The following is a 50,304-nucleotide window of genomic DNA, read 5'->3' on the forward strand; positions in this document are numbered from 1 at the left end:
CCCGTCGGGCACGATCTACAAATCGCGGACCGAAGCTGAGAGCGGCAAATGCCGGTATTGATCTTGTGGGCTGTGCCGGCCGTGCTGGTGATCGGCGGCGGCATCTATCTGATCGGGCATACACACTAGGCCTGCAGCAGCGGGCGAGCGGGTCCGTGCGTGCCGCACATTAGGTCCGCTCGTGGCCGGCCTCCTCCGGGAGTGCGACCGTGCCCATGGCCTGCCCGCGCCGTCAGGGGCGCGAGTTGCAGTGCAACAGGTGTGCCGGGCGTAGCCCTGCGACGAAGAGTACCTCCAGCGCACGCGAAATGACTTCCGTCCGGCCAACGTTTTTCATACGCTTCCCCTTCGCCAGCCGCATACCGGCTGCGCTCACGGCCCGGCTACAGGGCCGGAGCATCAAAGGGAGGGGAGACGATGAAGCGAAGGTCATTTCTCGCTGGTATCGGTGCGACCACTGCGGCGGCCACGATTGGGATGCCGTCGATCCTCAGGGCGCAAGCGCCGATCTCGCTGAACGGCGCGGTCCAGTTCAACGACGACCACGCCTTCAACCGGGCACTGCTCCGGTTCGAGGAGCTGGTGAAGAAGTATTACGGCAAGCCCGTCAACTTCACCCTGCACAGGAACTCCTCGCTCGGCCTCGAGAAGCAGTATTTCGAGTACATGTCGCAGGGCAAGGCGGTCGATTACGGCATCGTCTCGCCGGCTCACATGTCGACCTTCGCCAAGGCGGCCCCCTTCATCGATGCGCCCTTCGTGTTCAAGGGCATCGAGCACATGAACAAGGTCGTCGAGGCCAATATCCTGGCGCCGATCGCCGACGAGGTCGCGGCGAAGGCCGAGGTCGTCCTGATCGGCTATTCCGGCGGCGGCATCCGCAACATCTTCGCCAACAAGCCACTTAAGAATCTCGCCGATCTCAAGGGACTCAAGGTTCGCGTGCAGGGCGCGCCGATCTGGTCGAAGACCTTTGCGGCGGTCGGCATGAGCCCGACGGTGATCGCCTATAACGAGATCTACAACGCGATCCAGAACGGCGTGATATCGGCCGGCGAAAACGAGGCGGCCGGCGTCGAGGCGATGAAGTTCTACGAAGTCGCTCCGCATCTCAACCTGACCCAGCACGCCGTGTCGATCCGGCCGATCTGCTTCTCGGTGAAGACGCTGAAGACCCTGCCGAAGGAGTTGCAGGACGCGATCATGAAGGCCGGCAAGGAGGCCGGCGACTACGGCCGTCAGCTCGAGTCGAGCGAAGAGGTCGTCAAGCTCGACACGCTCGAGAAGGCCGGCAAGCTCAAGCGCGTTCCCTTCGAGGAGCGGGACGCCATGAAGAAGCTCGCCGACCCCGTGATGGCCACCTACGCCAAGGAAATCGGTGCGGAGGGCATTTTCGAGAAGATCAACGTCGTCTGAGGTCTTTGCGTCCGCCGACAGCATCTCCGGGCAAGCCCCGCTTCTTGCCCGGAGCTGGCGGATGAGTTGCTGCACGGAGCCCCAATGTCTGAAATGCCCGTCCCGTCCACACCGTCGCTGTGGCGTCGCGTCTCGGCGGCCTATGCGAAGCTGCTGGAATTCCTGCTGGCCGTCTGCGTCGGCGTCCTGGTCGTTCCGGTCACGCTGCAAATCATCTCACGCTACACGCCCTTCATTCCGTCCTACATCTGGACGGAGGAGATGGCGCGCTTCCTGTTCGTCTGGACGATCATGATCGGCGCCATGGTCGGCGTGCGCGAAGCGCAGCATTTCGAGGTCGATGTCTGGCCCGATTTGTCGCGGCGGTCGGAGGCCGCGGTGCGAATCCTTGCGCGGCTCGGCATACTGGCGCTGGCGCTGGTGTTCGTATCGGCCGGCCTCGAGTTCACCCGCTTCGCCTGGAACAGGACTTCGGAACTGGCCGATCTGCCGCTTTGGCTGATTCACGTCGCCTGGCCCGTTGCCGGAGTCACGTGGATCGTCTTCGCGGGTGAACAGATCGTCGATGAAATGCGCATTCTGGTTGGGGCAGGGCGATGAGCGGCAATGTACTCTCTGCCGGACAGGCCGCGATGGTGCTGTTCGGGGTTTTCATCGGCCTGCTCATCGCGCGGGTGCCGGTGGCCTTCGCGCTCGGCCTTGCCTGCGTGCCGATCCTGCTGATCGAGCCGCATCTGTCGCTGATGACGCTCGCGCAGGAGACCTTCAATGCGTACAATTCTTTCATCCTGCTGGCGGTGCCGTTCTTCCTGCTGACGGCGAACCTGATGAGCATCGGCGGCATCACCGACCGCCTGGTGGCGCTGTCGCGCTCGATGGTCGGTCACTGGCCGGGGTCGCTGGCGCAAATCAACGTCGTGCTGTCGGTGTTTTTTGCCGGCATCTCCGGCTCCTCGACCGCCGATGCGGCGAGCCAGTCAAAGATCTTCATCGATGCACAGACCAAGGAGGGCTACGATCTCTCGTTCTCGATCGCCATCACGGCGGTGTCGGCGGTCCTGGCGGTGATTATCCCGCCGTCGATCCTCATGATCGTGTGGGGCGGGCTGATCTCGACCTCGATTGCGGCGATGTATCTGGCCGGCATCGTGCCGGGCCTGCTGATCGCGGGCGCGCAGATGGCGACGGTGCATGTCTATGCCGTGCGCCGCGGCTACCCGACCTATCCGAAGGCAAGCTGGGTCGAGATGCGATGCGCCATCTGGCGGTCGATACCGGCCATGATGACGCCGTTCATCATCGTTGGCGGCATCCTGCTCGGCTGGTTCACCGCGACCGAGTCCGCCTGTGTTGCGGTGCTCTATTCTGTCGTGCTCTCAGCATTCTTCTATCGCGAGACGGGTCTACGCGAATTGTACAAGGCGTTGCTCGATACCGGGCGCCTCGCCGGCGTGGCACTGTTCTGCGTCGGCACCGCAAGTGCGTTTGGCTGGCTGCTCGCCTACTACAAGATCCCTCACGAACTGCTGGCCAATGTCTCGACATGGGGCATGGGCGCTGTTGCGGCCGGCTTCTTCATCTCCTTCTGCTTTCTGGTGGTCGGCTGCTTTCTCGACGCCATCCCGGCCATTATCATCGTCGGCACCGTGCTGGAGCCGCTCGCCAAGTCGGTCGATCTCCATCCGGTCCAGTTCGCGATCATCTCCATCGTATCGCTGGCCTTCGGACTGGTGACGCCGCCCTACGGTCTGTGTCTGATGATCGCCTGCTCGATCGCGGGCGTGCGGCTGCGCTATGCGCTGAAGGACACGGTCATCATGCTGATTCCGATGCTGCTCGTGCTCGCGGCAGTCATCGTCTGGCCCAGCGTGTCGCTGTTCCTGCCGCGTCTGATCGTGCCGGAGATGCTTAAATGAGCGTCTGATGGCGCGATCCCGCGGCGGTGGGCCGCGGGATCGGTTGGATTGGTTACAGATTGCTCTCGGTGATCGCGGCGTAGACCATGCTGCGCAGCTCGCGCCGGATCGGGTAGGCGCTCGACGGCAGCACCTGCGTCATGAAGATCGCGATCAGCTCTTCGGCCGGATCGATCCAGAACGAGGTCGTGGCTGCGCCGCCCCAATTGTATTCGCCGGGGCTGCCGGCGATCAGCGTTTCGGACGGGCGCATGGTCACCGCGAAGCCGAGGCCGAAGCCGATGCCGTTATAGGTGGCCTCGGAGAAGAGCGAGCGCGACACTTCGGGCAGGGCACCGCCGCCCGGAATGTGGTTGCTGGTCATCAGCGCCAGCGTCTTCGGCCCGATCAGCCTGACGCCGCCGAGCTCGCCGCCATTGAGCAAGGCACGGCAGAACGTGAGATAGTCTGCCACTGTCGAGCAGAGGCCGCCGCCCCCGGAGATGAACGAGGGCGGGGTGAGGAATGAGCTCGTTGCGGGGTCGTCCTGAAGCGTCAGGCCCTCGCGCCGCTGGCCGGCATGGAAGGTCATGCCGCCACCGGGGTCGGCCGAGTAGCAGGCGGCGAACCGGTGGGCCTTGGAAGCAGGCACGTGGAAATCGGTGTCGGTCATGCCGAGCGGGTCGAGAACGCGTTGCTTCAGGAATTGCTCGAAGGGGATTCCCGAGATCTTGCCGATGAGATAGCCGAGCACGTCGGTCGAGACCGAATAGTTCCAGGCCTCGCCCGGCGAGAACTCCAGCGGGATTTTTGCGAGGCTTTCGATCATGGTCTGGAGCGTGCCTGACTTCTCAACCTCGCCGATTTTCTCGGCGCGGTAGGCGGCATCGACATTGGAGCGTTGCTGGAAGCCGTAGGTGAGGCCGGAGGTGTGGCGCAGGAGGTCGACGATCAGCATCGGCCGGGACGGCGGACGGGTCAGGAAGGCCGGCGAAGTGCCGGCGATGAACACGCCGAGATCCTTCCATTCCGGAATGAATTTGGCGACGGGTTCGTCGATCGCGACCAGGCCTTCCTCGACCAGCATCATGAAGGCGACGCTGGTGAGCGGCTTGGTCATGGAATAGATGCGGTAGATGGTGTCGTCCTTGACCGCCAGCTTGCGCTCGACGTCGGCAAAGCCTTGAACCGAGCTGTGCGCGACCTTGCCGCGGCGGTAGACCAGAAGATGCGTGCCCGGGAAGCGGCCGGCATCGATGTACCGGTTCTTCAGATGCGCATCGATGCGGTCGAGCGCGGCCTTGGACATGCCGACGGATTCGGGCGAGGCGGGGGTGGGGGCGAGCATCAGTTCCTCCGGGCAGTTTTGTCGGTCCGTTGATAGCCAAATGACGGCCCCATTCCAAGCCGCTCGCGCTTAACGCGAGCGGGCCGGCTGGTGTAGGCTGGCCCCTGGAACGCCTCCAGGCCCCCCCGGGCCAATGAGAAAACGCAGGGCAAACCATCATGACCCAGTTCAACGAGACTGATCTCACCCAGGCCGTCGTCAAAAGCTTCGACAGCACGCCCGATCCGCGCGCGAAATTCCTGCTCCAGGAATTGGTGAAGTCGCTGCACGATTACGTGAGCAAGACGGGTCTCACCTTCGAGGAATGGGACTACGCCATCGATTTCCTGACCCGCACCGGGCAGAAATGCACCGACACCCGCCAGGAGTTCATCCTGCTGTCCGACGTGCTCGGTGTCTCCATGCTGGTCGACGCGGTCAACCATCGCGACCGCGAGGGCGCCACCCAGACAACCGTGCTCGGCCCGTTCTATGTCGGCGAGCACAAGGTGACCGCGCACGGCACCGACATCTCGCCGAACAATCAAACCGGCGAGCGGATGTTCGTGCAGAGCCGCGTTACCGATCTCAAGGGCAAGCCGCTGGCCAATGTCCCCGTCGACGTCTGGCATGCCGATGACGACGGCTTCTACGATTCCCAGAAGCCGAACTATGACGAGGTCGGCGCTTCGGCGCGGGCGCGCTTCATCACCGATGACGACGGCCGCTTCTTCTTCCGTACCATCTTGCCATGCAGCTATCCGATCCCGACCGATGGCCCGGTCGGCGAGATGATCATGCAGACCAAGCGTCATCCGATGCGCCCGGCGCATGTGCACTTCCTGGTCAACGCGAAGGGATACGAGCCGCTGATCACGCACGTCTTCATGGACGGCGACAAATATCTGGATTCCGACGTGGTGTTCGGGGTCAAGGATGATCTCGTCGCCAAGGTCGAGCCGCGCAACGATCCCGCGATGCCTGACGGCTCCAAGGCGGACGGTCAGTGGCATTTGATGAGCTATGAATTCCACCTCAAGCCCGGTGGCGGCATGGCGCCGACGCCGCTTGGTGTGAAGGCTGTGGAGCGGGCCTGATGGCCCGCCGGGATGCTGCGGCACTCCGGGCGCGTACGACGTCCGCTGTGTTTCCGATAGCGGCACAATAACGGACCTCAGCGTTCGGAGTTGGGCCATCCACGGAAGTCGTCAACCTACCAGCGATTAAGCCGGCACTTGGTCGACTGATCCCGAGTCACCACCCAAGTCTACCTAGGTATGGTCACTTCATACCTGCGCGCGATGGCGCCGACCAGGTGCTTGGTGGTACCGATGCATCCAGAGTGAAAAGCAACGGAACCGGCCCTGCGAGCCGGCAGTTGCGGGACAAGGCCGGCGGCGTAGCGCCCGCCGGCCCTTCTTCCGAACTAGCCGGCGCTATGCCGCTCAATTGATGCTGATTGCCATGGTTGGTGCAGAGAGTACGCCATGAGAAACATCGCCGATCTCCTGATGCGGTTCTGGCAGGGAAGCCGACCCGCGTCCAATACTCAGATTGTGGCTATCGCTGAAAACCAGGATCGATCCAGCATGGCTGATTTTGTCAGGATCCTGCAGGCCTACGATCAAGCCCCGTAGGGCCGACTGCGTCTGTCCGTGATACGGATGTCAGGCAAACAAAACTCAAGACGCGACCTCACCGCTAGATGGGCCCGTCAGCGACGGGGATCTTGAAGTCTCGGAATTCGGCCGGTGCGCGCACGATGCGTTGCACGATCACCGATCAGGGTTTGGGACCCATTCCTCCGCGGTTGAGTCCCAATGATGGGTGTCGTCGAACTGTTTCCAGAGTGGCCGCCTTGACTTACTTTCACCGCTCTGTCGGTTTGCATTCGGTGCGCGGAGTTGGACGACGAGCGCCCCGGCCTTCATCACCCATTCGCGAGCGTTATATCGGGAGTTCCATTTGATTGCCGCGAGCATTGGATGCCTCCTTCAAAGTAAGAAGCTTTCGTCACTTTAGCCCGAGCCAAGACCCAAGGATGTAAACCACTTCACAGTTGGTCAACATCTTCGACATAGGGGCCGGCGACCTCACCACGCGGCGACCTCAACTAGGTCCGCTCGACGTTCCGGCCTCCGGCATGGCGTCACGTTGCCGCGCGATCAAAAGGCACGCGACGAAACGCAGCATTGTACTTGCGCGCGAAGGCGCGTCCTTTTGAGAAAGTGTATTCTATCGCTGATGGGCGGCGCTCGATAGAGGCCAGCGCATGCTTGAGCTTTGGAACAGCTGGTACGACACCCTGGCGTCGGTGGAGGCGCTTGCCACGGTCATCATCATTGTCCTAGTGGCTGCAGGCGCTATCACGCTGGCGGATAGTCGGCGCCGATGGACGCGTCCGACAAAAGATTGATTTAGGGAGATAAAGTTCCCGCATGACCGTCAAGAGTCGACGCTTCGGCCCTAGCGGGCGTGCAGCAGCGCCAGCAGCACGACGACGGCGCAGGCGAGCGCGGCCGAGGTCAGCTTCCAGAACATCAGCGGGCTGCGCTCCAATAGCGGCGTGATCCGCGTGTCGAGATAGGCCGGATTGGGCGTGCGAAGCTCGAAGACGAATTCGGACAGGTCCTCGTGCCGCTTGTAGGGATCGGGATGCAGCGCGCGGCGGAGCGCGCCGTCGATCCAGGCCGGCACGCTGCGGTCGTCGTCCGCGGAGCGATATTTGAGCTTCCGCACGTCCGCCTTACGCCGGATCCTGGCAATTTGGGCGCCGTAGGGAAGCTTTCCCGTCAGCATCTGGTAGCAGATCACCGCCAGCGAAAACATGTCGGAGCGCGGCGAGCCGCCTTGCCCGAGAAAATACTCCGGCGCCGTATACTGGACCGTGCCCAGGATTTCGTCGGCCTCGTCCCGTGGCGCGGCCTCCGCGACGCCCGCGACCCTGACCGATCCGAAGTCGATGATCTTCGCGGTGCCGGTCTTGTCGATCAGGATGTTGTCGGGCCTGAGATCCTGATGCAGCATCTCCATGCGGTGGAAGGCGCGCAGGCCCGCGGCGATCTGCTCAATGATGCCACGCACCGTCTCGAGATCGGGGCGCGGATTGTCGGTCATCCACTGTTTCAGGGTCTGCCCCTCGACGAACTCGGTCGCGACATAGAGATAATTGCGGCGCCGCGACTGTGACAGCGGCTTCAGCACGTGCGGGCTGTCGATCCGGCGCGCGATCCACTCCTCCATCAGGAAGCGCTTGAGATAGGCGGCATTGTCGCGCAAATCGACCGACGGCAGCTTGAGCGCGACCGGCTCCTCGGTCTCGACATCGACGGCGAGATAGATGTGGCTGCGGCTGCTGCCGTGGATCTCGCGGACGATGCGGTAGCCGTCGAACATCGCGCGCGGCTCTGGCAGCGGGGGCAGCGGCAATTGTGAGGTCTGATTGAAGATGCCGGCCGGCTCGCGCTGCGGCACCGCGTCGATGCGGATAATCTGGACGGTGATGTTGTCGTCGCTGCCGCGCCGGTAGGCCTCCTCGACGATCGCCTTGGCCGCTCCGTCTAGCTCGCCTGCGTGCTCGTTCAGCGCGCTCGTGATGAAGCGCGCGTCGACGAATTCGTAGGCGCCGTCGGTCGCCAGCAGGAACGTGTCGCCGGCCTCGACCTCGAACGCCAGGTAGTCGATCTCGAGCTGCGGATTGATGCCGAGCGCGCGGCCGAGATAGGTCTGCTCCGACGACACGATGATCCGGTGGTCGTCGGTCAGTTGCTCGAGCGCCTTGCCGGCGACGCGGTAGATGCGGCAGTCGCCGACATGGAAGATGTGCGCGGTGGTCGCCTTGATGACCATGGCGCTCAGCGTGCAGACATAGCCCTTGTCGCGGTCATAGGCGTATTGGCTCTTGCGCGTCTGCGCGTGCAGCCAGGAATTGGTCGCATCCAGCACGCGGCGGGCGGACGTCTTCACCGTCCAGGATTCCGACGTGCAGTAATAGTCCATCAGGAAGCTCTTGACCGCCGACTCGCTGGCGATCTGGCTCACCGTGCTAGAGGAGATGCCGTCGGCGAGGACCGCCGCGATGCCCTTCAGGCCGAGCAGCGGCTCCTCCGGAATCAGGACGCCGTGGAAATCCTGATTGACCGGCTTGCGGCCCTTGTCGGAGTGCTGGCCGACCGAGATCAGGAGTCCGCGGGTCATCGTCATCACCAGGAGAGAGGAGCCTCACCCTGGCTGGGCGAGGCTCCCCTGTCGAGACGTGTTTGATCAGGCCGCAACGCGGGGCTTCGCGGCCTTGTCGGCCTGCCGCTTCGGCAGGGTCATGACGTGCGTGGCGTAAAGGGTCATGCCGGTGAAGGCGAGGCCGCCGACGAGGTTGCCGAGCACAGTCGGGATCTCGTTCCAGATCAGATAGTCCAGGATCGAGAACTTTGCGCCGAGCAGCAGGCCGGACGGGAACAGGAACATGTTCACGACGGAATGCTCGAACACCATGTAGAAGAACACCAGGATCGGCATCCACATCGCGATAACCTTGCCGGGGACCGAGGTCGAGATCATGGCGCCGACGACGCCGGTCGAGACCATCCAGTTGCAGAGCATGCCGCGCATGAACAGCGTCGCCATGCCGGCCGCACCGTGCGCGGCGTAGCCGAGCGTCCGGCTCTCGCCGATGATTCCGATGGCGGTGCCGACCTTGTCCGGCGGCTGCGTGAAGCCGAAGGTGGTGACGAAGGCCATCATGAAGGCGACCGTGAACGCGCCGGCGAAATTACCGATGAAGACAAGGCCCCAGTTGCGCAGCACGCCGCCGATCGTGACGCCAGGACGCTTGTCGATCAGGGCAAGCGGCGAGAGCACGAACACGCCGGTCAGGAGGTCGAAGCCGAGGAGGTACAACATGACGAAGCCGACCGGAAACAAGAGCGCGCCGACCAGCGGCTGACCCGTGTTGACGTTGATCGTGACGGCGAACCATGCGGCGAGCGTGAGGATGGCGCCGGCCATGTAGGCGCGGATGATGGTATCCCGGGTGGACATGAAGATCTTGGACTCGCCCGCATCCACCATCTTGGTGACGAATTCCGAAGGCGCGAGATACGACATCAATGGTTCCTTTTGCTTCGTAAGAGAGATCGACGCGCCCGGGAGCGCGGCTGCAACGTCATGGGCCGTGCCGGCTGGCCTGCCGCGCACGAGGGCTATGGAAGGTCTGGAAGCCTTGGGAATCGCGTCACGAGGACTAAAGCAGGGAAGGGCCGCGAGGCAGTTGAGCTTCCGGATGCAGCCGCCAGAGGCTGCACAATGCGGCGAGCCGCAGTCTTCGTTGACGTCCATAGAGAAGCAAGTTGCGTGCCGCGCCGTCCGGCAAGAAAAATCTAGTCACATCAATAACATGGATCTCGGCCCGATCCGGCGTCACAGCACTTGGCGGCCTGTTGCTTGATCGGTTGCACAAGGTTTGTGCGTCGCACAAGAATTAAGCAGGCCGCAACTTTCGCATGCGGGCTGGACCTGCGACAGTCGCGCGCAGTCTCTTTAATGTGCTGATCTATAATAAGTTTTCGCTGTGACGGGCTTGGCATGAAGCTTGAATAGTTCCATGCCGACGCCATTGAAGCCGTCCCGCGAGACTTCTCATCCGACTTGCCGACGCCACCAGACGGGGGTCTCCCCGTCGTGCGTTCGCATGCGCCAAAGACGGCGCCGCCGGACGGACGGGCTGCTCGTGTGCACTGACGCCATCAATTCTGCAACGACGCAAAGGACGATACAGCCTATGACCAAGCGCACCCGCCGGCCCTCGGAGAGTGGCCTCAGCCGCCGTCAATTGTTGAAGGCCACCGGCTCGACCGCCGCACTTCTCGCCGCCGCAAAACTGAATTTCCCCGCCGGCGCTTTCGCGCAGGATTCAGGCCCCGAGGTAAAGGGTGCCAAGCTCGGCTTCATCGCGCTGAGCGATGCCGGCCCGCTCTTCGTCGCCAAGGACAAGGGCCTGTTCGCCAAATACGCCATGCCCGACACCGACGTGCAGAAGCAGGCCTCCTGGGGCACCACGCGCGACAATCTCGTGCTCGGCTCCGAAGGCAACGGCATCGACGGCGCGCACATCCTGACCCCGATGCCTTACCTGATCTCGGCCGGCAAGGTGACGCAGAACAACCAGCCGACGCCGATGTACATCCTGGCGCGGCTCAATCTCGACAGTCAGTGCATCTCGGTCGCCAACGAATATGCCGACCTCAAGCTCGGCGTCGACGCATCGCCGTTCAAGGCGGCGCTGGAGAAGAAGAAAGCCTCCGGCAAGGCCGTGAAGGCCGCGATGACCTTCCCCGGCGGCACGCATGATCTCTGGATCCGCTATTGGCTCGCCGCCGGTGGCATCGATCCCGACAAGGACATCGAGACCATCGTGGTGCCGCCGCCGCAGATGGTGGCCAACATGAAGGTCGGCACCATGGACTGCTTCTGCGTTGGCGAGCCCTGGAATCTGCAGCTGATCAATCAGAAGATCGGCTACACCGCGGTCAACACCGGCGAGCTCTGGAACAAGCATCCGGAAAAGTCCTTCGGCATGCGCGCCGCCTTCGTCGACAAATATCCGAAGGCCGCCAAGGCGCTGCTGATGGCCGTGATGGAAGCCCAGCAATGGGCCGACAAGGCCGAGAACAAGGCCGAGCTCGCCGCCATCATGGGCAAACGGCAGTGGATGAACTGCCCGGTCGAGGACGTGCTCGATCGCAGCGCCGGCAAGTTCGACTACGGCATCCCCGGCAAGGTGGTCGAAAACTCGCCGCACATCATGAAGTACTGGCGCGACTTCGCTTCTTACCCGTTCCAGAGCCACGACCTCTGGTTCCTCACCGAGGACATCCGCTGGGGCAAGTACGAGCCTGGCTTCGACACCAAGGCGCTGATCGCCAAGGTCAATCGCGAGGACATGTGGCGCGATGCGGCCAAGACTCTGGGCGTCGCCGCCGCGGAAATTCCAACCTCCACCTCGCGTGGCAAGGAGACCTTCTTCGACGGCAAGGTGTTCGATCCCGAAAATCCGGCAGCCTATCTGAAGTCGCTCGCGATCAAGCGCGTCGAAGTCTGATGGAGCCTGCGGCCGCCGTCAGGCGGCCGCTTCGTCCTTTGAAGCCGGAGAGGGATTTTCGATGAACATGCCTGCCACCAAGATTGAGCTTGAGATCGCGTCGCCTGCGGCCGCTGCCGCGCCGGTCGTCGCGCTGACGCCGAAGCGCCCGCCGCGCACGGATGCCTATGCACGGATGGCGCGGGAAACTGCCGTGCGCGTGATCCCACCGCTGGTCGTGATTGCGCTTTTGACGCTGGTGTGGGAGTTGGTCTGCCGCCGCGCCGGCTCGGCGCTGCCGCCGCCGTCGAAAGTATTCAAGGACACCAAGGAGCTGATCCTCGATCCGTTCTTCGACCATGGCGGCATCGACAAGGGCCTGTTCTGGCATCTGTCCGCCAGTCTGCAGCGCGTTGCCCTGGGCTATTCGCTCTCGGCGATCGCCGGCATCGCGCTCGGCGTCCTGGTCGGACAGTCGGTCTGGGCCATGCGCGGGCTCGATCCGCTATTCCAGGTCCTGCGCACGATTCCGCCGCTGGCCTGGCTGCCGCTGTCGCTCGCGGCCTTCCGCGACGGTCAGCCCTCGGCGATCTTCGTCATCTTCATCACCTCGATCTGGCCGATCATCATCAACACTGCGGTCGGCATCCGCAACATCCCGCAGGACTATCGCAACGTCGCCGCGGTGGTGCAGCTCAATCCGCTGGAATTCTTCGCCAAGATCATGATCCCGGCGGCCGCGCCCTACATCTTCACCGGCCTTCGCATCGGCATCGGCCTGTCGTGGCTGGCGATCGTCGCGGCGGAAATGCTGATCGGCGGTGTTGGCATCGGTTTCTTCATCTGGGACGCCTGGAACTCCTCGCATATCAGCGAGATCATCCTGGCGCTGTTCTATGTCGGCATCGTCGGCTTCGTGCTGGACCGCGTGATCGCGGGCCTCGGCAAGGTCGTCACCCGCGGCACCGCGCTGAACTGAGAGGAGAGGGTACATGACCGCCTATCTGAAGCTCGACCACATCGACAAGGTCTTCACCCGCGGTGCCGCCACCACGGAGGTGCTGAAGGAGATCAATCTCACGATCGAGAAGGGCGAATACGTCTCGATCATCGGCCATTCCGGCTGCGGCAAGTCGACCCTGCTCAACATCATCGCGGGGCTGACCAACGCCACCACCGGCGGCGTGCTGCTGGAAAACCGCGAGGTCAACTCGCCGGGACCCGACCGCGCCGTGGTGTTCCAGAACCACAGCCTGTTGCCGTGGCTCACCGTGTACGAGAACGTCAGGCTCGGCGTCGACAAGGTCTTTGCCAGGACCAAGTCCCGTGCCGAGCGCGACGCCTGGGTCATGCACAATCTCAATCTGGTGCAGATGGCCCACGCCAAGGACAAGCGTCCTTCCGAAATCTCCGGCGGCATGAAACAGCGCGTCGGCATTGCGCGGGCGCTGGCGATGGAGCCGAAGGTGCTGCTGCTGGATGAGCCGTTCGGCGCGCTCGACGCACTGACCCGTGCTCACTTGCAGGACTCGGTGATGGCGCTGCATCAGAAGCTCGGCAACACCATTTTGATGATCACTCACGACGTCGACGAGGCCGTGCTGCTGTCCGACCGCATCGTGATGATGACCAATGGGCCGAGCGCGCGCATCGGCGAGGTGCTGGAGGTACCGCTGGTGCGCCCGCGCAAGCGGCTCGAGCTCGCCACCAACACCACCTATCTGAAGTGCCGCCAGCGCGTGCTCGAATTCCTCTATGAGCGTCATCGCTTCGTCGAAGCCGCGTAACGAAGAGTTAACGCAAGCGGATGCCTGCGCACAAATAATCGACATCCCGCTCAATCCTTGTGCGTCGCACAAGGATTGAGCGAATCGCAAATTTTGCGTGCGAAAAAGCTCTGCAGAAATTTCTGGCAATACGAATAACGTCCTGAAATCCCTGTATTTCCAGCGTGCGCGCAACTGGCACGGAAATTGAAATGTCTTTGCGCGACGCCAACGACGACGTCCCTCAACATCATCAATCAGCATCGTGAACTCGCCACCGGGGTGAAGCCTCGGAGCGCGCCTCCATGTGAGGCAGAGCCTGCAACGACGCAGCGGTGAGCCTGGAAGGGATACTCAATGACGAAGAATCCTACTTGGATTTCAGACTGGCGCCCCGAAGATGAGGCGTTCTGGAATGCGACTGGCAAGACTATCGCGCGACGCAACCTGATCTGGTCGATCGTGGCCGAGCATATCGGCTTCTCGGTCTGGCTGATCTGGAGCATCGTCACCACCAAGCTGCCGCAGGCGGGCTTTCACTACTCGACCGACCAGCTGTTCCAGCTGATCGCGGTGCCGGGGCTGATCGGTGCCCTGATGCGCTTTCCCTACACTTTCGCGGTGACCACGTTCGGCGGTCGCAACTGGACCATCTTCAGCGCGGCGATCCTGTTCATTCCGACCTTGTCGCTTGCCTATTTCGTGAGCCAGCCCGATACGCCGTTCTGGCTGATGCTGCTGATCGCCTCGACCGCGGGTCTCGGCGGCGGCAACTTCGCCTCCAGCATGACCAACATCTCCTTCTTCTTCCCTGACCGGATGAAGGGCTGGGCGCTCGGCCTGAACGCGGCCGGCGGCAATATCGGCGTCTCCAGCGTGCAGCTCCTGACCCCGATCCTGATGACGCTCGCCGTCTTCAACCTGTTCCAGGCGACGCCGGTCGACGGCATCTTCCTGCAGAACGCCGGCCTGATGTGGGTGCTGCCGATCGCGATCGCGGTGTTCGGTGCCGTGTTCTTCATGAACAACCTGACCACGGCGAAGTCGTCGGTGAAGAACCAGCTTGCGATCGTCAAGCGCAAGCACACCTGGATCATGGCGTATCTCTATATCGGCACGTTCGGCTCGTTCATCGGCTATTCGGCTGCGTTTCCGCTGCTGATCAAGACCCAGTTCCCGCAAATCACGATTGCGATCGCGTTCCTGGGGCCGCTGGTCGGCTCGCTGTCGCGGCCGCTCGGCGGCTGGCTTGCCGACAAGATCGGTGGCTCCGTCATCACCTTCTGGAACTTCATCGTGATGGCGGGCGCAACGGTCGGCGTGCTCTACTTCGTCGGGCAAAAGGATTTCATCGGCTTCCTGTCGATGTTCCTGATCCTGTTCGTGACGACGGGCATCGGCAACGGATCGACCTATCGCATGATCCCCTCGATCTTCCGCGAAGAGAACCTGTTCAAGGTGCGCGGCAAGGGCGATGCGGCGCGCGCGCTCGCGCTGAAGACGGCGAGCATCGAGAGTGGTGCGGCGGTCGGCTTCATCGGCGCGATCGGCGCCGTTGGCGGCTACCTGATCCCGACTGGTTTCGGCAAGTCGATCGCCCTGACCGGCGGCCCCCAGCTCGCGCTCGCGATCTATCTCGGCTTCTACGCCAGCTGCCTCGGCTTGACGTGGTGGTTCTACCTGCGTCGCGGCCCGCAGGGTGAGGGCGCGTCAAGCCTCGCGGAGGCGCGAGTCTGACGCTTGGTACGAATCTCGCTTCTCCCCGTACGCGGGGAGAAGCATTGCCCGACAGTTTGACCATGAACCTGGTTCGCAATGGCGCGCACCAAGGCAAACCCAACAGGCAGGAGAACATCATGACGCCAGAACAGATCACCCTCATCCAGCAGAGCTTCGCCAAGGTCGCGCCGATTTCGCAAGCTGCCTCCGTGTTGTTCTACGATCGTCTGTTCGAAGTGGCGCCGTCCGTGCGTGCGATGTTCCCTGAAGACATGACCGAGCAGCGCAAGAAGCTGATGGGCATGCTCGCCGCCGTCGTCAGCGGCCTCTCGAACCTGGAGACGATTCTTCCCGCGGCCTCCGCGCTCGCCAAGCGCCACGTCGCCTACGGCGCCACCGCCGAGCACTACCCCGTGGTCGGCGCGTCTCTGCTGTGGACCCTTGAGAAGGGCCTTGGCGACGCCTGGACGCCGGAATTGGCAAAGGCCTGGACCGACGCTTACGGCGTGCTGTCCGGCTACATGATGTCCGAGGCCTATGGCGCGCAAGCGCAGGCCGCTGAATAGGAGATGCCTCGTGAGTGAACCGCTGGTCATCGTCGGTAACGGTATGGCAGCCGCGCGTCTGGTCGACGAGCTCGCCAAGTCCGCACTCGGCCGCTACGCGGTCGCCGTGATCGGCGAAGAGCCGCGGCTCGCTTACAATCGCGTGCTGCTTTCATCCGTGCTGGCCGGCGAGACCGGCTCGCACGAGATCGAGCTCCGGCCGGCCGATTGGTGGCGCCATCGCGGCGTGACGGTGCGCTACGGCTATCGCGTCACCGAGATCGACACCGGCCGCCGCGAGCTCAAGATCGAAGGCGAGGAGAGCATGGAATATTCCAAGCTCGTGCTCGCCACCGGATCGACGCCGCTGCGGCTGAATTTGCCGGGTGCCGATCTCGCCGGCGTGCACACGTTTCGCGATACGCGCGACGTCGACCTTTTGCTGACGCTGGCCGCTGCGAAGAAGCGCGTCGTCGTGGTTGGCGGCGGCCTGCTCGGGCTCGAGGCAGCCTACGGCCTTGCCAAGGCCGGTGCGCCGGTGACGCTGCTGCATCTGATGGACCGGCTGATGGAGCGTCAGCTCGATGGGCCGGCCGCCGACCTGCTCAAGACGCTGGTCGAGCGCAAGGGCATCCGCATCCTGCTCAATGCCTCGACGGCCCGCATCCATGGCGATGGTCATGTCGAGGCCGTCGAGCTTGCCGATGGCAGCCGCATCGAGGCCGATGCGGTGATCTTCGCCGCCGGGATCAAGCCGAACGTGGCGCTTGCCAAGGACGCCGGCATCGCCGTCAACCGCGGCATCGTCGTCAACGATGTGATGCAGACGGCATCGCCCGACATCTTCGCGCTCGGCGAATGTGCCGAGCATCGCGGCACCTGCTATGGCCTGGTCGAGCCCGCCTATGAGCAGGCGCGGGTGCTGGCACGGCATCTGGCCGGCCGGCCCGCCGCCTATCAGGGCAGCGTGGTCTCGACCAATTTGAAGGTCTCCGGCGTCAGCGTGTTCTCCGCCGGCGACTTCATGGGCGGGGAGGGCAGCGAGAGCCTGGTGCTGACAGACCGCAGGCGCGGCACCTACAAGAAGCTCGTGATCGCCGACGGCCGGCTCACCGGCGCGGTGCTGATCGGCGATACCGTCGATGCGCTCTGGTATCTCGAGCTGATCCGCAATCGCGACAAGGTGGCGGCGATCCGCACCGACATGATGTTCGGCCGCGCGCTTGCGCGTTCTTCCGAGGCGGCTTGATAGAGCCGGCGTGACAAGGCAGCTTGATATGACGGCGATCGATCCCGCGCTTCGTGCCACCAAGACGACCTGTCCCTATTGCGGCGTCGGCTGCGGCGTGCTGGCGACGCCGGATGGCAAGGGCGGTGCGGCGATCGCTGGCGATCCTGACCATCCCGCCAATTTCGGCCGGCTGTGCTCGAAAGGCTCAGCGCTCGGCGAGACCGTCGGGCTGGAAAGCCGCTTGCTCTATCCGCTGATCCGCTGCAAGGGCGCGCTCGAACGCGTCGCCTGGAGCGATGCGCTCGATCATGTCGCCCATCGCATGCAGCACATCGTGGCACGCGACGGCGCCGACGCGGTCGCGTTCTATCTCTCCGGTCAGCTCCTCACCGAGGATTACTACGTCGCCAACAAGCTGATGAAGGGCTTTGTCGGCACGGCGAATGTCGACACCAATTCACGGCTCTGCATGTCGTCCTCGGTCGCCGGCCATCGCCGCGCTTTTGGCGCCGACACAGTCCCCGGCTGCTACGAGGATCTCGACCAGGCCGATCTACTGGTCTTCGTCGGCTCGAACGCGGCCTGGTGCCATCCGGTGCTGTTCCAGCGCATGCTGAAGAACCGTGGGGAGCGCGGTGCGCGCATGATCGTGATCGACCCGCGCCGCACCGACACTGCGAGCGATGTCGATCTGTTCCTCGGCCTCAAGCCCGGCACCGATACCGCGCTGTTCTCCGGCCTGTTCGTCCATCTCGCCGACAGCGGCGCGCTGGACCAGGACTACATCGCGCAGAACACGAGGGGTTTCGACGATGCGCTGACGCGTGCGCGCAGCATCGCCGGCAGCGTCACTGCGACGGCGCTCGCGACGGGCCTCTCCGAGCAGGACGTCGCCACCTTCTTCAAGATGTTCCGCGACACGGACCGCGTCGTCACGCTGTATTCGCAGGGCGTCAACCAGTCGGCACAGGGCACCGACAAGGTCAACGCGATCCTGAACTGTCACCTCGCCACGGGACGCATCGGCAAGCCCGGCGCCTCGCCGTTCTCGCTCACCGGCCAGCCCAACGCGATGGGCGGCCGCGAGGTCGGCGGTCTCGCCAATATGCTCGCCGCGCATATGGGCTTCACGCCGCCCGACATCGATCGTGTCAGGCGGTTCTGGAAGGCGCCGCGCATCGCCACCCATGAGGGCTTGAAGGCGGTGCAGCTGTTCGAGGCCATCCATCGCGGCGAGGTCAAGGCGCTCTGGGTGATGGGCACCAATCCCGCGGTGTCGCTGCCCGATGCGGACTTCGTGCGCGAGGCGTTGAAGAAGCTCGAGCTGTTCGTGGTCTCCGAGAACGTGCTCTCCAACGACACGGTCGATGCCGGTCCGCATGTGCTGCTGCCGGCGCTCGCCTGGGGCGAGAAGTCGGGTACCGTGACCAATTCCGAGCGCCGCATCTCGCGCCAGCGCTCATTCCTGCCGGCTCCGGGAGAGGCGCGGCCGGACTGGTGGATCCTGAGCGAGACGGCAAAGCGTCTCGGCTTCGGCGACAGCTTCAACTACAAATCCGCCGCGGAGATTTTCCGCGAGCATGCTGCGCTCTCGGCGTTCGAGAACGACGGTAGCCGCGATTTCGACATCGGCGCGCTCACCGGGCTGTCGAACGAGGCCTTCGACGCCTTGAAGCCGGTGCAGTGGCCGGTGCGCGAAGGCGAGACGTCCAGCGAGCGCTTCTTTGCAAAGGGCGGCTTCTTCACCAATGACGGCAAGGGCCGCTTCGTCGCGCCGGAGGTGCCGTCGCTGCGCGGCGAGACCGGCGCCTCGCGCCCGCTCAGGCTCAATACCGGACGCATCCGCGACCAGTGGCACACCATGACGCGCACGGGTCTCAGCCAGCGGCTGGGCGCGCATCTGCCGGAACCCTTCGTCGAGATCCATCCTGATGATGCCGGCAAATTCGGCATCGTTCACGACGGCTATGCCCGCGTTACCACCGATTACGGTCAGTGCATCCTGAAGGTCGTCGTCAGTGACAGCACTCAGCGTGGCACGTTGTTCGCGCCGATCCATTGGAGCGCGATGAATGCCTCGCATGGCCGCGTCGGAGCACTGGTTCAGTCCTTCACCGATCCGTTCTCGGGGCAGCCGGAATCCAAGGCGACGCCGGCCGCGATCGCGCCTTACGAATTCGTCTTCCGTGGCTTTGCGCTGTCGCGGAAGCAGCTCGATCTGCCGCCGAGCCTGTTGTGGACCCGCGTCACGGTCACCGGCGGTTTCGGCTATCTCTTCGCCGACAATGCCGACCTTTCGCGCTGGCCGGCTTGGGTCGAGAGCGTCGCCGGCGAGGACGTCGCCGACTACCGTGATTTCGGCGGCGGGGTCTATCGTGCGGCCTCGTTCGCGGGTGATCAGATCGAAACTTGCTTGTTCGTCGGTCCCGCGCATGATGCCGGCGATTGGGAGGTGGTGAAGAGCCTGTTCGTGGCCGACCACGTCAGCGACGATCAGCGCCGCATGTTGCTGTCAGGCAAGTCCGGCGAGGGCGCCGCCTCGACCGGGCCGATCGTCTGCGCCTGCTTCGGTGTCGGTCGCGGCACCATCTGCGAGACCATCGCGGCCGGCGCGCGCTCGGCTGCCGAGATCGGCGCCAAGCTCAAGGCCGGCACCAATTGCGGCTCCTGCATTCCAGAACTGAAGCGCCTGATCGCGACGACGGACGTGGCGCCGGTGAAGCAGGCGAAGGTCGTCGCATAGGCTCGGCTGTCATCGCCCGGCTTGACCGGGCGATCCAGTACGCCGAGACATCTGTGACGAAGCGGTGAGGCCGCGGCGTACTGGATTCCCCGCTTTCGCGGGGAATGACAGTGAGGGCGAGGCGCCATGCCTCCGCCTCAATCGACGCGCCGTCGATTGTGCCCTATGCTGCGCGCTCCCCCTCAACACGTCCAAAACAACAATGATGTACCTGGAAACGCCGCCGCGCCTGATCGAAACCAAGCTCTTCTCCACCATGCCCGAAAAGTTCCGCCGCAAGGGCGTGCGGACGGATTGGGCCGATGCCAACCGGCCGAATGTGCCGACCGACAGCTTCATCGAAGGACCGTCTTTCGACACGGACGGCAATCTCTACATCGTCGACATTCCCTTCGGCCGCATCTTTCGCATCGCGCCTGACGGCGAGTGGTCGCAGGTCGCCGAATATGAGGGCTGGCCGAACGGACTGAAGATTGCCGCGGACGGGTGCATCCTGGTGGCCGACTACAGGCACGGCATCATGGAGCTCGACGCCAAGGCTGGCCGCATCAAGCCCATCCTGACCGCGCGCAATTCGGAATCGTTTCGCGGCTGCAACGATCTGCATCTTGCTTCCAACGGCGACATCTATTTCACCGATCAGGGCCAGACCGGCCTGCACGACCCCAGCGGTCGCGTCTATCGTCTCGCATCGAATGGCCGGCTCGATTGCCTGATCGACACCGGTATCAGCCCGAATGGCCTGGTGCTCGACCCAACAGAAACCGTGCTGTTCGTCGCGATGACGCGCGACAACGCGGTGTGGCGGTTGCCGTTCATGAAGGACGGCAGTGTGTCCAAGGTCGGCCGCTTCTGCTCGCTGTTCGGCACCAGCGGTCCCGATGGCCTGACCATGGACGCCAAGGGCCGCCTGTTCGTCGGTCATGCCTCGCTCGGCCACGTCTTCGTGTTCGCGCCGAACGGCGAACTGATTGCGCGGATCAAGTCATGTGCGGGGCCGAATTGCACCAATGTCGCGATCGGTGGCGAAAGCAAGGACCGTCTCTATATCACGGAGTCATCGACCGGCAGCGTGCTGGTTGCTGATATCAGCGGATTGAACTCCTGAGCTTCGTGGCAGTTGCCCGAGCGGAAGAGCGACAGCGGAGACGAACATGAACACAAACCCTTTCGGCAAGACCGGTGCCAACGTCTCCGTCATCGGGCAGGGCACCTGGTATCTCGACCATGGCGATCGCAAGCGCGCGATCGCGGCGCTCCAGCGCGGGCTCGATCTCGGCATGACGCACATCGACACCGCCGAAATGTATGGTGATGCGGAGCTCGTCATTGCCGACGCGATCACGGGTCGCCGTGATGAAGTGTTCCTCGTCTCCAAGGTCTTGCCGAACAACGCGTCGCGCGGCGGAACCATCACCGCCTGCGAGCGGTCCCTAAAGCGGCTGAAGACCGACCGTCTCGATTGCTATCTCCTGCACTGGCGCGGTTCCTATCCGCTCGAAGACACCGTGGCCGCGTTCGAGGAGCTGGTGAAATCAGGCAAGATCAAATCCTGGGGCGTTTCCAATTTCGACGCCGACGATCTCGACGAGATTCTCGATGTCGCCGGCGAGGATCGTATCGCCTGCAATCAGGTGCTTTATCATCTGAAGGAACGCGCGATCGAGCACGCGGTGATCCCGTGGTGCGAGCGGCATGGTGTTTCCGTGGTCGCCTATTCCCCGTTCGGTCATGACGATTTCCCTGATGCACGCAGCAAGGGCGGTGCCGTGCTGGCGCGCATCGCAGAGGCTCGTCGCGTGACGCCGCGTCAGGTCGCGCTCAGCTTCCTCACCCGTGCGACTACGGTGTTCGCGATTCCGAAGGCCTCGTCCGCCGAACATGCCGGCGAGAATGCGGCGGCCGGTGATCTCGTGCTGACGAAAGACGAGATTTCGGCGTTAGATGCGGCGTTTCCGCGCGGTCCGAAGCCGCGCAGCCTGCCCATGCTGTAACGCACAAACGGCCATTATTAACGGAGCATTGACGCGCGCGGCGGCTCGCGCATATCGGCATCCTGTTTTCGGAAGTTGTGAACGCGGCGCATTTGTCGTTTTTTACAGCCGTTCTCGATTCGCATTTTCCCGGGTTCCAGCCGTGACACCGCCGCCCGCCGCAGCCGCAAGGCTCGACAGTATTCCCATGCCCGTGCCGGAGAAGAAGCAGAAGGCTCGCCGCGCGCCCGCGCGCGTCGACCATCCCTTCAAGGGCATTGCGCTGGTGCTGCTGTCGACGATCTTCCTCGGCTGCTCCGACACCACCGCGAAATATCTCTCGACCAGCCTGCCGTCGATCGAGATCACCTGGATCCGCTTCGTCACGTTCGCGCTGATGTTCACGCCGGTGATGCTGCCGGGCTCGCCGCTGCATGCGATGCGCACCGAGCGGCTCGGCCTGCAGCTGATGCGCGGTGCCGCGCTGCTCGGCTCCTCGCTGTTCTTCATCACCGGCCTGAGTTTCCTGCCCATCGCGGAAGCTTCCGCCACCGGCTTCGTTTCGCCGCTGTTCGTCACTGCGCTGTCGATCGTCTTCCTGAGCGAGAAAGTGGGCCTGCGACGCTGGATCGCGACCGGGATCGGCCTGACGGGCGTGCTGATCATCCTGCGGCCAGGCACCAGCGCGTTCCACGCCGCCGCGTTCTTCCCGATCATCTCGGCGTTCTGCTGGGCGGCGGCGCTGATCTTGACGCGCATGATGAGCGGACGTGAAGCCGTGCTCACCACGATGGCGTATTCCGCGCTCACGGGCGTTGCGATACTTTCCGTGATGGTGCCGTTCGTCTGGGTCACGCCGAGCTGGACCGCGATCGGGCTTGGCATCGTAATCGGCGTCGCCTCCACCGTCGGCCAGTGGATCATCGTGCTGGCCTATCGCTATGGCGATGCCTCGGTGCTGGCGCCGTTCTCCTACACCCAGTTGCTGTGGGTCAGCATTCTTGGCTTCTTCATCTTCGGCGAGGTCCCCGACCTCTGGACGGTCGTCGGTGCCGCCTTCATTGTCGCAAGCGGTCTCTACATCGCCCATCGCGAGCGTATCCGCCGCGCCCAGCTGCTGGTGCTGGAAGAGCGTTCCCCGAACCCCTGACGCAAGTTCGCGCGCCCCGTTACGTGCTATCAACGGCTCCAACAATACGGGAGGAGCCGGATGCGCGCTGCGATTTTCAGGAACGGTGAGATTGTCGTCGACAGGATGGCCGAGCCGAAGCCGGGCCCCGGCCAGGTGCTGGTCAAGACGCTCGCCTGCGGCATCTGCGGCTCCGACCTGCATGCGCGCCAGCATGCGCCGCGGATGGTGGAGATGGCCAGGAAGACCGGTCGCACGCCGATGGATCTGTCGCGTGACGTCGTGTTCGGTCACGAATTCTGCTGCGAGATCGTCGATTACGGCCCCGGCACGGAACGCAAGTTCAAACCGGGGACGCATGTCTGCTCGCTGCCTGCGCTGGTGACGCCGGAAGGCATCAAGGGGATCGGCTACTCCAACGACTTCGTCGGCGGCTATGCGGAGCAGATGATTTTGAGCGAGCCGCTCCTGCTCGAAGTGCCCAACGGTCTTGCGCCGGAACATGCGGCATTGACCGAGCCGCTCGCAGTCGGCATTCACGCCGTGGCAAAGGCCAATATCCAGGGCGGCGAAGTGCCGCTCGTCATCGGTTGCGGCCCTGTCGGGCTCGCGGTGATCGCGGCGCTGAAGATCAAGGGGCTGCACCCGATCGTCGCCGCCGACTATTCACCGGCGCGGCGCGCGCTCGCGGCAAAGCTCGGCGCCGACGTCGTCGTCGATCCCAGGGTGTCGCAGCCCTATGCGACCTGGGCCGAGCACGCGCAGATGTCGGACGCCGAAAAGGCGGCGAGGCCGCCGTTCCAGGCCATGCTGCCGGCGCTGAAGCCCGCGATCATCTTCGAATGCGTGGGTGTGCCAGGCCTGCTGCAGCAGGTGTTCGAAGGTGCACCGCGTGACGCGCGCATCGTGGTGGTCGGTGTCTGCATGGAGACCGACAAAAGCGAGCCCATGCTCGGCATCATGAAGGAGCTGAACGTCCAATACGTGCTCGGCTATACTCCGGAGGAGTTCGCCGCGTCACTTCGGCTGATCGCGGAAGGGCAGGTGGATGCGGCGGCGATGGTCACGGCCGAGGTCGGCATCGACGGCGTCGCCAAGGCGTTCGCCGATCTCGCCAATCCTGAAGCCCACACCAAGATCATCGTGCAGCCGTGGCGGTGACGGTCTCGTAGGGTGGGCAAAGGCGCAAAGCGCCGTGCCCACCATCTTTCCCGATTCAAACGCAGGTGGTGGGCACGCTTCGCTTTGCCCACCCTACGAGACCTGAGTCCATACCCATGCAGGCCGAATTCGTTGGCCCCCGTCAGTACTTCTCCGGCACGTACATCTCCGGCGGAACCGGGCCGCGCTGATAGTCGGGGTGGCGGACGCGCGGCGGCAGCATCACCAGCGCGCGAGCGACCTCCTGATACGGGATCTGGCTGAGGAGATGCGCGATGCAGTTGAGCCGCGCGCGCTTCTTGTCGACGGCATCGACGATCCACCACGGCGAGTCCGGCAGGTGCGTGTGCTCGAGCATCGTCTCCTTAGCCTTGGTGTATGCCTCCCAGCGGCTGCGCGCCTCGACGTCCATCGGGCTCAGCTTCCACTGCTTGAGCGGATCCTTGATGCGCATGGTGAAGCGGAACTGCTGCTCGTCGTCGGTGATCGAGAACCAGTATTTGACCAGGATGATACCGGAGCGGATCAGCATGCGCTCGAACTCGGGCACCGTCTTGAAGAATTCCTGGTACTCCTCCTCCGAGCAGAAGCCCATCACGCGCTCGACGCCGGCGCGGTTGTACCAGCTGCGGTCGAACAGCACGATCTCGCCGCCGGCCGGCAGGTGCGACACGTAGCGCTGGAAGTACCATTGCGTGCGCTCGCGCTCGCTCGGGGCGGGAAGCGCCGCGACGCGGCAGATGCGCGGATTGAGACGCTGGGTAATACGCTTGATGACGCCGCCCTTGCCGGCGGAGTCGCGGCCCTCGAACAGCACGACAACCTTCTTGCGCTCGCTTTGCACCCAGTCCTGCAGCTTGACCAGCTCGCCCTGGAGCCGCAGCAGCTCCCTGAAATAGAGCTTGCGATCGACCGTCGGACCCGGTGTGTCGGTTTCGTCCAGGAGCTCGTCGAGCCTCGTGTCATCGAGCTCCATCTCCAGCTCCTCGTCGAGGTCGTCGGCCATCTCCTGAATGATGCGCTCGCGCTTGGCGGTTTGGAAGGTGCGGTCGGATGCGGTCATGGGCTTCTTCTCTCGGCTACGGTGCCAGTGTTACCAACGACCATCGGCGGGGTTTGTTGCGTCCATGTGACAGCCGCTCTGTCCTGCGGAGGCAGGTCACACCGGCAGCGCGATCGAATATTTCACCTGGCTCAGCGCAAAGCTGGACTCGATCGAGGCGATGCCGTCGAGCCGGGTCAGCTTGGTCTTCAGGAAGGTCTCGTAGGAGGCGAGGTCGGCCGCAACGACGCGGAGCAGATAGTCGCGGTTGCCGGTCATCAGGTAGCATTCCAGCACCTCGTCCCATTTCGAGATCGCGCGCGCGAAGCGGTTGAGATCCTCCTCCTTCTGGCGCGCCAGCTTGATCGAGATGAAGACGCTGACATGCAGGCCGAGCGCCTTCTGATCCACGGTCGCAACATAGCGGCTGATGACGCCGCGCTCCTCCAGCAGCTTGACCCGGCGATGGCAGGGCGAGACCGAGAGCCCGACCTTGTCGGCGAGTTCCTGCATGGTCAGCCGGCTGTCGGCCTGAAGCAACGCGAGGATTCTGCGGTCGATGGCGTCGAGCTCTGGCATTGGGATAGGCCTTCAAATTTCCGGCGATTATTAGTATAGTATCCCAATATTGACGGTTATTGCGCGAAGAATTGAGAAGTTTGGCGCCTCCCACGGGCGTATCATCGTGGCACCTGTTTCCGGGAGCATTGCCATGCCCGTCGATACCGCCCGCCTCGACACATTGACCGCGCTGAGCCGCAAGGCGCTGTGGCTGTCGTCCTGGACCATCCACCATGCCAACCACATCCGCCCCAATGCCGACGGCCTCAAGGTCGGAGGACATCAGGCCTCGTCCGCCTCGCTCGCCACCATCATGTCGGCGCTGTATTTCCATGTGCTGCGCCCTGAGGATCGCGTCGCGGTGAAGCCGCATGCGAGCCCGGTGTTCCACGCCATCCAGTATCTGTTCGGCCGGCAGAGCCGCGAGAAGCTGGAGAATTTTCGCGGCTTCAAGGGCGCGCAGTCCTATCCCTCGCGGACCAAGGACGTCGACGACGTCGATTTCTCCACTGGTTCGGTCGGCCTCGGCGTCGCGCAGACGCTGTTCGCCTCGGTGGTGCAGGACTACGTCAAGGCGCATGGCTGGATGAAGGATCGCCGCGAAGGGCGGATGATTGCCCTCGTCGGCGATGCCGAGATGGACGAGGGCAATATTTGGGAGGCGCTCGCCGAGGGCTGGAAGCACGGCCTGCGCAACACCTGGTGGGTGGTCGACTATAACCGCCAGTCGCTCGATGCCGTCGTGCGCGAAGGGCTCTGGGAAAAGTTCGAGACCATGTTCCGCAATTTCGGCTGGGACGTCGTCATCGTGAAATACGGCCGCCTGATGCGCGAGGCCTTCGCCGAGCCCGGCGGCGAGGCGCTTAAAGCTTGGATCGACAATTGCCCGAATGCGCTCTACGCCGCGCTCTGCTTCCAGGGCGGCGCCGCGTTCCGCAAGCATCTGCATGACGAGATCGGCGACCAGGGCCCGATCACCAGGTTGATCGACAAGCGCAGCGACGACGAATTGCTGGCGCTGATGTCGAATCTCGGCGGCCACGACATGGCGAGCATGCTGGAGGCGTTCGAGTCCATCGATCACGACCGTCCGGTCTGCTTCATCGCCTACACCATCAAGGGCGTCGGCCTGCCGTTCCAGGGTCACAAGGACAATCACGCCGGCCTGATGACGGTCGCGCAGATGGAGAAATATCGCGACAGCCAGAACATCCGGCCCGGTCACGAATGGGAGAAGTACGAAGGGCTCGCGCAATCCGCCGCCGAACTCGACGCGTTCCTCGCGCGCGTGCCGTTCAACCAGGACGGCCGCCGGCTGACCGCGCCCGTCGTCGAGGTGCCCCAGCAGCTCGCGTTCAAGCCGTCACCGCAGATGTCGACCCAGCAGGGCTTTGGCCTCGTGTTGAACGAGATCGCGCGCAGCGACGGTGAGTTGGCAAGGCGCATCGTCACGACCTCGCCCGACGTCACGGTGTCGACCAATCTCGGTCCGTGGGTCAACCGGCGCGGCCTGTTCGCGCGCGCCGAGAAGGCGGACTTATTCCGCAGCGAGAAAATTCCCTCCACGTTCAACTGGGACTTTTCGCCCAAGGGCCAGCATCTCGAGCTTGGAATTGCCGAGATGAACCTGTTCATCATGCTCTCGGCGCTTGGGCTGTCGCACCAGATCAACGGCGAGCGGCTGCTGCCGGTCGGCACGCTCTATGATCCCTTCATCGAGCGCGGGCTCGATGCGCTGAACTACGCCTGCTACCAGGACGCGCGCTTCATGGTGGCGGCGACGCCATCAGGTATCACGCTCGCGCCCGAGGGCGGCGCGCACCAGTCGATCGCAACGCCCCTGATCGGCATGGCGCAGGATGGGCTCGCCTCGTTCGAGCCGGCCTTCGTCGACGAGCTCGCCGTGATCATGGCTTTCGGGTTTGAGCACATGCAGCGCGAAGCGGGCGAGGGCGGCTCGGTGTACCTGCGGCTGTCGACGCGCAGCATCGAGCAGGCGCAGCGGATCATGACGCCGGAGCTGCAGCAGGGCATCACCGACGGCGCTTATTGGCTGCGCAAGCCGGGCCCGAATGCCGAAGTCGTGATCGCCTATACCGGCGCGGTGGCACCTGAGGCGATCGAGGCGACCGGCTTCATCGGCGAGAGCCGGCGCGACATCGGCCTGCTCGCGATCACCTCGGCGGACCGCCTCCATGCGGGCTGGACCGCCGCGCGGAAATTGCGGCGGGATCGCCGCGGCGTGCAGCATCTCAGCCACATCGAAAAGCTGCTGGCGCCGCTGCCGCGCGACTGCGGCATCGTGACCGTGATCGACGGCCATCCCTCCGCGCTTGGCTGGCTCGGCAGCGTCCGCGGCCACCGCGTCGAGGCGCTCGGTGTCGAGCAGTTCGGCCAGACCGGCACGATCGCCGACCTCTATCGGCACTACGGCATCGATGCCAACGCCATCATCGATGCGGCCGAAAGCCTCACCACCGGCGCGCCGGTGCTGCACCGGAAGATGGCGGTGTAGTCGAGGTAACCGGTCGCATGGGCCCCGGCTCTGCAGCGCACCGCTGCTCTGGACGATGCTTCGCATCGCCAGGATAGCGCTGCGCTGCGTCCGGGGCACGAGCCCGGTTGGAGTCGCTCCAATCACGTGTCCCGGACAAGGCGCGACATGAAATGTCGCGGCGCAGAGCCGGGACCCAGGCCGCTTGCCTCGCTCCGTCTCTCCGCCCATATTCCGCGCGTCCGCCGCAACGCTGGCCCCGCATATGGCGGGTTCAATTGCCGGCGCTTTCGTGCAAGGATGCCTGCCGAAACGCCCCCACCATGCCCCCAAGAAGAGGTTAACGATGGTCAATCGCATGCAATTCTACATCGACGGCGCCTGGGTCGATCCCGCCGTCAAGAAGTCCACCGCCGTGGTCAATCCCGCGACGGAAGAGGCGATGTACGAGGTTGCGCTGGGCTCCAAGGCCGACGTGGACAAGGCGGTTGCCGCCGCCAAGCGCGCCTTCGCAACCTTCTCCCAGACCAGCCGCGAGGAGCGCGTCGCGCTGCTCACCAAGGTCATCGAGGTCTACAAGGGCCGCCTCAAGGAGATCGGCGCGGCCGTCTCCGACGAGATGGGCGCACCACTGCCGATGGCGGAGAAGCTCCAGGCCGGCGCCGGCCTCGGCCATCTCATGACCACGCTCGACGTGCTCAAGAACTACCATTTCGAAGAGCCGGTCGGCACCGCCATGGTGCTGCGCGAGCCGATCGGTGTGGTCGGCATGATCACGCCCTGGAACTGGCCGCTCAACCAGATCGCCTGCAAGGTCGCGCCCGCGCTCGCCGCCGGCTGCACCATGATCCTGAAGCCGTCGGAGTTCACGCCGACCTCGGCGCTGATCTTCGCGGAAATCCTCCATGAAGCTGGCGTGCCCAAGGGCGTGTTCAACCTCGTCAACGGCCTCGGCCCCGAGGTCGGCGCCGCCATGAGCGAGCACCCCGACATCGACATGATCTCGTTCACCGGCTCGACCCGCGCCGGCATCGACGTGGCCAAGCGCGCCGCGCCGACCGTGAAGCGCGTCAGCCAGGAACTCGGCGGCAAGTCGCCGAACGTCATCCTCGAAGGCGCCGACCTCACGAAGGCGGTGACCGGCGGCGTGATGCACATGTTCAACAACTCCGGCCAGTCCTGCAACGCGCCCTCGCGCATGATCGTGCCGCTGTCCAAGATGAAGGACGTCGCCGCGATCGCGAAGGCCGTCGCCGACAAGACCAAGGCCGGTGATCCCCGCGCCGAAGGCACCACCATCGGTCCCGTCGTCAACCGCGGCCAGTGGGACAAGATCCAGGGCCTGATCAAGAAGGGCATCGACGAGGGCGCAACGCTCGTCGCCGGCGGCCCGGGCCTGCCCGAAGGCGTCAACAAGGGCTTCTATGTCCGCCCGACCATCTTCGCCGACGTCACCCCTGACATGACGATCGCTCGCGAAGAAATCTTCGGGCCGGTGCTGACCATCATCGGCGCCAAGGACGAAGCCGAAGCGGTGCAGATCGCCAACGACACGCCGTATGGCCTTGCCGGCTACGTCACGGGTGCCTCGGTCGAAGACGCCAAGCGCGTCGGTCGCCAGATCCGCGCCGGCAACGTCAACCTCCAGGGCGTGCCGAACGACCGCACCGCGCCGTTCGGCGGCTACAAGCAGTCGGGCAACGGACGCGAGTGGGGCAAGTACGGCCTCGAGGACTTCCTCGAAGTGAAGGCCGTCGCCGGTTTCAACGCGGCGTAAGTTTTAGCGCGTGAACGAATGACGCCGGAGCGGGCAACCGCTCCGGCGTTTTTGTTTCGGGCGGCGTGTCGCGACAAGGCGAGGTGCCGTAGGGTGGGCAAAGCGAAGCGTGCCCACGTCTTCGCGACCGCGACGGCGCGGTGGTGGGCACGTCGCTTACGCTCCTTTGCCCACCCTACGAGACCGTCATTTGTGGAGCGCCTATCCCCCCACCGCCCCCTGCGTGTTCACATACAGCGCGTAGATCGACTGGCTCGCCGCCATGAACAGGCGGTTGCGCTTGACGCCGCCGAAGCAGAGATTGGCGCAGCGCTCGGGCAGGGCAATGCGGCCGATCATGACGCCGTCGGGCGCGAACACCACCACGCCGTCGAGCTCGGGATCTCCCATGCCCCAGCCGCACCAGAGATTGCCGTCGATGTCGCAGCGCATGCCGTCCGGCGTGCCAGGGCCTGCATCGATGTGGACGCGCTTGTTGGAAATCTCGGTGCCGTCAGCCGAGACGTCATAGGCGAGGATTTTTCGGTTTGGCACGCCGCGGGATTCCACGACATAGAGGATCTTCTCATCCGGCGAGAAGCACAGCCCGTTCGGCCCGAGCACCCCCTCGGCGACAATGGTCGCCTTGCGCGTCTCGGGATCGAGCCGGTAGACATTCGGCTCGATCTCGGGCTCGGCCTTGTAGCCCTCGTAATTGCCGAGCAGGCCGAAGGTCGGATCGGTGAACCAGATCGAGCCGTCCGATTTAACAACGACATCGTTCGGCGAGTTCAACCGCTTGCCGTTGAATTGATCCATCAGCACGGCGACGCTGCCGTCATACTCAGTGCGCGTCACGCGCCGCCCGCCATGCTCGCAGGTGACGAGCCGGCCCTGCCGGTCGCGCGTGTTGCCGTTGGCGAAGTTCGAGGGCTTGCGGAACACGGAGACCGCGCCGGTCTCCTCCTCCCATTTGACGATGCGCTGGTTCGGGATGTCGCTGCACAAGAGATAGCGCCCGTCGCCGAACCACACGGGACCCTCGGCCCAGCGCAGGCCGGTCGCGAGCCGCTCCACCGCGGACAGCTTCAGCCAGTATTTTTCGAAACGGGGATCGAGTGCACGAATGGCCGGGTCGGGGTAATACGTCGCCGGCCGCCAGCCTGGCCGCTCCTGGGTGTGGGACGATGCCTCATTCATGTCGGTTCTCTCGTTTCGTTCCCTCTGGACAATGCTGCTATCATTAGAGACACGTGACCGCAAATCGGTCACCAACGGCGAGGGAAGACATGCCGCGTATTTTGATGACGGGAGCTTCGGGCGGAATCGGCACGAGCCTGCGAAGACTGCTGCCGCCGATCTATCCGGATCTCCTGCTGTCCGACATCAAGCCGCCGGCCGATCTCGGCGCGCACGAGAAGTTCAAGGCAGCGGACCTCGCCGATCTCGCGCAGTGTGAGGCGATCTGCGAGGGCGTCGATGGCATCATTCATTTCGGCGGCTATTCGGTCGAAGGCAACTGGGACCAGATCCTCCAGGCCAACATCATCGGTGGCTATAATCTGTTCGAGGCGGCCTACCGCAAGGGCGTCAAGCGCGTGGTGTTCGCCTCGTCGAACCACGCCGTCGGCTTCTATCCGCGCCACCACAAGATCGGCACCGACGTGACCCCGCGTCCCGATGGCCGCTATGGCGTCAGCAAAGTGTTCGGCGAGGCCGTTGGCGCGCTCTACGCCGACAAGCACGGGATGAAGGTGACGTGCCTGCGCATCGGCAATTTCGGCGACATGCCGCTCGACCAGCGCCGGCTCTCGATCTGGCTCAAGCCCGACGACCTCGTGCAGCTCTGCCGCATCGGGCTCGAGCATCCCGATATCCATTTCGAGGTGTTCTACGGCGCCTCCCTCAACGAGCGCGCCTGGTGGGACAACCACCGCGCCTACGAATTCGGCTATCGCCCCACGGGCCGCGCCGAAGATTTCCGCGAGCACGCGATGGCCGAGCAGGCCAAGCTGAAGCCCGATCCGGTCGGCGATTATTTCCAGGGCGGCACGTTCTGCAGCATGGAGTTCGATGCGGATCCGGACCGGATCATCGATTGGAATAAGCGGTAGCGCCTGTCGTCATGCCCCGGACTAGCCCGGGCACGACGGTCCGTTGATCTAGATCAACCTTCCTCTCGTCGTCTGGCTCTCGATAAGTGCGATCGTAGTTCGACCGCCGGCAGCGAGAGCCACGACAATGAGAGTCAAATTGTCAGTCGTCGCGATGCTAGCGGCGATCTTGCCAGGGCCAACGCGAGCCGCGGCGCTCAGCGACGCCGAAGCGACATTCCTCGACCAGCTTGTCACCGCATCAGTGGTGCTCGAACAGCGATGCGACGGTTACGAGGTCGATGGCAGCGGCAGCGTTCAGCTCGGTGCCCGGCTGCTCGGCAGTCCCGACGTCGCGATGGCCATGATCGACGCCTATGCCGCGGCCATCAAGGCCCGCGACGGCGAGAGCTACGATCCCGGTAAATTCCGTCCCGAAGTGTCCGACGCGGCCCGCAAAACGTTCAGACGGGTCCGAACGGACCTGATCCAAAACCCGAAAAGGGCCTGCGCCGATTATGGCGAGACCAGCGTGGAGCGTGGCCTGCTGAGGCGGTACTGACATCGTCAGTGACGTGATCGCATGACCTGTCGTACGTCATTTGGCAACGCGCGCTTCCTGTTTCTTGGTCACGTGCCAGAGCACCACATGGTAATGCGGCACATCCACGCCGGGGTGACCTGGGTTGAAGTAGAAGCTGACGTGGTCAACTGGTCCTGCTGACCCCGCCCCCTCCAACGTTTTGTGATCGTCGATGTCCTTGTTCGGGACCATGTAGACGGTCGCGACCAGACGGTCCCTGCGATCGAAGGTCAGGAACGGCCCCAGCGGCAAGGTGTCGGGCTTGACGAATATAGTGCCGAGGCCCGGAAAGAACTTCGGAAAGTTCACGAGATCGCTGACCCGCTGGTATCCGTTTTTTTCCGCGACCTCCCGCTGGTTTGGTGGTGGACGAACGACTTTGTGCTTTCTATGTGCCTTCTTTCGGTGAGGGGCTGTCCTGGTTTTGTCGACCTCGTCGGCCGGTGGCGCTGTGCCCGGGAGCAGCTGCGGAGCTTGTGGCCAGAAGGGAGCAAATTGGGCGGCGGGGCGCCTCACATCGGCGATCAAGGCGAGCAACGCAACAAGGGCTGCGCCCACCACGGTTTTGCACATCGATACCTCCCGAGGTTTGTTTGCCCAAGTCTGCTCACTTGGCCGGATTGCGTTCTCTCCAGCGCAGGAAATCCCGAAACAGTTCTTCGCGATCAGGTAGATCGGCAGTTGGCTTTCCCTCGATGAACCGGCCGAACGCCTTGCGAAGCGCGGCTTCCCCTCCCGATTGCTGCTGGAGCCAGCGCTCTGCCGGTCGGAATCGTCGCCATCCGGGGAGTTGTGCGGCCAGGTTTACTTCGCGCCACTTAGGATGATGGGCGTCGCCGAGAAATTCGGGAAAGCGCGTGAACAATGTCTGGACGAAGAACTCCAGCAACCGAAATCGCTCGTTGCCGCTCGGCCAGTTGTAGGCGAAGAGGGCGGATTTGATCGCGATCGTGTCAACGCTCGCTTCGGCGGCGATCAGATTCGGATAATCCTTGTGGCGGAACGTCGATGGCAGATAATCTTGTTGCAGCAGCTCCTTGAAGTAGGGGATCGGCAGGAGGTGAATACCATCGAGTTGCGAGACCTGCGTCAGGAAGCTGAGCGGTTTTCCTGAGACCAGCAGAGCGGCGGAGAGATCTCCCTTCCTCAGACCATCCAGCGCGGCCTCCGGTCCCAGGTTCGACTCCATGATCTCGACGCCCAGACGGTTCAACACTTCGCGGCCGAGAATGGCGCCGGCACTGCCGTCGTCCCCGAGATTGACCCTCTTTCCCGAAAGCTCCGTCAGGCTTCCGATTTCCGCCCGTGCGAGAAGATGGAACTCTTCGATATGGAGCGGGGCAATGTAGGTCAGCCTGTCAGAAATATCCCCGAAGGTCCTTGTCTCCCGGAGCCGGTCGACGAGGACGACGGGCGAAATCGCCACGTCGGTACCTGCGAGGGTGAGCACATCAAGGACGTTGCGGGCACCACCGTCTCCCACGATGGGTAGGACCCGCAATGCGACCTGGCCATGAGGACCGGTCTCCTGGCCGCCGGCGAGCGTGGTCGCAATGTCCTGAGCGATCGCGAATTCAGTGCATTGCGGCGAACCGGTTACAAATCCCACCGTAAACGGGTCCGCAGGTCGTCCCGTTTCCTTCTTGGGGATGCCTTCCTTTCTCGGAGACACCTTCGTGGATTCGCCCGGAGAAGCCGACGGCCGCTTTTGCGCGAAAGAATCCTGGACCTGTCCGCCGAGCCAGGCCGCCGCAATCAATGCGATGAACAAACCGGTCCGCATCGCTCCGCAGACCCTCATTGTTCAACCTGCTCGGTCAGTCCTCCCTTGGGCGTGACATACTGCGAGAAACTGCCGCCCGCGGCGTCCGAACCAAGACCGAGCCTTATGCTCGGCCTTCCAACGCGCCCGGGGCACCGGCGTTCCGTGATGGATGCCTGCAGCAGAAGTTTACCGACTAGCGCCCGGCCTCGTCCGCAATCCGCGCCAGATAGTCCTTCTTGCTGAACTGCATGTGATCAACACACAGCTGCGCCAGCGCCCAGCTGTCGCGCCCCCTCAACAGCTCGATCATCATCTCATGCTGCCGCCGCGATTGCGCGAGCCCTTCGCGCTCGGCGAGGTTCTTGGCGCGCATCGGCAGGGTCAGGTTCATGTAGTCCTGGAGCGAGCCCACCAGGTAGGGATTGCCGCAGGCCGAGAACAGCGCGAGGTGGAAAGCGTCGTTGGCTTCGTGGATGCCGCGTAGATCCTGTGCATCGGCTCTCGCGCAATATTGTCGTTGCAGCGCGGAGAGCTCGTCGATCAGGGCTTGCGGCGCGGGCAGAGGGATCATCAGCGCGGCCTGCCGCGTCAGCATCTCCCGGACCTCGTAGATCTGCCGGACCTCCTCGGCCGAGTAGAACCGGACGGTGGCGCCGACGTTCTTCTCGCGGCGGACGATGCCGCGGCGCTCGGCATCCACCAAGGCTTGGCGCACGAAGTGGCGCGAGGTGCCGTAGCGCGACATCAGCGCGTCCTCGGTGAGGCGCGCGCCGGGCGGCAGGCGGCCGAAGATGATGTCCTCCTCCAGCCGCGCGACGACCTCGTCCGGATCGTCGTGCCGGACCGGCATGCTGTCTGCGGTGCGAATGTCGGACATGCCCTCGGCCTCCCGGCGTCTGGCCGGCTCGCCCTGTGGAGCAGGGAAGGGACGGATTGTCAATAATTTGCGCCGGAGATGGCACATTTTAGCGGAAAATGCGACAATATGGACCAAGCTTATTGACAATCGAGGTTCAGGCTGTACCACAATGGCAACTGAAGGAGTGGCATGATGACGAGTGGGTTGCGCAAGGGTCTGACGAGCTATGGCGATGCCGGCTTCTCGCTGTTCCTGCGCAAGGCATTCATCAAGGCCATGGGCTATTCCGACGACGCGCTGGAGCGTCCGATCGTCGGGATCACCAATACCTATAGCGACTACAATCCCTGCCACGGCAACGTCCCGCAGATCATCGAAGCCGCCAAGCGCGGCGTGATGCTGTCGGGGGCGATGCCGTTCGTGTTTCCGACCATCTCGATCGCGGAGAGCTTTGCGCATCCGACCTCGATGTACCTGCGCAACCTGATGGCGATGGACACCGAGGAGATGATCCGCGCCCAGCCAATGGATTCGGTGATCGTGATCGGCGGCTGCGACAAGACCCTTCCGGCGCAGGTGATGGCGGCGATCAGCGCCGATTTGCCGACCGTGGTCATTCCGGTCGGTCCCATGGTGGTCGGCCATCACAAGGGCGAGGTGCTGGGCGCCTGCACCGATTGCCGCCGTCTATGGGGCAAGTATCGCGCCGGCGAAATCGACGATGTCGAAATCGAAGCAGTGAACGGCCGTCTCGCGCCGTCGGTCGGCACCTGCATGGTGATGGGTACGGCCTCGACCATGGCCTGTATGATCGAAGCCATGGGCCTGTCGCTGCCGATGAGCGCGACGATCCCGGCGCCGCATGCCGAACGATTCCGTCTTGCCGAGGCGAGCGGCAAGGTCGCCGCCGAGATGGCCAAGACCAAGGGGCCGAAGCCGAGCGAGCTTTTGACACCCGCATCTTTCAAGAACGCGCAGGTCGTGCTCCAGGCGATCGGTGGCTCCACCAACGGCCTGATCCATCTCACCGCGATGGCGCATCGCTCGCCGCACCGGCTCGATCTCGAGGTGTTCGACCAGATCGGCCGCGAGGTGCCGGTGCTGGTCGACCTCAAGCCGTCGGGCGAACACTACATGGAGCACTTCCACCACGCCGGCGGCGTGCCGAAGCTGCTCGCGCAACTCGGCGACCTCGTCGATCTCGACGCCAAGACCATCTCGGGCCAGACGCTGCGCGATGTCGTCGCCAATGCCGAGGACGTGCCCGGTCAGGACGCCATTCGCTCGCGTGACAATCCGATTAAGAAAGAGGGCGGCCTTGCCGTGTTGCACGGCAACCTCGCGCCGCGCGGCGCGGTGATCAAGCAATCGGCCGCGAGTCCGAAGCTGTTGAAGCATACCGGGCGGGCCGTCGTGTTCGAATCCGTCGAGGACATGACGTTGCGGGTCGACGATCCCGATCTCGACGTGACGGCCGACGACGTGCTGGTGCTGCGCAATGCCGGCCCCAAGGGCGCGCCGGGCATGCCGGAGGCCGGCTATCTGCCGATCCCGAAGAAGCTCGCGCGCGGCGGCACCAAGGACATGGTGCGCATTTCGGATGCGCGCATGAGCGGCACCGCGTTCGGCACCATCGTTCTGCACATCACTCCGGAATCCGCCGTCGGCGGGCCGCTGGCGCTGGTGAAGAACGGCGACAAGATCAGCCTGGACGTAGCCAAGCGCAGCATCGAGCTCTTGGTCGATGCGGCCGAACTGGAGCGCCGGCGCGCTGCCTTGAAGCCGGCGGCTGCGCCCGATGAGGCGCGGCGCGGCTATGCCTGGCTGTTCAACGAAACCATCATGCAGGCCGACGAGGGCTGCGACTTCGATTTCATGCAGAGGACTGGGAAGACCGAGACAAGCTGACCGAACGACGAGCGCTCAGACCGCACAAGCGGCGGGCGATAACATAGGGGGAAACGATGATTGCACGATCCATGCCAGGATTCTTACATGGGTTGGCGGCTGCGGCCGCCGTGCTGTTCGTGACCGGGGCGGGGGCGCAGGAGGTGAAGCATTATCGTTTCGCCTACGACCAGCCGCGCAACACCGGCTATTCCATCGCGGGCGACATCTTTGCCGAAAAGCTCAAGGAGTTGAGCAAAGGCACCATGATCATCGACCAGTATCCGGGCGCGCAGCTCGGGCAGGAGCCGCAGGTGCTCCAGCTCGTGAAAGCCGGAGACGTCGAATTCTCGATCATCTCCTCCGCCAACACCGCGACGATCTCGCCGCAGGCCGGCGTGATGTCGCTGCACTATTTGTTCCGTGACGAGAAGCACGTGGTCAAGGGGCTGGCCGATCCCCGCGTGTTTGAAGCGCTCAAGACGATGATCGACGAGACCACGCAGGGCCTGCACGTGATCGCGACCGGATCGCAGGGCGTGCGCCACATGTACGCCAGGAAGGAGATCCACAACGTCGGCGACATCAAGGGCGCAAAGGTCCGCGTGCAGGCGACCGCGACCGAGGACACCATGTTCCCGGCCTATGGCGCCCAGACCGTGCACATGCCGTTCGGCAGCGTTTACACCAGCTTGCAGACCGGGGTCGTCGACGTCGCCGAGAACAGCATCAACGTCTACCTCGTCAACAAGCATTACGAGGTGGCGCCGGTCCTCAACATCACCGAGCACGAGGCCAACAACGCGCTGGTGTTCATCTCCGACAAGCTCTGGCAGAGCCTGTCGGCCGAGCAGAAGGGCTGGGTACAGACGGCGGCCAACGAGATCAGCACCAAGGAGCCGGCGAAGGCGTTCGAGCTGGAGCGCACCGCCGCCGAAAAGCTGAAGAAGATGGGCGTGAAGGTCGTCGATAACGTCGACAAGAAGAGCTTTGTTGCGGTCGCCGATCCCTATCTCGACAAGCTCGCCAAGGAGCTCGGGCCGCACGCCGAGAAGATCAAGGACTTGATCCGGTCAATCAATTAGGTCGCTTGCGGCCATCCTTCGAGACGCCCGCCTTGCGGCGGGCCCTCAGGATGAGGTCTCGTTTCGCGGCGAGATTTTAGACCCTCATGGTGAGGAGCCCGCGAAGCGGGCGTCTCGAACCATGCAGGCCGAGCGTGATCGGCAGCTTCCCAGCTGTCTCATCCGATAGCTTTGGGACGGGGGACTAATGGCCATCGCCGACAAACTGCTTGTGCATCGCCAACGCCACCTGAAATGGCGCTGGCTCGACTGGCTTGAGCTGGCGCTGATGATCCTCTGCGGCGTGCTCTGCTTCGGCTTCTCGCTGTCGGTCACCGCGGACATCGTCACCCGGACCATCGGTCATCCCTGGCTGTGGCTGCAGGAGGTCACCTCGACGCTGTTCATCTACGCGATCTTCATCGGCACGGCCGCTGCGACGCGCCGCAACGACCACCTCTATCTCACCGCGATCTCCGAGGCCTTGCACGGCACCTCGCGGCTGATCGTCGAGCTGATCATCCGCCTCGTCGTGCTCGGTGTCGCCTTCTGCCTGATCTGGTATGGCTATCAGAATTATCTGCGCGGCTTCGGCAGCTTTCGCCTGCCATCGGGCACGCCGATCGCCTCGCTCTACGCGATCATCCCGCTGTCGGGCGTGTTGATCGGCCTGTTCACCATCGAGCAGCTGGTCAACGGGCTGCGCAACGGCTTCGATCATCCCGAGCCGCCAGAGGAGGATGGAACGCCCATCGTCACCGACGCGCAGGCGAGGGCGCAGCTATGAGCGCACCTGTTGTTCTGGCGTTGATGACGATCTGCTTCCTGTCGTTCGGCTATCTCGGCGTGCCCGTGCCGTTCTCGCTGATGGCCGGCGTTTTCATCGGCGCGATCCTGTCCGACGTTTCGCTCGCGGCCATCATCCAGAAGATCTTTGACGGCGTGGATTCCGAGGCGCTGCTGGCGATCCCGTTCTTCCTGCTGGTCGGCGAGCTCATGAGCTCGGCGAATGTGGTGGTGCGGATCGCGAACCTCTCGGTGTCGCTGGTCGGGCATATCAGGGGCGGGCTGTCGCAGGTCGTCGTCGTCTTCAGCATGTTCTTCTCGGAGATGTCGGGCTCGACCACCGCCGACGTCGCCGTGATGAGCCGCGCGCTTGGCGGGCCGATGAAGCGAGAGGGTTACGAGCCGGCCTTCATCGCCGCCATCATTGCCTCGGCCTCCACAATCGCCGCGCTGGTGCCGCCGAGCATTACCGCCGTGGTCTATGGCGCGGTCGGTAACGTCTCGATCGCGGGCCTGTTCATGGCGGGCGTGGTGCCCGGCCTGATGATCGGCTTCGGTCTGATGCTTTATTGCTACTTCTTCGGCCCCTCCGGCCTGCGCAAGCCGCGCGCGCCGCTTCGGCAGGTGGTGTTCGCCGCCGGCGATGCGGCGCTGCCGCTGATGATCCCGGTGATCCTGCTCGGTGGCATCCTGACCGGCTGGTTCACGCCGACGGAAGCCGGCGTGGTCGCCGTCGTCTGGATCGTCTTGGTCGTGATCCCCGCGCTCAATCGCGGGCACATCAAGAATATCCCTTACGATTTCTGCATTGCCGGACTGATCTTCTCGCTGCCGCTGGTCACCATCGGCGCAGCCAATGCCTTCGGCTGGATGCTCGCTTATCTGCGTGGGGCGAGCTACATCGCCGAAATCATCACCTCGATGGCAGGTAACGATCCGCACCTGATCATGCTGCTGATGGTGCTGCTCTTCACCGTGGTCGGCGACTTCATCGAGCCGGTGCCGACCATCATCATCTTCATGCCGCTGGTCAACACACTGACGGAGGCGGGTGACATCAATAGCGTCCATATGGGCGTGGTGCTGATCGCCACGCTGGCCTTCGGCCTGATCACGCCGCCTTACGGGCTGGTGCTGCTGATGGCCTCGAAATTCGTCGGCATAAGTTTCGCGAAAGCGCTACGCGCTGCGTTGCCGATCTATCTGGTGTTCCTGGGGACGATCGCATTCGCGATCTACTTCCCGAGCGTGGTGCTGTGGCTGCCGCAGAAGGTGCTGCCGGAATCGGTCGGCTGCTTCAAGTCGCCGGCGGGGACGGGCTATATCTGTCCGAAGTAACGACTTGCTCGACGCGCCATTGCGCCTGCTCGCGCAGGTAACGGAACGGCGTGCCATGGCTATTCTTGAAGTAGCTGCCGCACAGCGCGTTGGCCATCCCCTGCATCACCGCGTCATGGCAGACGAACAGGAGATCGTCGCCGGGATGACGGTCGAGCCACGCCGAGACGCAAGCCAGCGACCGTTTCGTCATGGCGTCCCAGCTCTCGCCGTCGGCCGGCAGGATCGAGACGAGGCCCGTCGCCGACTTGACCCCGTGCTTGATCATGAGGTCGCGAACTGGCAGGCCTTCAAAGCTCCCGAAGTCGAACTCGATGATGCCGTCGTCAATCGCCAGCGGCACCGAGATCGCGGCCGCGATGATCTCGGCCGTTCGCGCCGCGCGGGCCAAGGGACTTGCGACGATGCGGCTGATGCCTGCGCCGCGCAGCATGCCCGCGGCCTCGTGCGCCTGCCTGAGGCCGTCCTCGTTCAGCGGATTGTCGGTCCGCCCCTGGAATCGTCCCTCGCGATTCCAGTCGGTCGCGCCGTGACGAAGGCCGTGGAACGTACGCACCGGTGTCGTCACTTCGACTTGCTCGTGAATTTCTTCACGGCGCTGCGAAATTCCTCCGTGTTTATCGCCATGATGATCTTGTGCTCCTCGGCATCGAGCTGCTGCTTCACCGGCGTGGTGGCGGCCTGATAGACCAGCGATTTGGTGCCTGATATCGCCGCCGGCGGGTTCTGCGCCAGACGCTCCGCGAGTTTTCGTGTGGCCGCTTTCAGTTCGGCGGCCGGAACCGTCTTGGCGACGAGGCCCCATTCATAGGCCTGCTGCGCGGTAAAATTGTCCTCGGCGAGAAAGATCTGCAGCGCCCGGCGGGAGCCGACCGTGCCGACGATGCCGACCGTCGAGCCGCCGTCCGGCGACACCCCGATCTTGGCATAAGCCGGCGTGAATTTGGCGTCGTCCGCGGCGATGCAGAGATCGGTGACGAAGGCGAGGCCCATGCCGGCACCGGCGGCCGAGCCGTGAACGCTGGACAACGAGATTTTCGGCATGCGCCGGATGATTTCGATGAAGGCGTGATAGTACTTCAGAAGCTCGCCGACAACAGGCGTCACCGTGCCCGCTTCGGCGGCGGCACCAATCGTCTGCAGATCGCCGCCGGCCGAGAACGCACGGCCTTCGCCTTCGAGCACGACGACCTTGATGTCGTCGTCGCCTTCGAGATAGGCCGCAAGCTGCTCTAGCTTCTGCGCGATGGCGAGATTGATGGAGTTGAACGCGGCGGGACGGTTGAGCGTGATGGTCGCGATCGAGCCGTCGATCCGCAGCAGGGCGGGATCATCGGGCTGGGAGATGGGAGCTGGCATCTGAGAGAGTCTCCGGCAGGAGGTGGTTGCTGCAACTAAATCGCAGAAGGGCAGGGGTGACAATCCCCGACCGCCGCCCTTGCGCGGGGCGAAACGATAGGCTCAAATGGGGCTGCCTTTGCCAAGGGACGGACACGAGCGCCGGCTCCTCGTAAGGCCAGCAACCAAAATCAGCGAGAGAGGAGACGGCATGGGTCACGCTCGTGTCTTCCGGAAATGGGCTGTCCAATGAGCGACGGTCGGGTGATCATCGTCGGTGCCGGCCATGGCGGCTATCAGGTCGCGGCATCGCTGCGCCAGGCGGGCTTTTCGCAGCGCATTTGCCTGATCAATGACGAGGCGCATCTGCCCTATCAGCGGCCGCCTTTGTCCAAGGCCTATATCAAGGGCTCGGCCGGGCCGGAGAGCCTGATGTTCCGGCCGGAGAAATTTTATCAGGACCAGAAGATCGAGCTGATCGCGGGCCGTGCAGTGTCGATCGACCGCGCCGGCCACAAGGTGCTGCTCGCCTCGGGCGAGACGCTGGCCTACGGTCATCTCGTGCTGGCGACGGGCGCGCGCAACCGGCTGCTTGATCTGCCGAATGCGAATCTGCCCGACGTGAAGTATTTGCGCATCCTCGACGAGAGCGAGGCGCTGCGTGCGATCATGCCCTCGAAGTCACGGGTCGTGGTGATCGGCGCCGGCTTCATCGGCCTGGAATTCGCCGCCACCGCGCGGATCAAGGGCCTCGAGGTCGACGTGCTCGAGCTCGCCCCGCGCGTGATGGCGCGGGCGGTGACGGCGGAGGTGTCGGAGTATTTTCAGGAACGCCATCGCGAGGCCGGTATCCGCGTCCATCTCGGCGTGCAGGCGACCTCGATCGAGGCAGAAGGCGGCAAGGTCACCGGGGTCTCCCTGAGCGACGGTCGGCATCTGCCCGCCGACCTCGTCGTGGTCGGCGTCGGTGTGCTGCCCAACATCGAGCTTGCCGCGGAAGCCGGGCTGCCGGTCGCCGCCGGGATCATTGTCGACGAATATCTTTCGACGGCTGACCCTGACATCTCCGCGATCGGCGATTGCGCACTGTTCGCAAGCCCGCGCTTCGGCGGATCGCTGCGGCTGGAATCGGTGCAGAACGCCACCGACCACGCCCGCTGCCTCGCCGCGCGACTGACCGGCGACCGCAAACCTTACGACAGCCATCCCTGGTTCTGGAGCGACCAGGGCGACGATAAGCTCCAGATCTCCGGCCTCACCACCGGCTACGACCGCGTCGTGCTGCGTGGCAGCGCCGCGAACAAGGCGTTTTCCGCGTTCTGCTACAAGGGTGAGACGCTGCTCGGCATCGAATCGATCAACCGCGCCGGCGATCACATGTTCGGCCGACGGTTGCAGGGCATGAATCGCTCGATCACGCCGGCGCAGGCCGCGGATGAAAGCTTCGATCTGAAGAGCGCGCTGGCGTGATCAACCAGCGCGGAGCACAGCCGCCACTTCCGCGGCCGTCGGCATCGACGGCCCCGCGCCCATGCGCTGCACGCTGATCGAAGCGGCGGCGTTGGCGAAGGCGAGGGCGGCGCGCAAGGGCACACCGTCAGCCAGTTGCGCGGCGAGCGCGCCGACAAAACAATCACCGGCACCGGTGGTATCGACCGCCTTCACGGCACGCCCGGGCACGGCGGCCTCTTCGCGCCCCGCAAGCGCAAGCACGCCGCGTTTGCCGAGCGTGATGCAGATGGTCTGGTCCGCGCGCGCCTGAAGTATTCGCGCAACATCGAAGATCTTCGCGGCCTCGTCGCCGTCGGACAATTCCTCACCGGCGAGGAAGCCGAGCTCGGTCTCGTTCAGCACGAGGATGTCGACGAGCGCGAGCAGTTCACCGGACATCTTTTGCGCTGGCGCCGGGTTCAGCAAGGTCACGGCCCCGGCCTCGCGTGCGCGCCCAAAGAACGCGGCAATCGTCGGCAGCGGGATCTCGAACTGGCTGACCGCGACATCGCCCTTCGCCAGCGGCACGTCCGCGACATCATCCGCGCCGACCTGCGCATTGCTGCCGGGAATGACGACGATGGTGTTATCGGAGGCGGCGACGGTGATGATCGCCGTGCCGGTGTGGGTGTCGGCGTCGCGGACGGAGCCGAGATCAATGCCCTGATCGCCAAGAAACGTCCGCAACTCGGCCCCGAACGAATCCTTCCCCAGTCGCCCGATCAGCATGGTCTTCGCGCCGAGCCGTGACGCCGCCACCGCCTGGTTCGCGCCCTTGCCGCCTGGAAAATACAGCACCTCGCGGCCGGCGACGGTCTCGCCGACGCGCGGGTGGCGATCGGCGGTCGCCACCACATCCATGTTGATGCTGCCGGCGACGAAAACGCGCCCCATCTGGATCTAGACCCTGACCTCGAACTCGTGCCTGACCTTGGCGATGTCGACGAGCGTCGGCAAGCCGGCCTCGTTGCCGAGGCGCTGGATCTTGAAGGTCGAGGCGGCCCGGGCAAAATCAAAGTGCTCGCGCCAGCTTTTGCCGGGATGGGCGAGGTAGGAATAGACATAGGCGCCATGGAACACGTCGCCGGCGCCGTTGGTGTCGATCACGCGCTCGCGCGGAATCGGCATCGCCGGCATCACCTGCACCGTCCCTGTTTCGTCGTACCAGAGCAGGCCCTTCTCGCCCATGGTGATGCCGCCGATCTTGCAGCCGCGGCTCTTGAGATAGTCGAGCATCTTCTCCGGCGTCAGGTCCATCTGTTCGCACAGGCGCTCGGCCACGATGGCGACGTCGATATATTCCAGCAGCTCATGGGTGTTGGTGCGCAGGCCGCCGCCGTCGAGCGAGGTCAGGATGCCGGCCTCGCGGCAGACCTTGGCGTAGTGGATCGCGGCATCGGGCTGATGACCATCCACGTGCAGCGCGCGGCAGCCGCCGAGATTGAGCATCGGAAAGGGGTGGATGTGCTCGTCGTCGCGGCAGCGGACGATGGCGCGCTTGCCGTCCTTGGGCATGATGAAGGAGAGCGAGGACTGGTTGACCTTCCGCCCGTGCAGCGAGATCGCGTATTTCGCGCACATGTCCTGGAACATGCGCCCCAGCCAGTCATTGGCCGCGGTGGCGATAAGATCCGGCACGATGCCGAGCTTGGCGCAGCAGAACGCCGCCGTCACCGCGTTGCCGCCGAAGGAGACCGCGTAGTCCGAGGCCACGTGCTTCTCGTCCCCAGTCGGCATGTGGTCGGTGATGAAGACGACGTCGATATAGGTCTGTCCGATGAAGAGAGCCTGCATTGCTTGTCCGTCATGCGCTTTGTGGTCCAGGCCGGCGCGCTTACTGTAGCACCGGTTCCGCTCAGGGATCGCTGAAATTATTCGCAAATCTGCCGCCCCAAGCGCTTGAGGTCAGCATGAGGCCGGAATACGACCATCACCGGGCAATGCCAAGCCCGGACAAACGCCGTGTTTTCTGCGCATTGGTTCCAGGTCAATAAAAGGGTCGATCAAAAGGGGGACATATGATCACCGGCCTCGATCACGTCGTCGCTCTGGTCAGGGATATCGGTGCAGCCAAGGCGGCCTATCAGACGCTGCTCGCCCGCGCGCCGGCCTGGCAGAACTCCGGCGAGGGCGCCGACCGCGTGCTGTTCACCCTCGAGAACATGACGATCGAATTGATGGCGCCGAGCGGTTTCAGCGTGACGGCCGATCGGATGCGTGCGCTGCTCGACGACCAGGAGGGCGTGCTCGCCAGCCTGTGCTTTCGTGTCGCAGACATGAGCAGGATGCACCGGCGGCTGCAGCGGGTGGCCCTGAGCCCGGATCCGGTTGCCGAGGTCGAAAGCAGCGACGACGAGTCGGGCGCCGTCCTGCACTGGAAGCGCACGCGCGCCGCCACGGAACTCACGCGCGGCGTGCGCATGTTCTTCCTCGAGCTGGCCGACGAGCGTCCGCTCTCCCCGGCGACCGACGTCGCGCCGATCGATGCACTCGACCACGTCGTGGTCACCACCGAGGATTCCGAACGCGCCGCCGCGCTCTACGGCGCACGGCTCGGGCTCGATTTGGCGCTCGACCGCTCGCACCAGGACTGGGGCCAGCTGATGTTCTTCCGCTGCGGCGATCTGATCGTCGAGGTGGTGCGCCGGCCGGTCGCCGGCGGTGACCACGCGCGTGACCGGCTCTGGGGCCTGAGCTGGCGGGTCGCCGACATCGACGCCACGCGCGCCCGCCTGATCGCCGCCGGCTTAGACGTCACCGAGGTCCGCAACGGCCGCAAGCCGGGCACGCGAATCATGACGGTGCGAAACGGCACCTGCGGCATTCAGACCGTTCTGCTGGAGCGCTCGCCCAAGCCGGTGGGGTGAAAGCGGTCTTTCCACTCGAGGACTCTCGTAGGGTGGGCAAAGCGAAGCGTGCCCACGTCTTGGCTGCTCGATGAGAAGGCGTGGGCACGGCGCAAGAGCGCCTTTGCCCACCCTACGAAACCGGCTTGCTTGGCTTTCACTGTCGCGAAACTATGCGGCGGGCTGCCCGCGTGTTACATGCGTACCGACAGCATCCAGCGAGCACTCCACTTGGCGAAGGCAAAGCGAACTCTGAAATGGCAGCGTGATCCCGAGGGGATGCGGCTGCGCATTCTCGAAGCCGCCAAGCAGGAGTTTTCCGCCCACGGGCTCGCCGGCGCACGCGTCGACCGTATTGCGGCCAAGGCCGGCGCCAACAAGCGCATGCTCTACTACCACGTCGGCAACAAGGACGAGCTTTACCTCGCGGTGCTCGAAGGCGCCTATGACAAGATCCGCAGCGAGGAGCGGGGGCTCGATCTCGAACATCTCGATCCGCCCGAGGCCATCCGGCGCCTGATCGAGTTCACCTGGAACTACTTCCTGCGCAATCCCGAATTCCTGTCGCTGCTGCAGACCGAGAACCTCGCGCGCGCAAAGCACCTGAAGAAATCGACCAAGGTCAAGTCGATGCACTCGCCCTTCGTCGAGATGATCCGTACTGTGGTGCGACGCGGCGTCGACAGCGGCGACTTCCAGGTCGCGGTCGATCCGGTGCAGCTCTACATCTCGATCGCAGGCCTCTGCTTCTTCTACCTCTCGAACTCGGCGACGCTCAGCGTGATCTTCGGCCGCGATCTCCTGGACAAAAAGGCCAAGGACGAACGGCTGGCGCACATGGTCGGCCTGGTGCTGGCTGCGCTGACGGGACAGTCCGTGGCCTTGTTCGAGATCGCGAAAGCGTCGAAGTCGCGCAGCGTGGTGGCGCAGACGGTGTAGTGCTCGCTCGTCGCTTGTCGACGATCGGCTGCTGATGCCAAGTTCTCCGCTGTCATCGCCCGACTTGATCGGGCGATCCAGTATTCCAGAGACAGCGAAGGGATGCGGAGAGGGCGCCGCGTACTGGATTCCCGCTTTCGCGGAGAATGACACCGAGAGTGGGGCGGTCTCATGCCCCGGACGCAGCGCAGCAACGTCCCATTTCCAAAGCACCGCGGAACCGCCGCCGCAAAACGTCACAGGGAAAGGTCTGGACAGTATTTATCCAACGGGTTAATTTCTCCCCACAACGAAGAAGACTGCCGGGGGTGAAAATTGGCCGAGCTGAAGCCGCAGAATGCGATCTCCAAGCTGCTGAATGCGGCCTGGGTCCGGCCGTTCTTGTTCCTCGTCTTCATTGTCGTCGCCTGGGATCTCGCCATCCGGCTGTTCAGGATCCCCGCCTACCAGATCCCGTCGCCGCTCGATGTCGTTGCCGTGCTGCGTACCGATTGGCCGGAATTGCTGCGCCAGTCCTGGCCGACGACCTATGCGACGGTCTGCGGTTTCGCGCTGTCCGCTCTGTTCGGCATTCCCGTCGCGATGCTGATTGCGGGCTCGAAGACGGTGGAGAGCTACATCTATCCGCTGCTGGTGTTCTCGCAATCCGTGCCCAAGATCGCGATTGCGCCGCTGTTCGTGGTCTGGTTCGGCTTCGGCATCATTCCAAAGGTGATCTCGGCGTTTCTGCTCGGCTTCTTTCCGGTGGTGGTCTCGGCCGTGCAGGGCTTCAAATCGGTCGATCCTGACATGGTCGATCTCGCCCGCGCCATGCAGGGCAGCCGCTTCCAGGTGTTTTGTGCGGTGAATCTGCCGCACGCGCTGCCGGCGATCTTCTCGGGTCTCAAGGTGTCGGTGACGCTCGCCGTGGTCGGCGCCGTCGTCGGCGAATTCGTGGGGTCCAATTCCGGCATCGGCTACGTGATGCAGCGCTCGATCGGCACTTTCGACCTGCCGACCATGTTCGCAGCCCTGGTGATCCTCGCGCTGCTCGGCGTGATCCTGTTCTGGATCGTCGACCGGATCGAGAAGCTGGTCATTCCCTGGCATGTCAGCCAGCGCGAGGACGTGATTTTCGCTTCTTAACTAAAGCACAAACGGCCACCAATGGCCGAAACAACAACGGCAAAGGGAGAGTGACGATGAAGCGGTGGATAGGAGCTGTCTCGGCGGTGCTGCTGACCTTCGCGGCCATGCCGGCGCAGGCGGCCGACAAGGTCGTGCTGATGCTGAACTGGTACGTCTATGGCGAGCACGCGCCGTTCTATTACGGCAAGGCCAAGGGCATCTATGCCGCCGAGGGCATCGAGCTTGAGATCCAGGAAGGCCGCGGCTCGGCTGCGACCACGCAGGCCGTCGCCGCCAAGACCGCCGATTTCGGCTATGTCGACGTTCCCACCATGATGCGCGCCGCGATCAAGGGCGCGCCTGTGGTTGCGACCGGCGTGCTGCTCCAGACCTCACCGATGTCCGCCATGGGTTTTGCTGACAAGAACATCAGAAAGCCCGAAGACATCAAGGGCAAGACGGTGGCGATCACGCCGGCCGATTCCATGACCCAGATCTGGCCGCTGTTCCTGAAGAAGACCGGCCTCAAGGAAAGCGACTTCCAGACCGTTGCCGGCGATGGCCAGACCAAGCTCAACGCGGTCATCAACGGCCAGGCTGATCTGCTGCTCGGCTATGTCATGGACCAGTCGATGAAGATCAAGGACGCCACCGGCAAGGACGTCTACCCGATCAAGTTTGCCGACTACGGCATCAACATGGTCTCCTCCGGCATCATCGCCAATGCTGACTATGTGAAGGCCAATGCCGATCTCGTTCGCCGCTTTATGTCGGCGACGACCAAGGCGGTCGAAGCCGCCGAGAAGGAGCCGAAGGCCGCCGCGCAGTCGATCCTCGATGCCAACCCCAAGGGCGGCAAGATCGACACGCTGACGCAGGGTTTTGAGCTGACCATTCCGCTGTACCGGACCGCGGAGACCAAGAGCAAGCGGCCGTTCCAGGTCACGGACCAGAACATGACGGACTCCGTCAACCTGATGGTCGAATATGGCGGACTGGATGCCAAGGCCAAGGACAACCCGAAAGCCTTCTACACCAACGACTATCTGCCGAAGAGTGGCTCGTGAGCGATCAATATCCGCCGTCGTCCCTGCGAACGCAGGGACCCATTACCACCGGCCTCGATTGTTACGAAAGGTCTCACTCCGCGTGCCCGGATGCGCCGGCACGGCGTATGGGTCCCTGCGTTCGCAAGGACGACGGAGGGAGAGCGCTGCGATGAACCCTGCGACCAAACCAATCGATGTCCAGCCGGCCGCCCATCTGAGACTGGTGAGCGACCGGGCCGCGGGCGATGCCTCGGGAATCAAACTGTCCGGCGTGTCGAAGACCTACCGGACGCGCGACGGCGATGTGCCGTCGCTGCGTCCGCTCGACTTCCACATCAACGACGGCGAGTTCTTCGTCGTGGTCGGGCCATCCGGCTGCGGCAAGTCCACGCTGCTCAAGCTGATCTCCGGCTTGCTGCCGCCGACATCAGGCGAGATCCTGGTCGAGGGCGAGAAGGTGACGACCCCGCACGGCAATGTCGGCATCGTCTTCCAGAACGCGTTACTGCTGCCCTGGCGCAACATTCTGTCCAACGTCATGCTGCCGATCGACATGAAGCGGCTGCCGCGGGACAAATATCTTCCCCGCGCCAAGGCGCTGCTGAAGCTGGTCGGCCTCGAAGGCTTCGAGAAGAAGCTGCCCTGGCAGCTCTCCGGCGGCATGCAGCAGCGCGCCTCGATCTGTCGCGCACTGGTGCACGATCCAAAAATCATGCTGATGGACGAGCCGTTTGGCGCGCTCGATGCGCTGACGCGGGAGCGCATGAATGTCGAGCTGATGCGGATCCAGCGCGAGACCAGGAAGACGGTGCTCCTGATCACGCATTCGATTCCGGAAGCCGTCTTCCTCGCCGACCGTGTCCTCGTCATGACCGAGCGCCCCGGCGCAATCGCCGCGATCTACGACGTACCGCTGCCGCGCCCGCGCTCGCTCGACGTCATGGCCGACCCGGTTTTCACCGAGCTTGTGCAGCGCATCCGCAAGCATTTCTTCTCGCAAGGGGCGTTGGACTGAGGCAATGCGATTGATCTCGGCTGCAACCACGACGACGATGCGCTCCGTCTCCCGCTTGCGGGCAGGGCTATCGCATATGGCTGAGGGTGGCCAAGAGGAATGCGTTGTCCCAGCCAGCGCGCTTGATTTTACGCCGGAGGGAAGCGCGATCCGGGTGGGTTCGCAGAACATTGAGGGCGAGCCTGCGCAGAATGGCGAGATTCTCGGGGGCGTGGTCACAGCGCGAGCGGTTGCCATCCTCAGCGAAATGGACGTCGAGAACCCAATGGAGCTGATTCTCGATGCCCCAATGGCTGCGGGTGACGTGGAGC

The 50,304-nt window shown here is 63.9% G+C and carries 43 protein-coding genes and 1 pseudogene; 30 read left to right on the top strand and 14 right to left on the bottom strand.

The genetic code is table 11. The features are described 5' to 3' along the window. The first annotated feature begins 417 nt into the window (after positions 1-417). The 3 genes from A3AS_RS0138600 (at position 418) to A3AS_RS0138610 (ending at position 3,332) form a co-directional block, all read left to right on the top strand. The gene (locus A3AS_RS0138600) at positions 418-1,416 is read left to right on the top strand and encodes a TRAP transporter substrate-binding protein (RefSeq protein WP_018322778.1); all 999 of its coding nucleotides are present in this window, start codon (positions 418-420) and stop codon (positions 1,414-1,416) included. An 84-nt stretch (positions 1,417-1,500) separates the two neighbouring features. Beyond that, on the top strand, positions 1,501-2,016 hold the full coding sequence (locus A3AS_RS0138605; RefSeq protein WP_018322779.1) for a TRAP transporter small permease: 516 nt from the start codon (positions 1,501-1,503) through the stop codon (positions 2,014-2,016). Next, a complete protein-coding gene (locus A3AS_RS0138610) occupies positions 2,013-3,332 on the top strand; it encodes a TRAP transporter large permease (RefSeq protein ID WP_018322780.1) in 1,320 nt (439 codons plus the stop codon). The genes A3AS_RS0138605 and A3AS_RS0138610 overlap by 4 nt, the downstream gene beginning before the upstream one ends. A gap of 52 nt (positions 3,333-3,384) precedes the next feature. Here the strand turns inward: A3AS_RS0138610 and A3AS_RS0138615 are convergent, their stop codons facing one another. Continuing rightward, positions 3,385-4,659 carry a serine hydrolase gene (locus A3AS_RS0138615; RefSeq protein WP_018322781.1) on the bottom strand — a complete coding sequence of 425 codons (1,275 nt, stop codon included), beginning with the start codon at positions 4,657-4,659 and terminating at the stop codon, positions 3,385-3,387. 158 nt (positions 4,660-4,817) lie between these two features. Between A3AS_RS0138615 and A3AS_RS0138620 the strand changes: the two genes are divergently transcribed. Both A3AS_RS0138620 and A3AS_RS48705 read left to right on the top strand, forming a co-directional pair. After that, complete coding sequence (locus A3AS_RS0138620) at positions 4,818-5,735, top strand: intradiol ring-cleavage dioxygenase (RefSeq protein ID WP_018322782.1); 918 nt, start codon at positions 4,818-4,820, stop codon at positions 5,733-5,735. A 390-nt stretch (positions 5,736-6,125) separates the two neighbouring features. Further along, the gene (locus A3AS_RS48705; RefSeq protein ID WP_018322783.1) at positions 6,126-6,275 is read left to right on the top strand and encodes a hypothetical protein; all 150 of its coding nucleotides are present in this window, start codon (positions 6,126-6,128) and stop codon (positions 6,273-6,275) included. An 829-nt stretch (positions 6,276-7,104) separates the two neighbouring features. Here the strand turns inward: A3AS_RS48705 and A3AS_RS0138635 are convergent. Then, positions 7,105-8,841: a bifunctional protein-serine/threonine kinase/phosphatase gene (locus A3AS_RS0138635; protein WP_018322785.1), complete on the bottom strand. Its 1,737-nt coding sequence runs from the start codon at positions 8,839-8,841 to the stop codon at positions 7,105-7,107. 60 nt (positions 8,842-8,901) lie between these two features. After that, complete coding sequence (locus A3AS_RS0138640; RefSeq protein ID WP_026202814.1) at positions 8,902-9,741, bottom strand: formate/nitrite transporter family protein; 840 nt, start codon at positions 9,739-9,741, stop codon at positions 8,902-8,904. Between the two features lie 673 nt (positions 9,742-10,414). Between A3AS_RS0138640 and A3AS_RS0138645 the strand changes: the two genes are divergently transcribed. The 11 genes from A3AS_RS0138645 to A3AS_RS0138695 all read left to right on the top strand — a co-directional run bounded on the left by A3AS_RS0138645 (position 10,415) and on the right by A3AS_RS0138695 (position 23,980). After that, positions 10,415-11,734, top strand: coding sequence for a CmpA/NrtA family ABC transporter substrate-binding protein (locus A3AS_RS0138645; protein ID WP_018322787.1), 1,320 nt, complete (start codon positions 10,415-10,417; stop codon positions 11,732-11,734). Positions 11,735-11,795: 61 nt separating this feature from the next. Then, a complete protein-coding gene (ntrB, locus tag A3AS_RS0138650; RefSeq protein ID WP_018322788.1) occupies positions 11,796-12,692 on the top strand; it encodes a nitrate ABC transporter permease in 897 nt (298 codons plus the stop codon). Positions 12,693-12,705: 13 nt separating this feature from the next. Further along, on the top strand, positions 12,706-13,500 hold the full coding sequence (locus A3AS_RS0138655) for an ABC transporter ATP-binding protein (RefSeq protein WP_018322789.1): 795 nt from the start codon (positions 12,706-12,708) through the stop codon (positions 13,498-13,500). 336 nt (positions 13,501-13,836) lie between these two features. Next, positions 13,837-15,216: an MFS transporter gene (locus A3AS_RS0138660; protein WP_018322790.1), complete on the top strand. Its 1,380-nt coding sequence runs from the start codon at positions 13,837-13,839 to the stop codon at positions 15,214-15,216. A 119-nt stretch (positions 15,217-15,335) separates the two neighbouring features. Then, positions 15,336-15,764 carry a globin family protein gene (locus tag A3AS_RS0138665; RefSeq protein ID WP_026202815.1) on the top strand — a complete coding sequence of 143 codons (429 nt, stop codon included), beginning with the start codon at positions 15,336-15,338 and terminating at the stop codon, positions 15,762-15,764. Between the two features lie 10 nt (positions 15,765-15,774). After that, a complete protein-coding gene (locus A3AS_RS44415) occupies positions 15,775-16,992 on the top strand; it encodes an NAD(P)/FAD-dependent oxidoreductase (protein WP_179739532.1) in 1,218 nt (405 codons plus the stop codon). A gap of 28 nt (positions 16,993-17,020) precedes the next feature. Then, a complete protein-coding gene (locus A3AS_RS0138675; RefSeq protein ID WP_018322793.1) occupies positions 17,021-19,717 on the top strand; it encodes a nitrate reductase in 2,697 nt (898 codons plus the stop codon). A gap of 205 nt (positions 19,718-19,922) precedes the next feature. Further along, positions 19,923-20,825 (top strand): SMP-30/gluconolactonase/LRE family protein, encoded by a 903-nt coding sequence (locus A3AS_RS0138680; protein ID WP_018322794.1) that lies wholly within the window; start codon positions 19,923-19,925, stop codon positions 20,823-20,825. A gap of 46 nt (positions 20,826-20,871) precedes the next feature. Next, positions 20,872-21,711, top strand: coding sequence for an aldo/keto reductase (locus A3AS_RS0138685; protein ID WP_018322795.1), 840 nt, complete (start codon positions 20,872-20,874; stop codon positions 21,709-21,711). Positions 21,712-21,898: 187 nt separating this feature from the next. After that, complete coding sequence (locus A3AS_RS0138690; RefSeq protein WP_018322796.1) at positions 21,899-22,840, top strand: DMT family transporter; 942 nt, start codon at positions 21,899-21,901, stop codon at positions 22,838-22,840. A gap of 60 nt (positions 22,841-22,900) precedes the next feature. Beyond that, on the top strand, positions 22,901-23,980 hold the full coding sequence (locus tag A3AS_RS0138695) for a zinc-binding dehydrogenase (protein WP_018322797.1): 1,080 nt from the start codon (positions 22,901-22,903) through the stop codon (positions 23,978-23,980). A gap of 142 nt (positions 23,981-24,122) precedes the next feature. Here the strand turns inward: A3AS_RS0138695 and ppk2 are convergent, their stop codons facing one another. Beyond that, positions 24,123-25,043 carry a polyphosphate kinase 2 gene (ppk2, locus tag A3AS_RS0138700; RefSeq protein WP_018322798.1) on the bottom strand — a complete coding sequence of 307 codons (921 nt, stop codon included), beginning with the start codon at positions 25,041-25,043 and terminating at the stop codon, positions 24,123-24,125. Between the two features lie 96 nt (positions 25,044-25,139). Then, positions 25,140-25,601, bottom strand: coding sequence for an Lrp/AsnC family transcriptional regulator (locus A3AS_RS0138705; protein ID WP_018322799.1), 462 nt, complete (start codon positions 25,599-25,601; stop codon positions 25,140-25,142). A 133-nt stretch (positions 25,602-25,734) separates the two neighbouring features. Between A3AS_RS0138705 and A3AS_RS0138710 the strand changes: the two genes are divergently transcribed. Then, a complete protein-coding gene (locus A3AS_RS0138710; RefSeq protein WP_018322800.1) occupies positions 25,735-28,098 on the top strand; it encodes a transketolase in 2,364 nt (787 codons plus the stop codon). 325 nt (positions 28,099-28,423) lie between these two features. Beyond that, positions 28,424-29,854, top strand: coding sequence for an aldehyde dehydrogenase family protein (locus tag A3AS_RS0138715; protein ID WP_026202817.1), 1,431 nt, complete (start codon positions 28,424-28,426; stop codon positions 29,852-29,854). A 201-nt stretch (positions 29,855-30,055) separates the two neighbouring features. Here A3AS_RS0138715 and A3AS_RS0138720 read toward each other — a convergent pair whose 3' ends face one another. Further along, a complete protein-coding gene (locus A3AS_RS0138720; RefSeq protein WP_018322802.1) occupies positions 30,056-31,033 on the bottom strand; it encodes an SMP-30/gluconolactonase/LRE family protein in 978 nt (325 codons plus the stop codon). Between the two features lie 89 nt (positions 31,034-31,122). On the opposite strand from A3AS_RS0138720, the gene A3AS_RS0138725 reads away from it, so the two are divergent. Continuing rightward, a complete protein-coding gene (locus A3AS_RS0138725; RefSeq protein WP_018322803.1) occupies positions 31,123-31,947 on the top strand; it encodes an NAD(P)-dependent oxidoreductase in 825 nt (274 codons plus the stop codon). 127 nt (positions 31,948-32,074) lie between these two features. Next, on the top strand, positions 32,075-32,488 hold the full coding sequence (locus tag A3AS_RS0138730) for a hypothetical protein (protein WP_018322804.1): 414 nt from the start codon (positions 32,075-32,077) through the stop codon (positions 32,486-32,488). A 36-nt stretch (positions 32,489-32,524) separates the two neighbouring features. Here the strand turns inward: A3AS_RS0138730 and A3AS_RS0138735 are convergent, their stop codons facing one another. From A3AS_RS0138735 to A3AS_RS0138745, 3 genes are all read right to left on the bottom strand, one after another. After that, positions 32,525-33,082 (bottom strand): hypothetical protein, encoded by a 558-nt coding sequence (locus A3AS_RS0138735; protein ID WP_018322805.1) that lies wholly within the window; start codon positions 33,080-33,082, stop codon positions 32,525-32,527. 34 nt (positions 33,083-33,116) lie between these two features. Beyond that, a complete protein-coding gene (locus A3AS_RS0138740; RefSeq protein WP_018322806.1) occupies positions 33,117-34,292 on the bottom strand; it encodes a TAXI family TRAP transporter solute-binding subunit in 1,176 nt (391 codons plus the stop codon). A 175-nt stretch (positions 34,293-34,467) separates the two neighbouring features. Further along, complete coding sequence (locus A3AS_RS0138745) at positions 34,468-35,151, bottom strand: GntR family transcriptional regulator (RefSeq protein ID WP_018322807.1); 684 nt, start codon at positions 35,149-35,151, stop codon at positions 34,468-34,470. 174 nt (positions 35,152-35,325) lie between these two features. On the opposite strand from A3AS_RS0138745, the gene A3AS_RS0138750 reads away from it, so the two are divergent. The 4 genes from A3AS_RS0138750 (at position 35,326) to A3AS_RS0138765 (ending at position 40,208) form a co-directional block, all read left to right on the top strand. Further along, entirely contained in the window at positions 35,326-37,041 is a 1,716-nt protein-coding gene (locus tag A3AS_RS0138750; protein WP_049815121.1) for an IlvD/Edd family dehydratase, read from the top strand. A gap of 56 nt (positions 37,042-37,097) precedes the next feature. After that, on the top strand, positions 37,098-38,105 hold the full coding sequence (locus tag A3AS_RS0138755; RefSeq protein WP_018322809.1) for a TRAP transporter substrate-binding protein: 1,008 nt from the start codon (positions 37,098-37,100) through the stop codon (positions 38,103-38,105). Between the two features lie 187 nt (positions 38,106-38,292). After that, positions 38,293-38,871: a TRAP transporter small permease gene (locus A3AS_RS0138760; RefSeq protein WP_018322810.1), complete on the top strand. Its 579-nt coding sequence runs from the start codon at positions 38,293-38,295 to the stop codon at positions 38,869-38,871. Further along, the gene (locus A3AS_RS0138765) at positions 38,868-40,208 is read left to right on the top strand and encodes a TRAP transporter large permease (protein ID WP_018322811.1); all 1,341 of its coding nucleotides are present in this window, start codon (positions 38,868-38,870) and stop codon (positions 40,206-40,208) included. The genes A3AS_RS0138760 and A3AS_RS0138765 overlap by 4 nt, the downstream gene beginning before the upstream one ends. On the opposite strand, the gene A3AS_RS0138770 is transcribed toward A3AS_RS0138765, so the two are convergent. Further along, entirely contained in the window at positions 40,168-40,776 is a 609-nt protein-coding gene (locus A3AS_RS0138770; protein ID WP_018322812.1) for a histidine phosphatase family protein, read from the bottom strand. The genes A3AS_RS0138765 and A3AS_RS0138770 overlap by 41 nt on opposite strands. Beyond that, on the bottom strand, positions 40,773-41,567 hold the full coding sequence (locus A3AS_RS0138775) for an enoyl-CoA hydratase/isomerase family protein (protein ID WP_018322813.1): 795 nt from the start codon (positions 41,565-41,567) through the stop codon (positions 40,773-40,775). The genes A3AS_RS0138770 and A3AS_RS0138775 overlap by 4 nt, the downstream gene beginning before the upstream one ends. 228 nt (positions 41,568-41,795) lie before the next feature. Here A3AS_RS0138775 and A3AS_RS0138780 point away from each other — a divergent pair, with 228 nt between their 5' ends. Next, entirely contained in the window at positions 41,796-43,016 is a 1,221-nt protein-coding gene (locus A3AS_RS0138780; RefSeq protein ID WP_018322814.1) for an NAD(P)/FAD-dependent oxidoreductase, read from the top strand. Here the strand turns inward: A3AS_RS0138780 and rbsK are convergent, their stop codons facing one another. Both rbsK and A3AS_RS0138790 read right to left on the bottom strand, forming a co-directional pair. After that, positions 43,017-43,931, bottom strand: coding sequence for a ribokinase (rbsK, locus tag A3AS_RS0138785; protein WP_018322815.1), 915 nt, complete (start codon positions 43,929-43,931; stop codon positions 43,017-43,019). A 6-nt stretch (positions 43,932-43,937) separates the two neighbouring features. Continuing rightward, positions 43,938-44,831 (bottom strand): sugar kinase, encoded by an 894-nt coding sequence (locus A3AS_RS0138790; protein WP_018322816.1) that lies wholly within the window; start codon positions 44,829-44,831, stop codon positions 43,938-43,940. A 224-nt stretch (positions 44,832-45,055) separates the two neighbouring features. On the opposite strand from A3AS_RS0138790, the gene A3AS_RS0138795 reads away from it, so the two are divergent. The 5 genes from A3AS_RS0138795 (at position 45,056) to A3AS_RS0138815 (ending at position 49,993) form a co-directional block, all read left to right on the top strand. Beyond that, the gene (locus tag A3AS_RS0138795) at positions 45,056-45,904 is read left to right on the top strand and encodes a VOC family protein (protein WP_018322817.1); all 849 of its coding nucleotides are present in this window, start codon (positions 45,056-45,058) and stop codon (positions 45,902-45,904) included. A 210-nt stretch (positions 45,905-46,114) separates the two neighbouring features. Continuing rightward, positions 46,115-46,822, top strand: a complete 708-nt coding sequence (locus A3AS_RS0138800) for a TetR/AcrR family transcriptional regulator (protein ID WP_018322818.1) — start codon at positions 46,115-46,117, stop codon at positions 46,820-46,822. Positions 46,823-47,137: 315 nt separating this feature from the next. Next, complete coding sequence (locus tag A3AS_RS0138805) at positions 47,138-47,947, top strand: ABC transporter permease (protein WP_018322819.1); 810 nt, start codon at positions 47,138-47,140, stop codon at positions 47,945-47,947. A 56-nt stretch (positions 47,948-48,003) separates the two neighbouring features. Continuing rightward, a complete protein-coding gene (locus A3AS_RS0138810; protein WP_018322820.1) occupies positions 48,004-48,996 on the top strand; it encodes an ABC transporter substrate-binding protein in 993 nt (330 codons plus the stop codon). A 151-nt stretch (positions 48,997-49,147) separates the two neighbouring features. Continuing rightward, the gene (locus A3AS_RS0138815) at positions 49,148-49,993 is read left to right on the top strand and encodes an ABC transporter ATP-binding protein (protein ID WP_018322821.1); all 846 of its coding nucleotides are present in this window, start codon (positions 49,148-49,150) and stop codon (positions 49,991-49,993) included. A 67-nt stretch (positions 49,994-50,060) separates the two neighbouring features. On the opposite strand, the pseudogene A3AS_RS48710 reads toward A3AS_RS0138815, so the two are convergent. Continuing rightward, a pseudogene (locus A3AS_RS48710) lies at positions 50,061-50,304 on the bottom strand (ISAs1 family transposase); the annotation flags it as partial.

This window comes from Bradyrhizobium sp. WSM2793 (genome assembly GCF_000379585.1).
Taxonomy (GTDB): domain Bacteria; phylum Pseudomonadota; class Alphaproteobacteria; order Rhizobiales; family Xanthobacteraceae; genus Bradyrhizobium.

Coding starts and splice junctions, on each gene's coding strand:
- A3AS_RS0138755 (WP_018322809.1), top strand. CDS start 37,098: ATGATTGCACGATCCATGCCAGGATTCTTACATGGGTTGGCGGCTGCG.
- A3AS_RS0138660 (WP_018322790.1), top strand. CDS start 13,837: ATGACGAAGAATCCTACTTGGATTTCAGACTGGCGCCCCGAAGATGAG.
- A3AS_RS0138640 (WP_026202814.1), bottom strand. CDS start 9,741: ATGTCGTATCTCGCGCCTTCGGAATTCGTCACCAAGATGGTGGATGCG.
- A3AS_RS0138665 (WP_026202815.1), top strand. CDS start 15,336: ATGACGCCAGAACAGATCACCCTCATCCAGCAGAGCTTCGCCAAGGTC.
- A3AS_RS0138635 (WP_018322785.1), bottom strand. CDS start 8,841: ATGACGATGACCCGCGGACTCCTGATCTCGGTCGGCCAGCACTCCGAC.
- A3AS_RS0138610 (WP_018322780.1), top strand. CDS start 2,013: ATGAGCGGCAATGTACTCTCTGCCGGACAGGCCGCGATGGTGCTGTTC.
- A3AS_RS0138685 (WP_018322795.1), top strand. CDS start 20,872: ATGAACACAAACCCTTTCGGCAAGACCGGTGCCAACGTCTCCGTCATC.
- A3AS_RS0138775 (WP_018322813.1), bottom strand. CDS start 41,567: ATGCCAGCTCCCATCTCCCAGCCCGATGATCCCGCCCTGCTGCGGATC.
- ntrB (WP_018322788.1), top strand. CDS start 11,796: ATGAACATGCCTGCCACCAAGATTGAGCTTGAGATCGCGTCGCCTGCG.
- A3AS_RS0138655 (WP_018322789.1), top strand. CDS start 12,706: ATGACCGCCTATCTGAAGCTCGACCACATCGACAAGGTCTTCACCCGC.
- A3AS_RS0138765 (WP_018322811.1), top strand. CDS start 38,868: ATGAGCGCACCTGTTGTTCTGGCGTTGATGACGATCTGCTTCCTGTCG.
- A3AS_RS0138695 (WP_018322797.1), top strand. CDS start 22,901: ATGCGCGCTGCGATTTTCAGGAACGGTGAGATTGTCGTCGACAGGATG.
- A3AS_RS0138780 (WP_018322814.1), top strand. CDS start 41,796: ATGAGCGACGGTCGGGTGATCATCGTCGGTGCCGGCCATGGCGGCTAT.
- A3AS_RS0138795 (WP_018322817.1), top strand. CDS start 45,056: ATGATCACCGGCCTCGATCACGTCGTCGCTCTGGTCAGGGATATCGGT.
- A3AS_RS0138730 (WP_018322804.1), top strand. CDS start 32,075: ATGAGAGTCAAATTGTCAGTCGTCGCGATGCTAGCGGCGATCTTGCCA.
- A3AS_RS0138740 (WP_018322806.1), bottom strand. CDS start 34,292: ATGCGGACCGGTTTGTTCATCGCATTGATTGCGGCGGCCTGGCTCGGC.
- ppk2 (WP_018322798.1), bottom strand. CDS start 25,043: ATGACCGCATCCGACCGCACCTTCCAAACCGCCAAGCGCGAGCGCATC.
- A3AS_RS0138675 (WP_018322793.1), top strand. CDS start 17,021: ATGACGGCGATCGATCCCGCGCTTCGTGCCACCAAGACGACCTGTCCC.
- A3AS_RS0138645 (WP_018322787.1), top strand. CDS start 10,415: ATGACCAAGCGCACCCGCCGGCCCTCGGAGAGTGGCCTCAGCCGCCGT.
- A3AS_RS0138745 (WP_018322807.1), bottom strand. CDS start 35,151: ATGTCCGACATTCGCACCGCAGACAGCATGCCGGTCCGGCACGACGAT.
- A3AS_RS0138750 (WP_049815121.1), top strand. CDS start 35,326: ATGACGAGTGGGTTGCGCAAGGGTCTGACGAGCTATGGCGATGCCGGC.
- A3AS_RS0138680 (WP_018322794.1), top strand. CDS start 19,923: ATGTACCTGGAAACGCCGCCGCGCCTGATCGAAACCAAGCTCTTCTCC.
- A3AS_RS0138720 (WP_018322802.1), bottom strand. CDS start 31,033: ATGAATGAGGCATCGTCCCACACCCAGGAGCGGCCAGGCTGGCGGCCG.
- A3AS_RS0138605 (WP_018322779.1), top strand. CDS start 1,501: ATGTCTGAAATGCCCGTCCCGTCCACACCGTCGCTGTGGCGTCGCGTC.
- A3AS_RS0138815 (WP_018322821.1), top strand. CDS start 49,148: ATGAACCCTGCGACCAAACCAATCGATGTCCAGCCGGCCGCCCATCTG.
- rbsK (WP_018322815.1), bottom strand. CDS start 43,931: ATGGGGCGCGTTTTCGTCGCCGGCAGCATCAACATGGATGTGGTGGCG.
- A3AS_RS0138690 (WP_018322796.1), top strand. CDS start 21,899: ATGCCCGTGCCGGAGAAGAAGCAGAAGGCTCGCCGCGCGCCCGCGCGC.
- A3AS_RS0138705 (WP_018322799.1), bottom strand. CDS start 25,601: ATGCCAGAGCTCGACGCCATCGACCGCAGAATCCTCGCGTTGCTTCAG.
- A3AS_RS48705 (WP_018322783.1), top strand. CDS start 6,126: ATGAGAAACATCGCCGATCTCCTGATGCGGTTCTGGCAGGGAAGCCGA.
- A3AS_RS0138725 (WP_018322803.1), top strand. CDS start 31,123: ATGCCGCGTATTTTGATGACGGGAGCTTCGGGCGGAATCGGCACGAGC.
- A3AS_RS0138790 (WP_018322816.1), bottom strand. CDS start 44,831: ATGCAGGCTCTCTTCATCGGACAGACCTATATCGACGTCGTCTTCATC.
- A3AS_RS0138735 (WP_018322805.1), bottom strand. CDS start 33,082: ATGTGCAAAACCGTGGTGGGCGCAGCCCTTGTTGCGTTGCTCGCCTTG.
- A3AS_RS0138600 (WP_018322778.1), top strand. CDS start 418: ATGAAGCGAAGGTCATTTCTCGCTGGTATCGGTGCGACCACTGCGGCG.
- A3AS_RS0138810 (WP_018322820.1), top strand. CDS start 48,004: ATGAAGCGGTGGATAGGAGCTGTCTCGGCGGTGCTGCTGACCTTCGCG.
- A3AS_RS0138615 (WP_018322781.1), bottom strand. CDS start 4,659: ATGCTCGCCCCCACCCCCGCCTCGCCCGAATCCGTCGGCATGTCCAAG.
- A3AS_RS0138760 (WP_018322810.1), top strand. CDS start 38,293: ATGGCCATCGCCGACAAACTGCTTGTGCATCGCCAACGCCACCTGAAA.
- A3AS_RS0138620 (WP_018322782.1), top strand. CDS start 4,818: ATGACCCAGTTCAACGAGACTGATCTCACCCAGGCCGTCGTCAAAAGC.
- A3AS_RS0138715 (WP_026202817.1), top strand. CDS start 28,424: ATGGTCAATCGCATGCAATTCTACATCGACGGCGCCTGGGTCGATCCC.
- A3AS_RS0138710 (WP_018322800.1), top strand. CDS start 25,735: ATGCCCGTCGATACCGCCCGCCTCGACACATTGACCGCGCTGAGCCGC.